At 61.2% G+C, this 57,158-nt stretch carries 60 protein-coding genes (1 of these 60 running past the window's edge); 26 read left to right on the top strand and 34 right to left on the bottom strand.

What is annotated here, in order from left to right:
* The 6 genes from P8X48_00300 to P8X48_00275 all read left to right on the top strand — a co-directional run.
* Positions 1-507, top strand: partial view of an MBL fold metallo-hydrolase gene (locus P8X48_00300; GenBank protein MEJ2105751.1) — the 3' end only. Its footprint begins 882 nt before the window's first position; 507 of the gene's 1,389 nt are visible here — the last part of the coding sequence; the start codon falls outside the window, past its left edge; its stop codon occupies positions 505-507.
* Positions 508-585: 78 nt separating this feature from the next.
* Positions 586-1,035, top strand: coding sequence for a MarR family transcriptional regulator (locus P8X48_00295; GenBank protein ID MEJ2105750.1), 450 nt, complete (start codon positions 586-588; stop codon positions 1,033-1,035).
* A gap of 1 nt (position 1,036) precedes the next feature.
* Positions 1,037-2,059: an HlyD family secretion protein gene (locus P8X48_00290; protein ID MEJ2105749.1), complete on the top strand. Its 1,023-nt coding sequence runs from the start codon at positions 1,037-1,039 to the stop codon at positions 2,057-2,059.
* On the top strand, positions 2,056-3,582 hold the full coding sequence (locus P8X48_00285; protein MEJ2105748.1) for a DHA2 family efflux MFS transporter permease subunit: 1,527 nt from the start codon (positions 2,056-2,058) through the stop codon (positions 3,580-3,582). The genes P8X48_00290 and P8X48_00285 overlap by 4 nt, the downstream gene beginning before the upstream one ends.
* A gap of 74 nt (positions 3,583-3,656) precedes the next feature.
* Entirely contained in the window at positions 3,657-4,778 is a 1,122-nt protein-coding gene (locus tag P8X48_00280) for a YjgN family protein (GenBank protein MEJ2105747.1), read from the top strand.
* Positions 4,775-5,806: a M48 family metallopeptidase gene (locus tag P8X48_00275; protein ID MEJ2105746.1), complete on the top strand. Its 1,032-nt coding sequence runs from the start codon at positions 4,775-4,777 to the stop codon at positions 5,804-5,806. The genes P8X48_00280 and P8X48_00275 overlap by 4 nt, the downstream gene beginning before the upstream one ends.
* 22 nt (positions 5,807-5,828) lie before the next feature.
* Here P8X48_00275 and P8X48_00270 read toward each other — a convergent pair whose 3' ends face one another.
* Positions 5,829-6,260 carry a DUF6524 family protein gene (locus P8X48_00270; GenBank protein MEJ2105745.1) on the bottom strand — a complete coding sequence of 144 codons (432 nt, stop codon included), beginning with the start codon at positions 6,258-6,260 and terminating at the stop codon, positions 5,829-5,831.
* A 185-nt stretch (positions 6,261-6,445) separates the two neighbouring features.
* Here P8X48_00270 and P8X48_00265 point away from each other — a divergent pair, with 185 nt between their 5' ends.
* Positions 6,446-7,120 carry a DUF599 domain-containing protein gene (locus P8X48_00265; GenBank protein ID MEJ2105744.1) on the top strand — a complete coding sequence of 225 codons (675 nt, stop codon included), beginning with the start codon at positions 6,446-6,448 and terminating at the stop codon, positions 7,118-7,120.
* Positions 7,121-7,134: 14 nt separating this feature from the next.
* Here P8X48_00265 and P8X48_00260 read toward each other — a convergent pair whose 3' ends face one another.
* Positions 7,135-7,842, bottom strand: a complete 708-nt coding sequence (locus P8X48_00260) for an L-2-amino-thiazoline-4-carboxylic acid hydrolase (protein MEJ2105743.1) — start codon at positions 7,840-7,842, stop codon at positions 7,135-7,137.
* Positions 7,843-7,954: 112 nt separating this feature from the next.
* Between P8X48_00260 and P8X48_00255 the strand changes: the two genes are divergently transcribed.
* Both P8X48_00255 and P8X48_00250 read left to right on the top strand, forming a co-directional pair.
* On the top strand, positions 7,955-8,227 hold the full coding sequence (locus P8X48_00255) for a glutathione S-transferase family protein (protein ID MEJ2105742.1): 273 nt from the start codon (positions 7,955-7,957) through the stop codon (positions 8,225-8,227).
* Positions 8,228-8,399: 172 nt separating this feature from the next.
* Positions 8,400-9,527 (top strand): HD domain-containing protein, encoded by a 1,128-nt coding sequence (locus P8X48_00250; GenBank protein ID MEJ2105741.1) that lies wholly within the window; start codon positions 8,400-8,402, stop codon positions 9,525-9,527.
* Between the two features lie 12 nt (positions 9,528-9,539).
* Here P8X48_00250 and P8X48_00245 read toward each other — a convergent pair whose 3' ends face one another.
* The 6 genes from P8X48_00245 to P8X48_00220 all read right to left on the bottom strand — a co-directional run bounded on the left by P8X48_00245 (position 9,540) and on the right by P8X48_00220 (position 14,944).
* Complete coding sequence (locus P8X48_00245; protein ID MEJ2105740.1) at positions 9,540-9,854, bottom strand: hypothetical protein; 315 nt, start codon at positions 9,852-9,854, stop codon at positions 9,540-9,542.
* 98 nt (positions 9,855-9,952) lie between these two features.
* Entirely contained in the window at positions 9,953-11,038 is a 1,086-nt protein-coding gene (locus P8X48_00240) for an ABC transporter permease (protein MEJ2105739.1), read from the bottom strand.
* Positions 11,035-12,138, bottom strand: coding sequence for an ABC transporter permease (locus P8X48_00235; GenBank protein ID MEJ2105738.1), 1,104 nt, complete (start codon positions 12,136-12,138; stop codon positions 11,035-11,037). Before P8X48_00235 ends, P8X48_00240 begins: the two co-directional genes overlap by 4 nt.
* Complete coding sequence (locus tag P8X48_00230) at positions 12,135-13,127, bottom strand: ABC transporter ATP-binding protein (protein MEJ2105737.1); 993 nt, start codon at positions 13,125-13,127, stop codon at positions 12,135-12,137. Before P8X48_00230 ends, P8X48_00235 begins: the two co-directional genes overlap by 4 nt.
* Before the next feature lie 6 nt (positions 13,128-13,133).
* Positions 13,134-14,051: an ABC transporter ATP-binding protein gene (locus tag P8X48_00225; protein ID MEJ2105736.1), complete on the bottom strand. Its 918-nt coding sequence runs from the start codon at positions 14,049-14,051 to the stop codon at positions 13,134-13,136.
* A 5-nt stretch (positions 14,052-14,056) separates the two neighbouring features.
* Positions 14,057-14,944 carry an efflux RND transporter periplasmic adaptor subunit gene (locus P8X48_00220; protein MEJ2105735.1) on the bottom strand — a complete coding sequence of 296 codons (888 nt, stop codon included), beginning with the start codon at positions 14,942-14,944 and terminating at the stop codon, positions 14,057-14,059.
* A 200-nt stretch (positions 14,945-15,144) separates the two neighbouring features.
* Here P8X48_00220 and P8X48_00215 point away from each other — a divergent pair, with 200 nt between their 5' ends.
* Positions 15,145-15,609, top strand: a complete 465-nt coding sequence (locus P8X48_00215) for a YbaK/EbsC family protein (GenBank protein MEJ2105734.1) — start codon at positions 15,145-15,147, stop codon at positions 15,607-15,609.
* 15 nt (positions 15,610-15,624) lie between these two features.
* Here the strand turns inward: P8X48_00215 and P8X48_00210 are convergent, their stop codons facing one another.
* Positions 15,625-16,476 (bottom strand): hypothetical protein, encoded by an 852-nt coding sequence (locus P8X48_00210; protein MEJ2105733.1) that lies wholly within the window; start codon positions 16,474-16,476, stop codon positions 15,625-15,627.
* A gap of 69 nt (positions 16,477-16,545) precedes the next feature.
* On the bottom strand, positions 16,546-16,746 hold the full coding sequence (locus P8X48_00205; protein MEJ2105732.1) for a hypothetical protein: 201 nt from the start codon (positions 16,744-16,746) through the stop codon (positions 16,546-16,548).
* A gap of 286 nt (positions 16,747-17,032) precedes the next feature.
* Between P8X48_00205 and P8X48_00200 the strand changes: the two genes are divergently transcribed.
* The 6 genes from P8X48_00200 (at position 17,033) to P8X48_00175 (ending at position 22,515) form a co-directional block, all read left to right on the top strand.
* Entirely contained in the window at positions 17,033-18,106 is a 1,074-nt protein-coding gene (locus P8X48_00200; protein ID MEJ2105731.1) for a 4Fe-4S dicluster domain-containing protein, read from the top strand.
* Positions 18,103-18,936: an FAD/NAD(P)-binding protein gene (locus P8X48_00195; GenBank protein ID MEJ2105730.1), complete on the top strand. Its 834-nt coding sequence runs from the start codon at positions 18,103-18,105 to the stop codon at positions 18,934-18,936. The genes P8X48_00200 and P8X48_00195 overlap by 4 nt, the downstream gene beginning before the upstream one ends.
* Entirely contained in the window at positions 18,936-19,709 is a 774-nt protein-coding gene (locus tag P8X48_00190; protein MEJ2105729.1) for a hypothetical protein, read from the top strand. Before P8X48_00195 ends, P8X48_00190 begins: the two co-directional genes overlap by 1 nt.
* Positions 19,706-21,004: a Ni/Fe hydrogenase subunit alpha gene (locus tag P8X48_00185; GenBank protein ID MEJ2105728.1), complete on the top strand. Its 1,299-nt coding sequence runs from the start codon at positions 19,706-19,708 to the stop codon at positions 21,002-21,004. Before P8X48_00190 ends, P8X48_00185 begins: the two co-directional genes overlap by 4 nt.
* 3 nt (positions 21,005-21,007) lie before the next feature.
* Positions 21,008-21,505 carry a hydrogenase maturation protease gene (locus tag P8X48_00180; GenBank protein ID MEJ2105727.1) on the top strand — a complete coding sequence of 166 codons (498 nt, stop codon included), beginning with the start codon at positions 21,008-21,010 and terminating at the stop codon, positions 21,503-21,505.
* 116 nt (positions 21,506-21,621) lie between these two features.
* A complete protein-coding gene (locus P8X48_00175) occupies positions 21,622-22,515 on the top strand; it encodes an MBL fold metallo-hydrolase (protein ID MEJ2105726.1) in 894 nt (297 codons plus the stop codon).
* Positions 22,516-22,558: 43 nt separating this feature from the next.
* On the opposite strand, the gene P8X48_00170 is transcribed toward P8X48_00175, so the two are convergent.
* From P8X48_00170 to P8X48_00100, 15 genes are all read right to left on the bottom strand, one after another.
* Positions 22,559-24,058: a BatD family protein gene (locus P8X48_00170; GenBank protein ID MEJ2105725.1), complete on the bottom strand. Its 1,500-nt coding sequence runs from the start codon at positions 24,056-24,058 to the stop codon at positions 22,559-22,561.
* Entirely contained in the window at positions 24,052-25,902 is a 1,851-nt protein-coding gene (locus tag P8X48_00165) for a VWA domain-containing protein (GenBank protein MEJ2105724.1), read from the bottom strand. Before P8X48_00165 ends, P8X48_00170 begins: the two co-directional genes overlap by 7 nt.
* Positions 25,899-26,966 carry a VWA domain-containing protein gene (locus tag P8X48_00160; GenBank protein MEJ2105723.1) on the bottom strand — a complete coding sequence of 356 codons (1,068 nt, stop codon included), beginning with the start codon at positions 26,964-26,966 and terminating at the stop codon, positions 25,899-25,901. Before P8X48_00160 ends, P8X48_00165 begins: the two co-directional genes overlap by 4 nt.
* Positions 26,966-27,376, bottom strand: coding sequence for a hypothetical protein (locus tag P8X48_00155; protein ID MEJ2105722.1), 411 nt, complete (start codon positions 27,374-27,376; stop codon positions 26,966-26,968). Before P8X48_00155 ends, P8X48_00160 begins: the two co-directional genes overlap by 1 nt.
* The gene (locus P8X48_00150; protein ID MEJ2105721.1) at positions 27,354-28,346 is read right to left on the bottom strand and encodes a DUF58 domain-containing protein; all 993 of its coding nucleotides are present in this window, start codon (positions 28,344-28,346) and stop codon (positions 27,354-27,356) included. Before P8X48_00150 ends, P8X48_00155 begins: the two co-directional genes overlap by 23 nt.
* 5 nt (positions 28,347-28,351) lie before the next feature.
* Entirely contained in the window at positions 28,352-29,314 is a 963-nt protein-coding gene (locus tag P8X48_00145; protein MEJ2105720.1) for a MoxR family ATPase, read from the bottom strand.
* A 197-nt stretch (positions 29,315-29,511) separates the two neighbouring features.
* The gene (locus P8X48_00140) at positions 29,512-30,225 is read right to left on the bottom strand and encodes a ferritin family protein (protein MEJ2105719.1); all 714 of its coding nucleotides are present in this window, start codon (positions 30,223-30,225) and stop codon (positions 29,512-29,514) included.
* Positions 30,226-30,273: 48 nt separating this feature from the next.
* On the bottom strand, positions 30,274-30,693 hold the full coding sequence (locus P8X48_00135; protein MEJ2105718.1) for a hypothetical protein: 420 nt from the start codon (positions 30,691-30,693) through the stop codon (positions 30,274-30,276).
* Entirely contained in the window at positions 30,668-31,690 is a 1,023-nt protein-coding gene (gene hypE / locus P8X48_00130) for a hydrogenase expression/formation protein HypE (protein MEJ2105717.1), read from the bottom strand. Before hypE ends, P8X48_00135 begins: the two co-directional genes overlap by 26 nt.
* Positions 31,687-33,921 carry a carbamoyltransferase HypF gene (gene hypF, locus P8X48_00125; protein ID MEJ2105716.1) on the bottom strand — a complete coding sequence of 745 codons (2,235 nt, stop codon included), beginning with the start codon at positions 33,919-33,921 and terminating at the stop codon, positions 31,687-31,689. The genes hypE and hypF overlap by 4 nt, the downstream gene beginning before the upstream one ends.
* A 53-nt stretch (positions 33,922-33,974) precedes the next feature.
* Positions 33,975-35,195, bottom strand: coding sequence for a cation:proton antiporter (locus tag P8X48_00120; GenBank protein MEJ2105715.1), 1,221 nt, complete (start codon positions 35,193-35,195; stop codon positions 33,975-33,977).
* 33 nt (positions 35,196-35,228) lie between these two features.
* Positions 35,229-36,344, bottom strand: coding sequence for a hydrogenase formation protein HypD (gene hypD / locus P8X48_00115; GenBank protein MEJ2105714.1), 1,116 nt, complete (start codon positions 36,342-36,344; stop codon positions 35,229-35,231).
* Between the two features lie 44 nt (positions 36,345-36,388).
* Positions 36,389-37,207 carry a hydrogenase nickel incorporation protein HypB gene (gene hypB / locus P8X48_00110; protein MEJ2105713.1) on the bottom strand — a complete coding sequence of 273 codons (819 nt, stop codon included), beginning with the start codon at positions 37,205-37,207 and terminating at the stop codon, positions 36,389-36,391.
* A 35-nt stretch (positions 37,208-37,242) separates the two neighbouring features.
* Positions 37,243-37,608 (bottom strand): hydrogenase maturation nickel metallochaperone HypA, encoded by a 366-nt coding sequence (gene hypA / locus P8X48_00105; GenBank protein MEJ2105712.1) that lies wholly within the window; start codon positions 37,606-37,608, stop codon positions 37,243-37,245.
* Entirely contained in the window at positions 37,601-37,849 is a 249-nt protein-coding gene (locus P8X48_00100; GenBank protein ID MEJ2105711.1) for a HypC/HybG/HupF family hydrogenase formation chaperone, read from the bottom strand. The genes hypA and P8X48_00100 overlap by 8 nt, the downstream gene beginning before the upstream one ends.
* A gap of 256 nt (positions 37,850-38,105) precedes the next feature.
* Here P8X48_00100 and P8X48_00095 point away from each other — a divergent pair, with 256 nt between their 5' ends.
* From P8X48_00095 to P8X48_00060, 8 genes are all read left to right on the top strand, one after another.
* The gene (locus P8X48_00095; protein MEJ2105710.1) at positions 38,106-38,639 is read left to right on the top strand and encodes a HyaD/HybD family hydrogenase maturation endopeptidase; all 534 of its coding nucleotides are present in this window, start codon (positions 38,106-38,108) and stop codon (positions 38,637-38,639) included.
* Positions 38,636-39,067: a hydrogenase expression/formation C-terminal domain-containing protein gene (locus P8X48_00090; protein MEJ2105709.1), complete on the top strand. Its 432-nt coding sequence runs from the start codon at positions 38,636-38,638 to the stop codon at positions 39,065-39,067. Before P8X48_00095 ends, P8X48_00090 begins: the two co-directional genes overlap by 4 nt.
* Before the next feature lie 35 nt (positions 39,068-39,102).
* A complete protein-coding gene (locus tag P8X48_00085) occupies positions 39,103-40,212 on the top strand; it encodes a hydrogenase small subunit (protein ID MEJ2105708.1) in 1,110 nt (369 codons plus the stop codon).
* The gene (locus tag P8X48_00080; protein ID MEJ2105707.1) at positions 40,209-40,868 is read left to right on the top strand and encodes a hypothetical protein; all 660 of its coding nucleotides are present in this window, start codon (positions 40,209-40,211) and stop codon (positions 40,866-40,868) included. The genes P8X48_00085 and P8X48_00080 overlap by 4 nt, the downstream gene beginning before the upstream one ends.
* Positions 40,865-42,163, top strand: a complete 1,299-nt coding sequence (locus P8X48_00075; protein ID MEJ2105706.1) for a (Fe-S)-binding protein — start codon at positions 40,865-40,867, stop codon at positions 42,161-42,163. Before P8X48_00080 ends, P8X48_00075 begins: the two co-directional genes overlap by 4 nt.
* Positions 42,160-43,926 (top strand): nickel-dependent hydrogenase large subunit, encoded by a 1,767-nt coding sequence (locus P8X48_00070; protein ID MEJ2105705.1) that lies wholly within the window; start codon positions 42,160-42,162, stop codon positions 43,924-43,926. Before P8X48_00075 ends, P8X48_00070 begins: the two co-directional genes overlap by 4 nt.
* Before the next feature lie 49 nt (positions 43,927-43,975).
* Entirely contained in the window at positions 43,976-44,557 is a 582-nt protein-coding gene (locus tag P8X48_00065; protein ID MEJ2105704.1) for a HupE/UreJ family protein, read from the top strand.
* Positions 44,558-44,685: 128 nt separating this feature from the next.
* The gene (locus P8X48_00060) at positions 44,686-45,474 is read left to right on the top strand and encodes a DMT family transporter (GenBank protein ID MEJ2105703.1); all 789 of its coding nucleotides are present in this window, start codon (positions 44,686-44,688) and stop codon (positions 45,472-45,474) included.
* A gap of 79 nt (positions 45,475-45,553) precedes the next feature.
* On the opposite strand, the gene P8X48_00055 is transcribed toward P8X48_00060, so the two are convergent.
* The 5 genes from P8X48_00055 to P8X48_00035 all read right to left on the bottom strand — a co-directional run bounded on the left by P8X48_00055 (position 45,554) and on the right by P8X48_00035 (position 49,761).
* The gene (locus tag P8X48_00055; GenBank protein ID MEJ2105702.1) at positions 45,554-46,555 is read right to left on the bottom strand and encodes a hypothetical protein; all 1,002 of its coding nucleotides are present in this window, start codon (positions 46,553-46,555) and stop codon (positions 45,554-45,556) included.
* A 41-nt stretch (positions 46,556-46,596) separates the two neighbouring features.
* A complete protein-coding gene (locus P8X48_00050; GenBank protein ID MEJ2105701.1) occupies positions 46,597-46,971 on the bottom strand; it encodes a hypothetical protein in 375 nt (124 codons plus the stop codon).
* A 30-nt stretch (positions 46,972-47,001) separates the two neighbouring features.
* Entirely contained in the window at positions 47,002-47,544 is a 543-nt protein-coding gene (locus P8X48_00045) for a flavodoxin domain-containing protein (GenBank protein ID MEJ2105700.1), read from the bottom strand.
* 91 nt (positions 47,545-47,635) lie between these two features.
* Positions 47,636-49,210, bottom strand: coding sequence for a GMC family oxidoreductase (locus tag P8X48_00040; protein ID MEJ2105699.1), 1,575 nt, complete (start codon positions 49,208-49,210; stop codon positions 47,636-47,638).
* Complete coding sequence (locus tag P8X48_00035; protein ID MEJ2105698.1) at positions 49,210-49,761, bottom strand: hypothetical protein; 552 nt, start codon at positions 49,759-49,761, stop codon at positions 49,210-49,212. The genes P8X48_00040 and P8X48_00035 overlap by 1 nt, the downstream gene beginning before the upstream one ends.
* A gap of 307 nt (positions 49,762-50,068) precedes the next feature.
* On the opposite strand from P8X48_00035, the gene P8X48_00030 reads away from it, so the two are divergent.
* Positions 50,069-51,421 carry an ATP-binding protein gene (locus P8X48_00030; GenBank protein ID MEJ2105697.1) on the top strand — a complete coding sequence of 451 codons (1,353 nt, stop codon included), beginning with the start codon at positions 50,069-50,071 and terminating at the stop codon, positions 51,419-51,421.
* A gap of 6 nt (positions 51,422-51,427) precedes the next feature.
* Here P8X48_00030 and P8X48_00025 read toward each other — a convergent pair whose 3' ends face one another.
* From P8X48_00025 to P8X48_00010, 4 genes are all read right to left on the bottom strand, one after another.
* On the bottom strand, positions 51,428-52,228 hold the full coding sequence (locus P8X48_00025; GenBank protein ID MEJ2105696.1) for a M48 family metalloprotease: 801 nt from the start codon (positions 52,226-52,228) through the stop codon (positions 51,428-51,430).
* Between the two features lie 97 nt (positions 52,229-52,325).
* Positions 52,326-54,104, bottom strand: coding sequence for a cytochrome c peroxidase (locus P8X48_00020; protein ID MEJ2105695.1), 1,779 nt, complete (start codon positions 54,102-54,104; stop codon positions 52,326-52,328).
* 539 nt (positions 54,105-54,643) lie between these two features.
* Entirely contained in the window at positions 54,644-54,922 is a 279-nt protein-coding gene (locus P8X48_00015; protein MEJ2105694.1) for a hypothetical protein, read from the bottom strand.
* Between the two features lie 72 nt (positions 54,923-54,994).
* Entirely contained in the window at positions 54,995-56,188 is a 1,194-nt protein-coding gene (locus P8X48_00010) for an MFS transporter (protein ID MEJ2105693.1), read from the bottom strand.
* 283 nt (positions 56,189-56,471) lie between these two features.
* On the opposite strand from P8X48_00010, the gene P8X48_00005 reads away from it, so the two are divergent.
* Positions 56,472-57,158, top strand: a 687-nt coding sequence (locus tag P8X48_00005) for a hypothetical protein (protein ID MEJ2105692.1), incomplete at its 3' end; no start/stop codon positions are given.

The following is a 57,158-nucleotide window of genomic DNA, read 5'->3' as shown; positions in this document are numbered from 1 at the left end:
TATCCAGACTGCTACGAGAAGGAAACGGAAGAGATGTTCCGAAACGGGGGTGATCCGTTCGATCTGCCCGGCCTGCATTTCACACGCGAGACCGCCGAGTCCATTGCCATCAACCGCATCAACGGTGGCGCCGTGATCATGGCCGGCTCCGGCATGTGTACCGGGGGACGCGTTCGACACCACCTGAAACACAACCTCTGGCGCCAAGACTCCAGCATTGTGTTTGTCGGCTTCGCTGCCCGCGGCACTTTGGCACGCCGCATTATCGACGGCGCCAAACACGTCAGCATTTTCGGCGAAGAAATTCCCGTTCGCGCGAGTGTGTATACGGTCAACGGTTTTTCCGCCCATGCGGACCAGCCGGAACTCCTTGCCTGGCACAGCCACACCCGGGCGCCCCGGACCTTCCTGGTCCACGGCGAGGAGGAAACCATGGAACACTTCGCCGGCCTGCTGAAAGATACCCACGTCGAACTGCCCACCCTGGGACAGGAATACGAGCTCTAAGCACGGCTCCACTTGCCCCGCCCGCCATTTTGGCGGACAATAGATAGCTTCCTATCTAATAGGGTACGATATATTCCCATGCAAGCGGTGCGGGAACAACTGGGGCCAGTCCTGGCAGAGGCCGCGCGAGCTTGGCGCGCCCGGCTCGATGAGCGCCTGCGGCCCCTGGGTCTGAGCCAGGCCCGCTGGATCATCCTGTTGCAGCTTTCCCGCCATGGCGACGCCGTGACGCAGAAGACTCTCGCCGGACGCGTGGGCATAGAAGGGCCAACCCTGGTACGGCTGCTGGACCGCATGACGGAGGATGGCTGGCTGGAGCGTCGGGAGTCGGAGCAGGACCGGCGATCCAAGACGGTGCACCTGACGGACAAGGCGCGGAACGTGATTGAGGAAATCCGCAAGGTGGCGACCACACTGCGCACCGAGTTGCTTGCGGGCACCACACCGGAAGAACTGGAAACCACGCTACGCGTCCTGCAACACGTCAAGGACAAGGCAGACCGCCTGCACGGCGGCGGAGACGACTGAAATGCGAAAGAAGATCTTAATGGTTGCGGGGGCCGTGGTTGTCGGTGGTCTGGCAATCTGGGGCTATCACAGCTGGTCGCAACGATACCCAAGCACGGAGGATGCCTACATCGGCGCCAACGTCGTTCGCGTGGCGCCCCGTGTAAGTGGTCGGGTGACGGTGATCGATGTCGTGGACCAGCAAGAGGTCAAGAAGGGCGACACGCTGTACGCGATCGATCCTGAACCTTTCCGGCTGGAACTGCAGCAGGCCCAGGCGCGGCTGGACCAGGCGCATCGCCAGGTCGCGCAGATGGAGGCGGCGGTCGCTTCGGCCCGCGCCCAGGTCAATCATCGCGAAGTGCTGCTGGAAAACGCGGCAGCCAAGGAAAAGCGTGCGCAGCAGCTGGCGAAAAAGAACTATCTGTCGAAACAGAGCGTCGAGGACACCGAGGCTGCCTACAAGGGTGCGCAGGCGGATCTGCGGATTGCCAGGGCCAAGCTTGACGAGGCACGGCGACAACTCGGAACACCGGGCAAGAACAACGATCGGATTGTTGAGGCGCGTGCTGCAATGGAACACGCGCAGTGGGCACTGGACAATACAAAGGTCACCGCGGCGTGCAATGGGCAGATCGGCGAGCTGGGTCTGCGCCCCGGTACCGTCGTCCGGGCGGATACGGATTCCTTCGTGCTGGTATGCGACTCCGGCTACTGGGTGGACGCCAACTTCAAGGAGACGGATCTGGAACGCATCCGCCCCGGTCAGGTCGCGGACGTGAAGGTGGACATGTATCCCGGGGTTCACATGAAGGGCGTCGTGGAAAGCGTGAGTGCCGCCGCCGGTTCCGCCTTCTCTCTGCTTCCGCCACAGAACGCGAGCGGCAACTGGGTCAAGGTGACCCAGCGCGTGCCGGTGCGCGTACGCATCGACAACCCGAATCCTTCCTACCCCCTGCGCGTCGGGACCAGCGCCGTGGTGACCATCGATACGCAGAAGACTGATTCGGATAGCAAGGTCGCGTCCAACTCGGCCCCGCAATGACCGAGAAGGAAAACCGGTTGTGGATCAGCGTCGCCGTCATGGCCGCGACGGTGATGCAGGTGCTGGACACGACCATCGTCAACGTCGCCCTGCCACATATGCAGGGCGAGATGAGTGCCACGCCGGATCAGATCAGCTGGGTATTGACCAGCTATCTCGTCGCCTCCGGTGTGTTCATGCCACTCACCGGCTACTTCAGCCATCGCTGGGGACAAAAGCGCTTCTTCGCCATCAGCATCGTGGGCTTTGTCACTGCCTCCATGATGTGTGGCCTGTCCGGCACCCTGGAAGAGATCGTATTCTTTCGCCTGGTACAGGGAATCACCGGCGCGGCTCTGGTGCCACTGGCGCAGTCGGTCATGGTCTCCACCTTTCCGCCAAAGGAACGGGGCAAGGCCATGGCCATCTGGGGCATGGGCGTCATGGTCGGCCCCATACTCGGTCCCACCCTGGGCGGCTGGCTCACGGAGGTCCTGTCCTGGCGTTGGACCTTCTTCATCAATGTTCCCGTGGGCATTCTCTCCACTTTCCTAGTTCTACGCTTCGTGCCGGACACGGAAAAACAGAAGCGCGACATGGACTGGTTGGGGCTGGCGCTGATGACCATGGGGGTCGGCGCCCTGCAGTTCCTGCTGGATCGTGGCACCGGAGACGACTGGTTTGCCTCACCCGTGATCCAGTTCTCCGCCTGGATCAGTTTCGTTGGATTCGCCGGATTCATCCTGCACATTCGCAGCTACCGCGGCCACGCCTTGTTCGCGCCCGAAATCTTTGCCGACCGCAACTTCGCCACCGCCTGCGGGCTCATGGCGTTTCTCGGTCTGGGCCTGTTCGGTTCCATGCTTCTGCAACCATTGATGCTGGAAGGCCTGCTCGGCTACCCGACCATCATGACCGGCCTGATTCTGGCACCGCGTGGCTTTGCCAGCATGCTGAGCATGATGATCGTCGGTCGCCTGATTACGCGCGTGGACGCGCGCATGCTGATCCTGGCCGGCATCGTGATCTTCTCGATCGGTTCCTACCAGACCACGCAGTACAGCCTGGTCATGGGAATCTGGTGGGTGATCTTTCCCATGTTGCTACAGGGCATGGGTCTGGGCATGGTGTTCGTCCCCCTTTCCACCCTGGCCTACTCCACTCTGCCCGAACGCTACGCCCCGGACGCCGCCGGCATGTACAGCCTGCTGCGCACCATCGGCTCGGGCATCGGCATTTCCCTGGTGGCAACGGTACTGACGCGCCATACGCAAATCGCCTGGCACAATGTCGGCAGTCACATCGACGCCTTCAATCCGGAACTGGGCCGATATCTGGGCCATATCGGCATGTCGACGCAATCCGCTCAATCCGCGGCACCGCTTCTGGCGCATGAACTCGCGCGCCAGTCGCAGATGATCGGTTTCCTCGATGCCTACACCTTCGTCACCGTCGCCTTCGCCATCATGGCACCAGCGGTATTCATCATGCGCAATTCCCGTCATGAAATGACCGCCCAGGAGACTGCTTCGGCCGTCGAGTAGGGTCCCGACCGGGGGACGGCACCCGAACCATCGTCTATGCTTGGAAGAGGGTCAGAACACAACAAGAGCCAGGGATGCAGACCGACTCCACGACTCCGACGACCGTGCCCCTTGAGCCTGCGGCCCCAACCGTGCGCGAACTGCCGCTGGAGTTTCGTGGCCGGGCTGCGGACTACTTCCGCGTTTGGGCTGTCAATCTCTGCCTGACGCTGCTCAGCCTCGGCATCTTCTCCGCCTGGGCCAAGGTTCGCCGGAAACGATACTTCTACGCCCATACCGTACTCGACGGCACGCCCTTCCAGTACTTGGGACAACCCTTACCCATCCTGCGTGGGCGCATCATTGCCACGATACTGTTCCTTTTCTACTACGCCGGGACCCACTACTTTTCATCCCTGCTTCCCTATGTTCTGGTGACGGCGACGATTCTCGCGCCGTGGGTCGTGGCGCGCTCGCTCGCATTCAACGCGCGCTACTCGGCCTTCCGCAATATGACATTCGCGTTTCAGGGTGGCGGAACCGATGCCCTGAAGGTCTTATACGCCTTCGCCATCGTGCCGCTGATCGTATTGTGTGTGATCTTTGGCTGGTGGGGAAAATCGTGGCTGATCGGCTTCACGTATATCGCAGGTATGCTCTATTTCCCGTGGTGGCTTGCCAACCTTCGCCGTTTCATTGTGGACAACAGTGAATATGGCGGCAAGCACGGTTCGCTATCCCTGAAAGGATCACAATATTTCAAGATGTACCTGCTGGCAGGCCTGATTCTTTTCGGTGGTTTTATCGTAGCGAGTTTCGGGCTTGGCATCATGATTGCCACCAAAAGCACGTCGCCTCACGCGGTCATGCTTTTCGTGATTCCTTTTTATGTCGTCTACGTGCTCGCCTACGCCTTCACCCGTAGCCGGGGAATTAATCTCGTATGGAACCAGACCCGCCTTGGCCCTCTCCGCTTTGAATCCAGTCTGCGCGCCTGGGGGCTCATGGGCCTGTACGTGAGCAATGCCATTGGCATCCTCGCTACCGCCGGCCTGCTGATTCCGTGGGCCGTGACGCGGACCATGAAGTATCGCGCCGACCACATGCGCGTGTTCCTGCACGGAAATCTGGAGGACTTCACCGGTACCCATACCGATACGGTGCAGGCCACCGGTGCCGAGGTGGGAGACTTCTTCGATCTGGACCTGTCCCTATGAGCAGTCCGGACATCAGTCTGAGTGGAATCTGGTTCGACGGAACACGTCCGGTGGGTGTGCCCGCGACCCTGTTGGCCAGTCGAACCGGCGCCACACTGCGATCCACGAGCCATAGCCGGGATTACAACACCGATCGGCTGCAGGTCTCCCCGCGTACCGGCGGTGCCGACCGGTTCATTCTGTTCCCCGACGGCGGACAGCTCCAGTGCGCCGATGGTCCTGAACTCGATGCGCTCCCCCAGGAGAGCATGAGCGAAGGCATTGTCGCCTGGCTGGAATCGCGCGTCGCGGTCGCCCTGACGGGTATCGCCCTGGTGTTCGGCATGGTCGGGACCGGCTATTTCTACGGTTTGCCCTGGGCATCGGAGAAGATCGCCGACCATATTCCCATGGAAACGGAAGCCCGCCTGGGCGCAAGCTCCCTCAACTGGCTCGACGATCAGCGATGGTTTGAACCGAGCAAATTGTCAGGGAAAAAGCGGGCGGTCATTCTCAAGGGCTTCGACCAGCTCAGCGCCGGCCTGCCCATACGCAGGTATCTCCATCTGAAGTTTCGCAATTCCGCGGTCATCGGTCCCAATGCCTTCGCCCTGCCCGGCGGCACCATCGTCATCACGGACCAGATGGTCAACAACGCCAGGAATCTCGCGGAAGTCGAGGCCGTCCTGTCCCACGAAATCGGTCACGTGGTGCACCGCCATGCGGTGCGCAGTCTGATGCAGAACTCCGCGGTGGCGGTACTGGCAACCGCCATCACGGGCGATGCGGCAACCCTGAGCACGATCGTTGCCGGTGTTCCGACCGTACTCGCACAAACCCGCTATTCACGCCAGTTTGAGACCGAGGCCGATGACTATGCCTTTGCGCTTCTGAAGAAACACGGACAATCTCCGCTGGCGTTTGCACACCTCATGGAAAGGCTGGCAAAAAACAAGGGCGGGAAAAAGGAGCGATTCTCTTTTATTTCGTCCCACCCGGTGACGGCGGAACGAATCCGGCGGGCCCGGGAAGCCGCGAAACGGAGATAGGCGGAGCAAAGGGGCAGGCAGTCTAGACGTCGTCCGTATCCATCTGGCCGGACAAGCGCCTGCGCACGTGGGACCAGGACAAACCGGTACTCAGAACCAGCGCCAGCAGTATCAGCACGAGATAAACCACGGCCTTCAGGCTATGAACCGGGATCAGGCCCAGATCAACGATCAGCCAAATCAGGGTGCCGAACAGCGCCGTTGCCAGCAGCAGGCCAATGGCGCCAAGGGAGCGAAGCGCGGCGCGGACATAGATTGCCCAGCCGACCACAAGAGCGACACCGACGAATGCCTGCGCGGCGCCAATGGAAGGAAAATCATTCTTGATCCAGTGAAAGTAGGAATACCCATCGGGATTGTAGCTGGCCAGCACCAACACCAACCCGGCAAGGAAGCGGAGCAGGAATCCCACCCAATTGATGTCGCTTGTGCGCAAAATCGGTTTCTCACTCACAGAGTCTTAACAATGCGCAAAGCCTACCACAGCTGAAACGAGCCAGCGCCAGTGGAAAAGGCCGCACTAACGTGTCGCCAACGGAATGTTCACGCCCTTTTCGCCGTCCCGGACTGGACCTATAATTCCTTCATTGACAGCGAGATTGGGCGAGACCACGCCCCCAGACTCAGGCTTTACGACCTATGCATTCGTTCCTCAACCTGGTCCATAACTATGGCGGGGATATTGGCGGCTTTTTCATGAGCGCCGGGCTGCTGCTTGCCTATCATTTGTACCTTCGCTACCGGACGCAGAAAGATCCGGCCTATACGATTCAGGCGGTCAACCACGCCGCGCGCCAGGCCTGGGTCAAGGGCATCATGTCCGATCCGGCGCGAAGCCTGCTGGGCGAACAAACCCTGCGCAACTCCACCATGGCCGCCACGTGTCTCGCCTCCACTGCCGTGCTGCTCATCATGGGTACGCTGACCCTGAGCGGACAGGCGGACAAGCTTCAGTCCACCTGGCATAGCCTGAATATCGTGGGCTCACGACATGCCGGTCTTTGGGTAACGAAGCTGCTGGTCCTCGTGACCAACTTCTTCGTCGCCTTCTTCAGCTTTGCCCTGTCGGTTCGGGTCTACAACCATGTGGGCTACCAGCTCAATGTACCGGCAGACCTGCGCGGCCGGGGAATCAATCCCACCGCCGTCGCACGACACCTGAATCGCGCCGGCGACTACTACAGCATCGGCATGCGGGCCTACTATTTCTCCGTACCACTGGTGTTCTGGCTGTTCGGTCCGCTGCTGATGGTAATTTCCACCATGGTTCTGATCGCCATGCTCTATCACGTCGACCGGCTTCCGAAGAAATAGCTACTGCTGGCGGACTATTCCCGGTCTAGCATCTCGTCCTTACTGACTACGCGGATGCCGTACCAGCGCATATCACACACGGAATCTCCATCGGAAAGGGTGTGCGGGCGTTCGTAGTCGCCACGGGGATCAACCAGTCCCGGCAGGGCGTAATCGTACCAGCACCATGTGGCCCGGAAAAACGCCAGCTCTTCGGGGGTTCCGGCCTTGCGAATGAAATCGAGGGGCGCGCACCGGGTCCAGTCCGTGCGCATATGATCCGCTTCCTTCCACGCCTTGCGCTGATATCCGTTCGGATCTTCATTGAATGGAAAAATCATCAATGCCCGCAGCATGAAGTTGATCCTCTTTTGCGGATCCCGGGTAAACGGGCGCGATGGAGCAATCACCAGTTTCGCCATTCGCTCGTAGATGTGCCAGCCGGTGTCGGAAAAGAGTTCCGTCGCCCATGGGGCCGACAATCCATATTCACGTAGCGCGCGATAGCAGGCGAGGCTCAGCAGGCACAGGTATACATTCAGACGGTTGCCCCGTGACCGGTACTGCGGGAAATCCGCTTGCAGCATCAGGGAATCTGCATGGTTCCAGGCCAATTTCAGAATCGCACGCACGTCCTCTTTGCCCAGGCGCCCTGCGGCCGGTCGATCGCGATTGCGATAACGGCCGTTCAAGGCATGCATGGCCGCCCGACGAAAAAACATTCTGATGATTGTTGCCAGCATGCAAGCACCTCCATGTCGCTGGTCGATCATACGCGGCGAAACAGCTGAAAACAAAGACGCTTCCCTCTTCACTACCGGCAAATACCATCATCGCCGATAGGGATTTGCCAGGATGACAAATAATTCACAGGAAGCAGGAACCAGCAATGCCCATGGAAAGTGGATGGGAAGCGGGAATACCTTTGTCGACTATATCGGCCATGTTTCCCTGGACATGGTACGCGCACTGACAAGTGATGTTCTGCAGTCGTTCGACCGATTGTGGGCGTTGTACCAGGTATTCCAGGAGCGCCCACGTATCCGCGCCTACCGGGAATCGGACCGCCGTCATCCGACGCTGACGGTACCCATGGCCTCATTTGAAAACACACCGGAAACCAGCTGAGGACTTGCGCCTCCCCTCCCGAAATCCCGGTATTCCGCCAGTTTTTCCGCGGCAAATGAGACCGGGCACATGTGCGAATACCACAAATTCATTGCACACGATAAAAGATCAACCATACTAAATAGTAATAACGGAGTCGGACACAAAAAAACTATACGGAGAGTTTCCGGTGATGGAGACCTACCAGGACACATTGGAATCCCTGAACCGCAACATCCCCTTGCGGGACAAGCTGGTGCAGATTCACCGCGTGGCACATAAACAGCTGCCGTTCATCGCCCGCATCGCCGTGGTTCTGTACGACCCGAAAACGGCGAAGCTCAAGACTTATCTGCACAGCAGCGAAGAGGATGACCCGCTCTCGCATTATCAGGCGAAGCTGGACGAGGCCCCGTCGCTGGCGAAAATCCTGAAGGAAGGACGCCCGCGCGTGATCAACAACATGGTCACGGTCGAGGACGAACCGAAGGAACATGCACGCCGAATCGGGCGCCACGGCTATGCAGCCAGCTACACCCTGCCCATGTTCTCCAATGGCGTGTTTCTCGGCTTCATCTTCTTCAACTCGAAACAGCCCGACGTGTTCACTGACGCCGCCCTGAATCAGCTGGATGTGTTCGGGCACATGGTGGCACTCATGGTCATCAACGAACTTTCCGCCATGCGCACCCTGGTGGCCGCCATCGCGACCACGGCCCGGTTTACCCATTTGCGCGATCCGGAAACGGGGAGTCATATCGATCGCATGTCCCGCTATGCACGCCTGATCGCCGATGCACTGGCACCACTCTACAACCTGGATGACGACTTCGTCGAACATGTCTTCATGTACTCGCCCCTGCATGACATTGGCAAGGTGGCGATCCCGGACCGTATCCTGTTCAAACCGGGAGCGCTGGACGACGAGGAGCTTGAGATCATGCGAAGCCACGCTCGCAAGGGACGGGAAATCATCGATGATGTGCTGGAGAATTTCGGGCTGGACAGCGTCCAGCATGTGAACATCCTGAGGAATATTGCCGAGTTCCATCACGAGGCCATCAACGGCCAAGGGTACCCGGCCGGGCTGCGGGGGCAGGACATTCCGCTGGAGGCGCGCATCGTCGCCGTGGCCGATGTGTTCGATGCGCTCACCAGCAGGCGTCCGTACAAGGACGCGTGGTCCAACGAGGAGGCCTTTGCCGCACTACGAAGAATGGCTGGAGAAAAACTCGACTCCGAATGCGTCGAAGCGCTGATTCACAACCGCACCGAGATTGACGAGATCCAGCGCTTCTTCCACGAAAACTCTCTGGGCTAGACCGGCCGGAGCCTAGCCGGGCGATGCCGTGCGAACATTGCGAAGAAATTCACTCAGGTCAGGATTGGCATAGGTTCCGAAGGCATCCACAAGCACCCCGCGGATTCCGTCCCCGCTCTCGATTGCGTACACGATGGACTCGTCGTCCGGATCACTAACTCCCTCGAAGCGATGATGCTCGACAATGGTCAACTCATCCGCGGTGAATGTGCGCCCGGTCTCAACCTGGGTAAACCCTTGCTCCAGGTACTCGAAATTCGCCACGTACCCCCGATCGGCAAGCGCAGCCAGGACGTCTTCGACGCTGCGGTATTCGTTTGCGGACACGGTACCTCCTGTGGACATCTGGCCGTCGGAATTCAATATTGTACGCCGATGACCGTGGATTGCAGCGCCCCATGGCATCAGGACGGTTTTTTCGCGAATCAGCGCAGATGGAACAGGCTCAAACCCATCGACACGACGCCCAACAGGCTCATCATGCCGTATTCGAATAGATGGTCGAAGATTCCGCCGCCCTTCAGAAACAGGTCCCGAATGACCACGATGTAATAGCGCAGGGGATCGATCCAGGTGAACCACTGCACCCATTCAGGCATGTTGCGGATGGGAAATGCAAATCCGGAAAGGATGACGAATGGCATGACGAAAAAGAATGCCAGGATCATGGCCTGCTGCTGGGTCCCCGAATAGGCGGAGATCAGTAGCCCCATCCCCAGGGAACTCATCAGGAACAGCAGGCTGGCGGCGAACAGGGCCAGCGGGCTGCCACGAAAGGGCACGTGGAACCAGAGTATGGCGACCACCGAAATCAGCAGAACATCGATCAGGCCGATGGTCGCCACCGGGATCATTTTGCCGATGATGAATTCCAGGTTGGACAAGGGAGAGACCATCACCTGCTCCAGAGTCCCCAGCTCCCGCTCGCGCACGACGGTCATAGCGGTAAGGATCATGGTAGTGATCAGCATCAGGTTCGCGATGATGCCAGGAATAAAATACTCGCGATCCTCCAGGTTCGGGTTGTACCAGGCGCGCTCCTCGAGCTGCACCGGTGGTGACAGTCCACTGCTGCGAAACACTGAATCGCGTATGGTCTGTGCCAGCTGGCCAAAGATGAGCTGTGCGCTATTGGAGTCGGATCCGTCCGTAACAATCTGGATCGCGGGCGAGCGTGCATAGTCCGGATCGAAGCGCACGATCGCGCGTACGTCGGATCGGTTGAGCGCAATCGCGGCACTGGCCATGTCGGGGAAGGCCTGGATGCGGAAATGGCCACTGGCGGAGATGTCGGACACGATCCCGCGGGTCGCGGAACTCAATTCGCTGTCAACCACCGCGACATCGGCCAGGCGCACATCGTACGTGGCGGCATAGCCAAAGATCACGAGCTGTACCAACGGGGGAATGAATACAAAAAAGCGCATGCGCGGGTCGCGCAACAGCTGGCGAAACTCCTTGCCCAGAAGGGCACGTAGCCGAATCAGCCAGACGGGATAAGCGGCGCTCACGACAACAGCCCCAGCTTCTTCGACCGGCGCAGGGTTACGGCGGCAAAGAACAGAAGAATAGCGAGCAGGGCCGCGCCCTGGGTCCACAGCAGGAACGGCGACACGCCCTTGAGGAAAATAGCCTTGTTCAGGGTCACGTAGTAGCGAGCCGGCACGATATGGGAAATCACCTGCAAGACCCAGGGCATATTCTCGATGGCGAACACGAAGCCGGACAGCAGGAACGCCGGCAAGAACGTGGAAATCAGCGACATTTGACTTGCAAGCATCTGGTTGCCGGCACTGACCGAAATCAGCGCCCCCTGCAACATCACCACGATGACAAACAGCGCCGACATGACCGCCAACGCGATCAACGAACCCCGGACGGGCACATCGAAGATAAACTGGGATGCCAGGACCGCCACCACCAGGTCCGCCATGCCGATCACGAAATAGGGCGTGAGCTTGCCGACGAGAAACTCCAGTCGCGTGAGATGGGTAGTGCGCAACATCACCAGGTTTCCCTGCTCCATCTCGCGGGCAACAGTAAGCGATGTCATTAGTGCGCCAATGACCGCCATGACCAGGGCGATAACACCCGGGATGATCGCAAACTTGCTTTCCTTGGTTTCATTGAACCAGGTTCGGTCCTCGATACGGACCGGTGGATCCACGCCATAGAGATCCAGCGCGTAGCTATCCACCAGTGCAATCGCATAATTGCGCACCAGCCGGGCACTGTTGGCGTCAACCCCGTCCAGCAGAAGCTGGATGCGTGCGTCGCCGCGGGCAAGCTTGCGCGCGTAATCCGACGGGATGATGACGCCGCCCCAGATGTCGCCGTGCTGCAAGGCCGCGAACATGGCCTCCCGGTCCGCGTACCGGGTCACCTGAAATGCATGGGTCCCTTCGAAGCGCCCGGCGATTTCGCTGCTTGCGGCATCGTTTGCCTCCTGCAACACGCCGATAGGTGCGTTCTCGATATCCAGACGGATGGCGTAACCAAACAGGAACAACAGCATCATGGGCATGAGCAGAATCAGGGCCAGGCTGCGCGGGTCGCGCAGCAGATGCCACCATTCCTTGCGCGCCATGGCCCGCACGTGCTGCAGGTTCATGCCGGCACCTCCCGGGTGTCTCCGGCCTCTTCCAGTACACCAACGAACACATCCTCCAGCTGCGGCGCCACCACTTCCAGCTTGTCGATGGTCACGCCCTCCTTGCTGGCAGTGGCATACATCTTCTTCATCGCTGCTTCGGCGGATTCGCCGGCCTTCAGCCGGATGCGCAAATGGCCCGCGTGGGGAATGATCTCGCGCACCTCGGGCCAGGTTTCCAGCAACCGGGCACAATGTCCGCAGTCGGGGGCCCGCAGATCGATGATGGGAGTGTCCAGCGGTCGCGCAAGCAGGTCCTCCGGAGATCCCTCGGCGACGATTCTTCCCGCGTGCATGAGACTCAGGCGATCGCAGAACAGCGCTTCGTCCATATAGTGCGTTGTCACCAGGATCCCGATGCCGGTGTCGGCAAGATCGTAAATCAGCTCCCAGAATCGTTGCCGCGCCAAAGGATCAATGCCGGACGTCGGTTCATCCAGAAACAGGACCTGGGGCTCGTGCAGGAGCGCAGCTGCCAGTGCCAGTCGCTGCTTGTAGCCCAAGGGCAGGGTCCCTGACATCGTGCCGGCGAGACTTTCAAGTTCCAGGCGCTCCAGCCCCCAGGCCACCCGCGTTTCCCTTCGCACGGGACCGAGACCATACAGCCCGGCGGCAAGGTTCAGGTTTTCCCGCACAGTCAGGTCGTGGTACAGGGCGAAGCGCTGGGATACGTAGCCGATTTGAGCCCGGGCGTGCCGCGCATGATGCACCATATCCACACCGCCCACGGATATGGTGCCATCATTCGGAGCAAGCATGCCACAGAGCATGCGAATGGAAGTCGTCTTGCCTGCGCCATTGGCGCCGAGCAAACCAAAGACCTCGCCCACCGACACTTTGATGTCGATATCGTCGACGGCGACGAAATCACCAAAGCGCCGTGTGATTCCGCGGGCATCGATCACCTGCTCCGCGGCGTTATGTTTCGCGCTGCTTGCGGAGTCGGCCATGGGAGATTACCGTCCGGAAGCCTCGCCCACGGCAAGTTCCCGCAGGGCAATATCATGCAGGCTCGGAACAACCGGCTCCGCCCGCAGATCCGGATTGAGTTTTTTCAGTTCCTTGTCGAAGGCACTGGCGCCCTTCCCGTCCTGCAGCCACACCATGAGGCGTCGGCCGATGGGAAAGACAAACTGCACTCCGGCCAGTTCCTGGACCTTGCGACGATAGGGACGCGTTGCCGGCCCGCTCACCGCCAACAAAGCGTTTGCACCGGTCTCGCTCAATTCCACCGGTGTGCCGAGATGGGCGATGCGTCCCTGTTCCAGCATGCCCACGCGATCACATCGCTCCGCCTCATCCATGTTCGCCGTGGCGTAGAGTATCGCAACTCCCTCGGCGCGGACCGTGTCCAACAGACTCCAGAAGGCCCGCCGCGAAAGAGGATCGACACCGGTGGTGGGTTCATCCAGCAACATCAGGCGCGGCCGGCTCACCAGGGCACAGGCCAGCGCCAACTTCTGCATCATGCCCCCCGAGAGCTTGCCGGCCCGCCGTTCTTCAAAACCGGCAAGCCCGGTTCGTTGCAGGAGATCACGAATCAGGGTATCGGCATCGGCGCGTGCAAGCCCATGAAGATCGGCAAAGAAATAAAGGTTTTCGATGCACGACAGATCGGGGTAGAGACCGAAACCCTGGGGCATATAGGCAAGCTGGCCACGGACTTCCGGGTTGACCGGCTCCTGCCCCAATACGCGGATGGTCCCGGACCCGGGGACCATCTGGCCGGCGGCGATACGCAACAAGGTGGTCTTGCCGGCACCATCGGCACCGACCAGGCCGAAGATCTCGCCGGGCCGCACCTCAAGATCGATATCCCGCAACGCGCTATGGCCATCGTATTGAAAACCGAGGTCACGCGCCTCGATGGCCATCGTAGTCACGATGTCGGCGCCGCCTGCAGCGTGATATCCGCCGGCATTCCGATTTTGAGGACGCCGTCCGGATTGTCCACTTCCACGCGAATGCGATAGACGAGATCAACGCGCAGGGCATGGGTCTCCACCGTTTTTGGCGTGAACTCCGCCTTTGGAGAAATAAAACTCAGGCGTCCCGTGAAGACCTTCCCCGGCAGGCCGTCCACCTTCACCTTCGCCTTTTGTCCCACTCGAACTCGCGCGAGATCGGCTTCGTTGATATAGGCGCGTATCCAGGGTCGGGCGGTTTCCGCCAGCCGCACCACGGTCTTGCCCGCCGGTACCACTTCTCCAACTTCGGCCATACGTACGCTGATCATTCCGGCATTGGGTGCGCTCATGCGCACGTAGTCCAGTTGCCGTTTCGCCGTCGCCAGGGCCGCGCGCGCCACCGCCACCTGCGCCACGGCACGATCCAGATCGGCAGCGGCATTTTCGTTCTGGAGTTTCGCCTGGTCGAGCTGATCCGGTGAAACCAGATTCTTTTGCGCGAGCTGGGTAATGCGCTCCAGATCGGCGCGGGTGTATTTCAGATGCGCCTTCGCCTGGGTGACGGCAGCGGCAGCCGCGGTATTCTCGGCCCCGGCGCGCTTGTAGGCCAACTTGTAGTCAGTGTCATCCAGTGTGGCAACGAGATCGCCCGCCTTTACGGCGGCCCCTTCGTCGGCATCGATAGTAGCGATGCGTCCACCAACCTGAAATGAAAGGTCCGCCTCCCGCGCCTCCACGGTTCCGGAAAGGGAGATGGAATCGCCGTTATCCCAGGACTTTCCGCAAGACGCCAGGCTCACAATCGCAAAGGCCAGGAAAATCCGGCTTATGGAATGGGCGGGTATTGTCACCGGCTTCATTGCCTTGCTCCAGTCTCTGCGCAATTTCCCTAGTCTACCTGATGGCACCGGGGATGTAGATTGACCTGCGTCGTGTATTGCGGCCCCGCGGAAAGCAGAAAGTTTATACGGATATCGTTGTGTTTCCGTTGCTTGCGGGCTTACCATTTCCTGCCCGTCACTACCCGCGAGCGGCGACCGATACCGCCAGGAGGTGTGCCATGACCATCGCACGTGCCATTGAGCAGTATCTTGTTTCGCACCATATACCCTTCGATCTGGTTGAGCATCCACGCGCGATGTCGTCGGCGCGGGCGGCGGAGCTTGCGCACGTCTCCGGCCGGCAGGTGGCAAAATCCGTGCTGCTCGAGGACAAGGAAGGCTATCTGCTCGCAATCGTTCCCTCAACTCGCCGGGTGGATCTCGGAAAACTCCACCGTGACCTCGGCCGGCAGGTGGGACTCGCGGTCGAGAACGATGTCTACGCGATTTTTGCCGACTGCCAACCCGGCGCCGTGCCGGCGCTGGCCGCGGCCTATGACCTGGAGAGCATTGTCGACGATTCCCTGCTCGACGAAGACGAAGTGTATTTCGAGGCCGGCGATCACGAAGCGCTGGTACACCTCAGTGGGCTCCAATTCAATGAGCTCATGACAGGAGGGACGCGAGGTCACTTTGCCCGGTGACCAGCGGGGAACCTGCTAGCGAGTTGCGATCCCGGGATCCTTGAGAACTTCCGCGAGCCAGGACCGGGTTCGCGCAAACACGGCCTGAATCAGTTCGTGCCGCTTTTTCTGCTTCCACCATAGTTCCGCGTCGACATAGCAAAGGTGGCCTCCGCCCTTGATCATAATTTCCTCACTGGATCCACCATAGTAGCGGCGGATCTGGTCCGCATACGGTCCTTTCTTGGCATCCGGTTCTTTCTCGCCGTAGGTGATCAGCAAAGGCATATGTAGGGCAGCCAGTTGTCCGGATGTGAAGTACTGGCGACCCGTCTTGTAGGTCTCCTCGCCCGTGGAATAGGCGATCAATGCTATCGGCTTCACCGGTGAGGATTTCACGGCATTGAATATGGTGTAACCGCCCATGGAGTGGCCGGCGAAAATCACCTTGTGTGTGTCCACCGGGAAGCGGGCGACGGCGTCCCTGACAAAATGGTCAAACTCGGGCGGTCGGTAGCCGTAGGTCTTTTCAGTGAACGGGTGGCGGCGCAGGAACTGAAAGTATTTCCAGTTGCTGTCACGCTTCTTCGGCGGAATCCGTTTCAGCGTGACCGGATCGTTGTGCTCCACCGCCAGCGCCAGGACCCCGAGCCTGGAAAGCTTTCGCAGTAATTCGTTCTGTGACAGGGCGCTGCCGCCGAACCCGTGGGAAAACAGAATGGTGGGCCACTTGTGGCCTGCGCCGTCCCTGCCGTATCCCGGTGGATAGAAGGCCGCGGCCTGCAGGCCATCATCGAAGGTGACGATTTCGTCCGGCCGCGCGGCTTGGACCGAGGGGGTGAGCAGCAGCGACAGAACCAGCGCGGCAGACCAGACGGAGAGTCTCATCCTTTTACTCCCGGGAATGCGTACCCTCTTTTAGCATCCCGGGCCGCCCGCGAACAACCTCCGAATCCTTCAGTTGCGCCACCTCTTGGCGATATAGGCCAGTCCGATCAGCAACACACCGATCGCGATACCCCACTCGGCTCCGCTCTTGTAGTAGTAGAAGTGGGAGTGCCGGGCATACCTGAAATCCAGGATGTTCAGCGCAATCAATGCCGGACCGAGGGAATACCCCACCGACTCCACGATCTTTATTATAAGTGTCTTGTTCATTCTGCCTGTTCCTCCACCGGGTGACGGGAAAGTGTCAATCACGGCGCGGACAAGCCATGTCGTCCCCACCAGGGCCTAATCTACCCGAGTCGCCGTGACGGCGGTGGCCCGTTTGTCCGGCAAAACCCAACGCTCCCGGAATGTCATCCGCGGAATTCGGCATTTGCGCTCCGTCGACTTTTTGGGGCTGACGTCCCTACGACAGCCGGGGGAGATATGTTCTAATGAATTTGTCCACGAACCAGGCGAGGCGAGTATGGGCACCGGGTTTCTCCCACGAGCCGGATTGCAGACACTCCTCGATGCGCTGCGTGAGGCCGGCTATCGTTGCGTCGGCCCGCAGCTGCGTGACAACGCCATCGTGTACGACGAGCTTGGCGACACATCGCAACTGCCGCAGGGCGTGCGTGACCGGCAGGCGCCCGGCTCCTATCGCATCGAAATAGATGCGGGCCCACGCCATTTCAGCTGGGCCACCGGGCCCCAGGCCCTCAAGCCCTTTCTGTTCGCGCCGCAGGAAATCCTGTGGCGCGCTGAGCGGGAACCGGACAACACGATCCGCTTCGTCGATACGCCGGTATCGTCCACACCCCTGGCCGTAATCGGTGTCCGCGCCTGCGATCTTGCTGCCCTGCGACTACAGGACCGGCATTTTCTTGAGGGACCGTTCGCCGACCCTCACTACGGCGCCCGGCGTGAAAACCTGTTCCTTGTGGCCGTGCATTGTTCCCATCCGGCGGATACCTGTTTCTGCGCCTCCACCGGCGACGGGCCCCGCGCCGAACAGGGATTCGATCTCGCCCTGAACGAGCTGGACGACGGCTATCTTTTGCAGGAAGGAAGTGAACGTGGCGCCGCCATTGCGGCGAAACTTGCCTTGTCGCCGGCGAGCGATGCGCAACGGGATGCCGCCGAGCGGGAGATCGAACAGGCGGCTCAACAGCAAACCCGGGCCCTGCCGTCACGCACGCTTCGCGATGCGCTGTTCGCCAATCTTTCCCACCCCCGTTGGGACGATGTCGCCGAAAGATGCCTTTCCTGCGGCAACTGCACCTCGGTTTGCCCCACCTGTTTCTGTCACAGTGAGCTGGACGATGCCTCCCTTGACGGATCCCAAAGCGAACACGTGCGCGAGTGGGATTCCTGCTTCACGGCCGGCCACAGCCACATCCACGGTATCACCCTGCGCGACGACACACCCAAGCGCTATCGCCAGTGGCTGACGCACAAGCTCGGCAGTTGGCATGACCAGTACGGCCGCAGTGGTTGTGTAGGATGCGGCCGCTGCATCAGCTGGTGTCCCGTCGGCATCGACATCACCGAAGAGGTAGCGGCCATCTGCGGAGAGAACGGATCATGACCAACCCGCACCGTCCGCTGGAGGCAGAGGTCGTGGAACGCATTCAGGAATCGCCCACCATCTTCACCCTGCGCCTGCGCTTCACCGACCCGGAGCAACATGCGGCCTACAGTTTCGCCCCGGGCCAGTTCAACATGCTCTACCTGTATGGCGTGGGCGAGGTTCCCATCTCCATCGTCTCCGATCCGGAGGACGTACACCTTTTTGATCACACCATCCGCGCCGTCGGCCGCGTGACCAAGGGACTGGCACAACTGGAGGCCGGAGATCGGCTCGGCATACGTGGACCCTATGGCCGCGGCTGGCCCCTGGAGCTCGCCGAGGACCGCGACGTGATGATCGTTACCGGTGGACTCGGCTGCGCGCCCGTGGTGTCGGTAATCAACTATGTCATGCGGCGGCGCGAGCAGTTTCGCCGCCTGGTCATCATGCAGGGGGTAAAACACTCGGACGATCTCATCTGGCGCAGCCAGTACACCCACTGGAGTGGACTACCCGAGACCCAGGTGCTGGTGGCGGCGGACGAGGGCGCCGCCCTGTGGCCCTGGCATGTGGGCCACGTCACCGACCTCTTCGATCGGGTAGAGATGGATTTTTCGACTGCCGTGGCCATGATGTGCGGACCCGAGGGGATGATGAGGGCTGCCATCGAACAGCTTCACGCGCGCGGCATGGGAGAGGACAATCTGTTTCTCAGCATGGAACGCAGCATGAAGTGCGCGATGGGCCTGTGCGGCCACTGTCAGCGCGGTGGCCAATTCGTGTGCAAGGACGGGCCAGTGTTCAGTTACACGCAGGTCAAACCCTTGTTCGGAGTCCGGGGGTTCTGATGGCAGACAAACCGAAAATCGCGGTACACAAGTTCGCTTCCTGCGACGGCTGCCAGCTCGCCTTCCTGGGCATGGGCGAGGACCTGCTCACCTTGAGCGAGCTGGTCGATATCGTGCATTTCGTCGAAGCGGGACCGGTCGCCACCGACGCCGAGGTGGACATCGCCTTCGTTGAGGGCAGCATCTCGGCACCCGACGACCTCGAGCGCATACGCGCGATTCGCGAACACAGCCATTACCTGATCACCATCGGCGCCTGCGCCACCAGTGGAGGTCTGCAGGCCCTACGCAACTTCGCCGATGCCGACGAATGGGTGACATCCATCTACGCAAAACCCGACTACATCCGTAGCCTGTCCACCTCCACACCCATTGCCGCCCATGTGAAGGTGGACCTCGAGTTATGGGGATGTCCCGTGGACCGGCGCCAGGTGCTGGCCGCCATTCGCGATCTGCTATCCGGTGTCGCACCCGCTTTTGAACAGGACAAGGTATGCCTGGAGTGCAAGCGCGAACAGGCGGTGTGCGTCATGGTTACCCGCGGCCTTCCATGCCTGGGACCGGTTACCCGCACCGGGTGCGGCGCCCTGTGTCCGCGTTTCGGGCGCGACTGCTATGCCTGCTTCGGTCCGGGGGAGAACGCGAATACCGAATCCCTGTCACGGCGTTTCGAGGGTCTCGGTCTCATGCCTGATGCCATTGCGCGGCGCTTTCACTTCATCAACAGCGGAGCGCCGCCTTTCACCGAGGCAGGCCAGGGCAAGGACAAATGAGCGAAGAGCGCAACATCCCCATCAAGCTTCCGGTACTCGCGCGGGTCGAGGGTGAAGGCTCCCTGGAGCTGGACATTCGCGACGGCCGGATCGAGCACCTCAAGTTGCACATCTTTGAGCCGCCGCGCATGTTCGAAAAATTCCTCGAGGGGCGCGAGTACACCGAAGTGCCGGACATGGTGGCGCGCATCTGCGGCATTTGCCCGGTGGCATACCAGATGAGCGCGGTGCATGCGATCGAGGGCGTATTCGGTATCGATCCGGGCCCGTGGGTACGGACCATGCGGCGCTTGCTGTATTGCGGCGAATGGTTGCAGAGCCATGCGCTGCACATCCATATGCTGGCGGCGCCGGATTTTCTCGGCTTTGCCAGCGTGACCGAAATGGCGCGCAAATACCCGGACGAGGTCCGGCGCGGCCTTGGGCTCCAGGGTTTGGGCAATGACATCATTCACCTGCTGGGGGCGCGCTCGGTCCATCCCGTGGGCGTGTGCGTCGGCGGATTCCATCACGCGCCAGGCCGCGTACAAGCCGAGGAACTGTTGAACAAGCTGCGCGCTGCGCTTTCCGATGCCGGGGAGCTTGTGCGCTGGACCGCGGGATTCGATCTGCCGCAGGTAGAACAGGTTTTCACGACCGTGGCCCTGCGCCACGAAAATGAATACCCCATGAACGAGGGACGCATCGTTTCCAGTGCCGGCCTCGATATCGCCGTTGACGAATACGAAACCCATTTTGCCGAGCACCAGGAACCCCATTCCACTGCCCTGCACAGTCTGCTCGAAGGCGAACCCTATCTCGTCGGGCCACTGGCGCGCCTGAACCTCAATCTCGACCGCCTGCCACATGCGGTGCGAACGGTGCTGGAGGAGACCGGCATCCGGTTCCCGAGCCACAACATGTACCACAGCGTTGTCGCCCGGGCCGTGGAGATCCTGCTGGCCGTGCACGAGGCGATCGCGATACTGGAATCGTATGAGGAGACGACCACGCCGGCGGTGGAGGTACACACGAAGGCCGGCACCGGCTACGGCTGCACCGAGGCACCGCGGGGCATCCTTTGGCATCGTTACGACCTCGACTCCAAGGGTCTTGTCACCGCAGCGCGCATCGTCCCTCCGACGAGCCAGAACCAGGCCCGCATCGAGGAAGATCTGCGCCTGAGCCTGCAGGCCTTCGGCCTGGACCGGGACAACGATACCCTGCGCCAACGGGGCGAGATGGCCATACGCAACTACGATCCGTGTATTTCCTGCGCCACCCATTTTCTCGACCTGCGCGTACGGAGAACGTGAACCGTGGGCGCGCGAATCAGGATCATCGGCATTGGTTCTCCCTTCGGCGATGACCGTCTCGGCTGGCTTGCAGCGGAAATGCTACGGGCAGCGCCGGCGCTCCAATCTGCCGCCGGGCAAATTGAAATCCTTGTCCTCGACCGTCCGGGATCGGCACTCCTGTCGCACTGGCAGAATGCGGACACCGTGATCCTCATCGACGCAATGCGGACGGGACAAACACCGGGTTCGCTGCATTGCATCGCCGCGCACCGGATCGACGGCGATTCATCTACGACATCGTCCCATGGCTTCGGTGTCGCGGCGGCGCTCGATCTCGCCCGCGCCCTGGGCGAACTGCCTGACCGCTGCTATGTCTGCGGAATCGAGATCGACGCCAGTCATGCCGGCGAAGACCTGAGCCCGACGATCCGCGCCGCCTTGCCGGGACTCGTGCACCGGATCGAGGGGCTGCTGTCAGGAATGCTCGAGCGGCAGCCAGTCTTGTCTACTCCGGTCTGAGGCACACAGTGCTCGCTTCCCTGCTCGCCGGCTTCGGGCTCCGCCGTACATCCTACAAAGACGAAAGGATGCGGTCCGCGCACTTTCGAGATGGCCGGTTTCACAACGACAGAAAGATGACCACCAATCTGTGGTCGTTCCTGAAAATGCGCAGGAACACGCCCTGGGCTTTGTGGCCGGACTGGGTCGAGACCGACCATGGCCCGGCACCGCCAGCTCGGGTTGAGGGAAGGGAAATACGGGCAACCCTCATCAACCATTCCACCGTTCTCGTCCAGACCGCAGGCTACAACATCATCACGGACCCCATCTATTCGGACCGGGCCGGACCATTCTCACGCATCGGCCCCCGGCGTGTGCGCAAGCCCGGCATCGGCTTCGACGATCTGCCGAAGATCGACGCCATAATCGTCAGCCACGATCACTACGACCACCTGGACCTGCCGACCATCCGCAGGCTTGTACAACGCGACGACCCCCGCATCTGCCTGGGTCTGGGCGCGGGCCGGCGACTGGATTCCATGGACAAGGTTACGGAGTTCGACTGGTGGGAACGCACCGAGGTGGGCAACCACTTCTTCGTATCATTCACACCGGTGCAGCACTTCTCCGGCAGGACGCTTACGGACCGGTTCTCTACGCTTTGGGGAGGCTTCGTGCTCGAAATCGGTGGCCGCAAGATCTATTTCGCCGGTGACAGCGGCTATGCGGATCACTACAAACAAACCTTCGATCGCTTCGGCCCCATGGATCTTTCGCTACTTCCCATAGGCGCCTACAGTCCGCGCGGCTTTATGGGTTTCGTGCACATCGATCCGAAGCAGGCGGTCCAGGCCCATATCGATCTGCAATCGCGTCAGTCGCTGGCCATGCACTTCGGAACCTTCCAGCAATCCGCGGAAGATATCGACGAACCTATTGAGTTGCTGGCGAAGGAACGGGAACTCGCCGGTCTGGCAGAACAAGAATTCGCCGTCAGGGACTTCGGACAGCCGCTAATGATCCGATAGTGAACATCCCCGCAGTCCGGGGGGAGTTCGGCTCCCGATCGGATCAACGCTGCGAGAACGCATGCATCCTCAATAGCGGAACCCGCCGCTGGCAAACGTCGATCAGGGCAGACCTAATGTCCTGAAGATTCGTTTCGGCCCGGCCATACAGCCATGCCTGCAGCCGCTCAATGGTGGCGGAAACAGACGAAAGTTGCGGATAGCACCTCGACCATTGAACTTGCCAGGCGGCCAGAGTGAGGTTCCCGGGCCAGCATTCTCCACGAGCGATTTCCATCAGTCCTGAACGCATTTCCTGGGGCGTGCTTGCGTGCTCGAAGGCCCACTTGGCCTTGCGGTATGCGGTGTACAAACGAAGCTGCCGTTTGCCATAGCGGTAGGCGAAACCGCCGAACCAGGCTGCAAGCAGCACAAGGATAATCACGCCCGCGTACACCATCCACTGATCGAGCACGATGAACCGCCCCAGGGGCTGGATCTGCGTCTCGATCTTTCCCGTGTCCGGGTCGAAATACTGCAGGCGCACCCTGGGCAGGGAGACCCGTCCCATGGACTGCGGCGCAAACGGCACCTGATATGCCACTTCCTGTTCCCTGCCTTCGTGCACGGCGCCTGTCCCCGCCAGGTCGCGTGCGGGATAGATCGTGATGTCGGAACTGCTCTTCAACTGGCGCAACACGCCCGACGGCCTCTGCCCGGGCGGACCCTGGCCGTGGATCCGCAGGGTGAAAAAATCCAGTTTGTTTTTCACCAGAAGCAAGGCATGCGGAACGGATACATCGAGCTGCATGCGGCCGATGGGCATGGTCGGCGGAACAAAGGGCGGCAAGGCGCGAACATGCAGGACCAGTCTGGGCGGATAAAACCGGCGGGTTACCACGCCTTCCCGGTAGTATTCGATACGCGGCAACTGAATGGAGATGGTACCCGTCGTTTGCGGGTACAGTACCCAACCGATGCGGTGTTGCGTACGCGCCTGGCCATCGTGCGTTTCCGTATGGCGTACAGGAGGTTCGGCCACGATCTCGACATCATCCTGGTGAGCGGCCGGGCTTTGGAGCCAGGCATAGCGGCTGTCGCTATCGACCTGAACGGTGACATGCACGGCTTGATTGAGCCAGACATTCGTATCGCCAAGCTGGGTACTTACCTTCATCGGCGACTTGTCCGCCTGGTCGACGGCCGGTTTCACCTCCACGGTCAGTGGTCGGGTTTTCCTGCCATGAAAGGTCAGTGACGGGATCTGCAATTTGCCAGGTTTGCGCGGATACAGTCGGACGCGCCAGGTCTGCAGTCTGCTTTGGCCGTTTCGCACTACGTCGTTCGGCGTCTCGACAACGAATTCCGAATCCAGCGGCGTAAGATCCAGCGAAGCCAGATCGGCAGGCAGATCGCGCGCAGTCACTTCGACGCGAATCGGCTTTCCATATTCCAGGTCCGTGGACTGGACCGCGAGCCGGAACGACGGCGGTGCGCACGTGCCCACGACCGGCACCAACAAGGCAGCCGACAGCGCCAGGATGAGGGAAGCGCGACCTACCATGGCGGCGTGTCCGGCAACGGCTCGGGTGTTTCAAGCGGCGCGGGAAATCCCTCTTCCGCTTCGAAGATCCGTTTCCACAACGTCTGCTCTTGGACCTTGAGCGACTTGGCCTGCAACGCGATGCGCTCCGGCGTCGTGGGGGCGTAGCGCCACAAGGGGTCCTTGTACTCGGTCACCTTCCGGACCGCGAGCCGGGAATGATAAATCCCCTGTTCCACCAGGTCCGACCCGGGTAGCGGAGTGGAAGGGGGCGAAGAGATCGCTGGCGACTTGGGCTTTTCGCCCTTTTCGAATGCCACGTAGCCGTTGCCCAGGTCCGCACCCGGTGCCGGCCTTACCGAACGCGGACCCCGGCCCTGCCTTCCGCCACCTTCCTTCCTGCCGATGTGGCGGTGCCTTTTGGCCATGGCCTGGGCAAATCCAAGGTTCGTCCGCGCCGCGCGATTGTCCGGCTGGTAGCGCAGTGACTCGCGATAGAGCGCAAGCGCCGCGGCGAAATCCGCCAGGCGATAGCGGCAGTTGGCAAGGTTGAAGATCGCTCGTGCGCGCTGGCGATCGCTGTCCGCATCCAGGATGGCCTGGGTGAAAAGCCCCGCCGCTTCCGCGTACCGGCCAAGGTGATAGGCACTGCTGCCCTCCCCCATGCGGCCCGCGTAGCCAGCCACCCGCGCATAGTCCTGTTTCGCCTCATCCCAGGATTGATTCCGGTAGGCCTTATAGGCGCGCTGCTGCCAGTTCGATGGCGCCGCCTGGGCGGCAAGCGGATGCAACATCATGACCGCAGTGGCCAGTGCCAGCCATGGGAGTAGAGCCAGTACCGGGGAAACGCGGCGCGGCTCCATCCCGGCTACCAACAAGAGCAGGATGCCGGGCACGAGACACCAGCCAAAGTATTCGCGCCATTCGATCGACTGCTCACCGTGGCGACCGGGTTTGCCGACGTGCAGGTAGCGGATACCGCCATCGTAAAGCGTCCGCCAATCGGCATCGGTGTCCGACACGGGTGCGTAGTGCCCGTTACCCAGCTGCGCGATCCTGCGCAACCGGTCTTGGTGCAGCGTCGACACGACCGCTCGTCCCCGATACTGCAGCCACCCTCCGTCCGGCCCCTGGAGTGGCGCGCCTTCGGACGTCCCCACACCGAGCGCGTACAGCCTGATTCCCTGCTGTGCCAGACCCGTGACCGAATCGTATAGCCGCGCATCGGCGGAGGCGCCGTTGTCCGGTGTCTCCCCATCAGTCAGCAGCAGTACGGCGCGCGCGGATTGGCCCGGGACAAACTGCCGCGACGCAAACTCGATTGCGTCCTGCAGGTTCGATCCTTCGGTCGGCAACAAGCCATAGCGCAGCAGCTGCAGATCGCGACGCAACACCTGTCTGTCTTCCGTCGGCGGCGTCATCAGATGCGGCCGCGCGGCATACACCACCAGGCCGATCCGGAGCCGCTCCTCCCGTGCCAGCAGGTCGTCCAGTTCCACCCGGGCGCGCTCCAGCCGGCTGGGCGCGATGTCGCGCGCCGTCATCGACTTCGAAAGATCAACCACCACCATCAGCTGCGTGTCGTTTTCCCGGTTCTTGCCGTAGTCCGTGAGGGCGACCCTCGGTCCTGCGGCAGCCAGGGCGAGCAGTAGCCACGCCATTGCGAATGCCGTGTGGCGCCAGATGCGCCGCGGCGCCAGCCGGCCGCGAGCTTGGGCCCGCGCCCACGGTACCAGTTGCGCATCGGCATAGGCTCCACCAGGCCGATCGAGCAAGGCGCGTACCGCCCAGTGGGCCCACGGGTAGAGCGCCAGCCACAGGAAGTACGGTTCGCGCCATGCGAGATGTGACAGGATGTCCGTCATGGACGCCTCCGCACCGTGGCGCCCAGTTGCAGGCCCATGATCCAGACTAGGCCGGCCAGCAGTGGCCACGCGTACAAGGGGATCGTGACGAAGCGGGGTTCGGCCTTTTCCGGCCGGCGTTCCGCCGACTGGATGGCACGGATCGCCGAGGCAAGGCTGCTGGCATTGTCCGCCCGATAGAACCGGCCGCCACCACGTTTGGCTATGGCCTGCAGCAACGCGAAATTGGCCGGCTGGTAGATCAGACCATGGACATTCTTTTCCCGGGCGGCGTAGCTGGAAGCGCCGATGCCGATGGTATGCAGGCGGTATCCCTGCTGGTGCAGATAGGCGGCGACGGCGCGCGGATCCGTGTCGCGGTAGGTCCGGTCGACATCGGTGATCAGCACCACTACCGGTTTTGGTCCCGGCCGGTCGGTACCTGTTCGCTGCAGTTGCTGCAAGGTGTACAACAAGGCCCTGCTTACGTCCGTGGTTCGACCGGTCAGCACCGCGGGCCGCAGGCGCCGCACCTGGGTCTTGAGCAAGGCATAATCGGCGGTAAAGGGCACCAGCGTGTAGGGGTGTTCGGAATAAACAATCAAGCTAATGCGATTTCCCTTGAGCTGCTCAATGAAGTGCGTAAGCGCACTCTTCAGGATCGTCATCCGGTCAACGCGCTCGTTCCGGACCAGGTAGTCACGCAACTCCATGCTGATGGAGGTATCGATGACAAAGACCGTATCGCGGTATTCCGGCGGTGTCGGCAATTGCCGGCCGAGCCGATAGGGCTGGGCCAGGGCCAGGTGGACACACGTCAGCAGCACGCCATAGCCAACCCAACGAAAGAACGCACCGCGCGCCATTTGCCGTTGCGCCGCGCGTGCGTGCAATTGGCGCAGGATTCCCAGCCGTGGATGGCGCCAGGGATTACTGGCGGTGAACTGCGGTACACGTGCGAGTGGGCGCAGCTGGTTTCGATACATCAGGTAGGCGAAGACGACGAACGACAACGGCAGGGCCCACAGCCAGCCCGGATGGAGGAAATGGATGGTACGCAGGAATTCGTTTGCTGACTGCCACATCAGCTTGCCGCCACCTTCTGGTCCAGCCAGGCGAGAGCCTGGGCGATGACGGCATCGGCCTCCGCGGGGTCAGGCGCTTCGGCCGAAAAACAGTACTGGCTCAAGCGATCCAGATAGGCCTGCCATCCGGCATCGTTGCCATGCGTCCAGGCAGGGGAGCGCAGACACTCCCGAACCTGAAAACATGCGGCCTTTGCTTCTACCCGTGACTGTCGCAGGTCCCGGTACAGGCGACGAAGTGCGCGCCTCGCCCGCTGCCTTGGTCGCAGGTACAGATAAATCCCTACGGTGATCAAGGCGACGAATAAGACGGCAAGCGGGGCAAACAGATAAGGGTCTGCCGGGCTTGCGGGTGCAAGCGGTGGAACGATGTCCACCCATTTGGTTTCAATGGACGGGGGAATTGCCATCTTCGTTTCCCAGGCAGGTTTCCACGTCGTCCCGCGTCATACAGGTGCGGAACGGTATACCGGATTCCCGAAAACAGGCAGCCAGAGCCACCTGGCGATCCGCAAAGATCTTCGTGTACAGGTCTTGTTGCACGACATCATGCCCGTCGATACGAAGTGGCTGGGTCGAGGCCCTGTCTTCGATCAGGAAGACTCCACTCTCCGGAAACTGTGTCTCCACCGGGTCCAGGACCTGGATTGCCCGCACCGTGTGCAGCTCGGCCAGATGATGCAACAGCGAGGTGGCAGAGTCCGGATCGAGGTCAGCGAAGTCGCTGAGCAGAAGCACGAAACTACCGGCCGGCAGGCGATGCAGTACCTGCTGCAGCTGCTCGGCCAGATCCGGCTGTGCCTGTTCAAAGGCCAATGGCGGACACGGCGCTGCCATGGCCTGGATCAGGCCTTGCAGCGACACCTCGCCGATGGCAGGTGTGAACCATTGCGGTTCCTGATTCATTACCAGACCGCCCACGGCAAGGGCCTGCTGTTGCGCCTGGTGTGCGTGGCAAATGCCAAGCCGGGCCGCAAGTTCCACTTTCAGTTGCCCGCGCGTGGCGAAACGCATGGGGGGGCGCCGGTCCAGCACAACAAAGACCTGCGGCCGGCGCTCCTCGGCAAAGACTTTGGTGTAGAGCTCTCCAGTGCGTGCGTACAGTCGCCAGTTCACCAGACGCGACTCGTCGCCGGCCTGATAGGCACGGTTCTCCTCGAATTCCAGGCCGCGCCCGCGGTACAGCGACGGTGTCTCGCCAATCAGGGGATGTGAGGCATGGCGCCGGAATTCCAGCAAGGACGATGGAAGCGACCGGGCGTACAGCTCCAGCTCATGCAGGGCCGCCTCGTCGAGCAACGGTGCCCGGGTCGCACCTGATTCTGCCCGAAGCAGACGCTGGTAGTGGCGCGAAACTCTTTGAATGAGAGACCGGAACATGGTGCTCAGGGGACGGGGATGGCTTTGAGAATACCCTTGATCAAATCATCGCTGCTGAGCTGTTTCGCGCGTGCGGCGAAACTGGGAATGATGCGATGGCGCAATACGTCGCCCGCCACTTCGATTACGTCGTCGGGAATGACGTACTCCCTGCCCCGCAGATACGCATGGGCGCTGGCGGCGCGCACCATGGCCAGGGTCGCGCGCGGCGAGGCACCGAAGCGAATCGCGTCGTGCCAGTCCGGCAACCACTTGCCCGGGTCGCGGGTTGCGGCCACGATACTGACGGCATAGCGCTCCAGCGTCTCTTCGATATGGATCTCCGCCACTTCGCGCCGGGCACTCAGCACCGTCGCCGGACTCAGGCGGGTGTTGTTATCGGTCTTGTCTTCACCGAAGTGCATTCCACGATCCAGGTCGAGAATGCGCAACTCCTCCTCCTCGTCCGGATAATCGATCACGACGTGAAGAAGGAAACGATCCAGCTGTGCCTCGGGCAAGGGGTAGGTTCCGGACTGCTCCAGGGGGTTCTGTGTTGCCATGACGATGAACAGATCGGGCAAGGCATGGGACTGACCACCGATGGTCACCTGGTGCTCTTCCATGGCCTCGAGCAGGGCCGACTGGACCTTGGGCGGGGCACGGTTGATCTCATCGGCCAGAACAATCTCGTTGAACAGGGGTCCGGGGGCGAATCGAAAGTCCCCCGTCTTGGGATTGAACACATCGCTGCCGGTAATGTCCGCGGGCATGAGGTCAGGCGTGAACTGGATGCGCTGGAAGCGCGCGTGCACCCCGCCGGCCAGCGCCTTCACCGCCGTCGTCTTGGCCAGGCCCGGCGGACCCTCGAGCAGGATATGACCCCCGCTGAGCAGCGCGACCATGAGCCGGTCCAGCAGACGCGACTGGCCGACGATGCGCTGTTCCAGATGCCGACGCAGGGTCAGAAATTCAGGTTGTGTTTGCATAAATACCCGTTGTTTTGTTCAAAAAGAACCGGTCTTCGCCGAAATCGCGAAAAGCCCTGCAGCACACCACCGCAATGGCTCCTGCCAGATATTGCCCGGTAATCGAGGTTTTTCAAAATGCGGATGGATTGCCCGCCTCCGGGCGCCCCAGACAACCGGACCGGATGCCGGGCTGCCGGCACAGGGCCGGCGACGCCCTATTTCTTCTCCGTGGTATAGCCCGGGGGTGGCGGGATTTCCTTGTATGACGACGCCGGGCTGTCGCAGATCGGGCACTTGTCCTTCGGAACCTTGATCAGCGTGGATCCACATACCTGGCATACGTAATAGTTCACCGGTTTCTCCTCGATACGCGAGGAGACAATGCCCCACCACTTCACCACGTTCTCCTGCATCTGCACGATGAGTTTGCGATGCTGTTCCTCCGCCTTCCATGCCCAGGTCGTAACCTCTATGGCCTTTTGATTGTTTTCCGCGCTGATCTCCTTCACGATCGCGGGATACTTGTGATTGATTTCATCCGCCTCGACGGTGGTCGCCTCTTTCAGGTTGTTCTTTGTCTTGGACACCCTCATGCCCATATCGGTAACAGGTCCTGGCTGAACGCCAAAGCCATGGAGGAGGTCCTTGAAGTTTCGGGCATGAACCGATTCGGAAACCGCCAAGGAAGTAAACAGGTAGGCGATGTTGGGGTAGCCCTCCTCGATGGCCTGGTGCGAGTATGCGGAATATTTGTGGAATGCCCGCACTTCATCCACGTAGCGTTCCTGCATGGCAGCCGTAGTCACGGGATATTTCGCCGGGCTCCCGGACGGCGCCGCCTTTGCAAAACGGTTCAGGACAACAGCCATCCCGCCACCTACTGACGCAATGGCCAGCGCCAAGCCACCCAACACGGTACGTCTTTTCATGATGTGCGCCTCCCGATGTATCCAATTCTGTTCGACGTCAGCGAATTCTCACACCTCTCGCATCGGTGCGGCGAATGCCTTCGTCGAAAGCCATTCGATGAACAATCCGTAAGCGATTCCAGCACCGACATACGCCACGAAGTCCGGGGCTCGATCGGGCAGGAAACCAACGGCAACCGAAAGCGAAACGATCAGACCAAGTATCGCGCCTTGGAGAAGATAGTGAATGCGCCAGCCGCTTGACGCAATCACGAATCCCAGAAGCAGGCGATTGCCGAATGTCCCCGCGATTTCCGTCGGCCTGACTCCCTGAAAACCGAACAGCACATGTCCGCCGATAAGACAGGCCGCGCTCCCGCAATCAAGCCTCCGACCAAACAAACCACGAGCCTTTTCTGGTGCATGCCATGTCCTCCCGGCTACAGGTCTTGCCCACCCCGAATCAACAGATTCGCGGCAATGGATCATCTTCCAGTTCCTCGAGAATACGCTCGCCGCCAAGCTCGGTTTCGAGAACGACATGTTGCGTTCCCGCATCGACACTGCCGATGATGGCGGCTTCCTTTCCGTGCGGCAGCCGGTGCCACCGGTCCAGCGCGGCGTCGGCATCGTCCGGCGACACCACGGCGACCACGCGCCCCTCGCACGCGAGATAGAACGGATCGTATCCCAGCATCTCACACACGGATCGCACGGCTTCCTGCACCGGAACCGACGCCTGCTGCAGGCGCAGGCCCATGCCCGTTGCCTGGCGGATTTCATGAGCCACCGATGCGATGCCACCGCGGGTGGGATCACGCATGAAATGCAGTCCCGGCAGTTCAAGCAGCGCTTTCGTCAACGGATAGACGCTGGCCGCATCGGATTGCAGATCGCCCTTCAGGCCGAATTGCTCACGCGCGAGCATGACGGCTATGCCATGATCACCCACGGGGCCGCTGACCAGGACGCGATCGCCGGCTTCGATTCGGTCCATGCCAATGCGTACCCAGCCGTCGCGTATACCCACACCGGTGGTCGCAAGATACAGGCCACTGCCCTCGCCGCGCCGGACTACCTTGGTATCGCCGGCGACGACGCTCACCTCGCATGCCCTCGCGGCGCGGGCAATACTGGCGACGATACGCTCGAGCAGGGCCACCTCCAGCCCTTCCTCGATAAAGGCGTTGAGGGTCAGGTATTTCGGTGCCGCCCCGGCCACGGCGAGATCGTTGACCGTGCCATGTACGGCCAGGGAACCGATGTCGCCGCCGGGAAACTCCAGTGGCTGCACGGTGAAGCCGTCGGTGGTAACCATGACATCGCCATCGATCAACGGCAGGGCAACCGCGTCGGCACCGGTATCGAGCACGGGATTGGCAAGATGGCGCGCGAATACCTTGGCGATGAGTTCGCGCATGTAGCGCCCGCCATTACCATGGGCAAGGGAGATATATTTGTCTTCCATGGGCGTGGTCCCGCTCACGATTTTCTTCCCGCCTCGATGATCTGACCATAACACAGGCCGCCGTCGTTGCACGGCACGCGCTGCGGCAGATAGGCGCGGAAACCTGCCTGCTGGAGCATGGCCATGGCGGCCTCGGCAAGGATACGATTCTGGAACACGCCGCCGGACAGCCCGACGGCGAAGTCGCCATGCTCGTTTCGTATCGCCCTGGCCTGGTCGCACAGGGCACGGGCAAGACTGGCATGGAAACGACCGGCACGCTCGGCGACGCTGGAAGTGTCATCCCGCAACATGGTCACCAGCGGCGCCCAGTCGGATTGCCAGACACCGTCGTCGTTCCTTTCCAGCGGCAACTCGATTGCACCACCGATATCTTCACATGCTGCTTCCAGTTGCATAGGCCCCTGGCCTTCGTAACTTGCGTTGCTGCACAGGCCGGTCAGGGCGGCGGCGGCATCGAACAGTCGTCCGGCGGCGCTCGTGATCGCGGTGTTCGCGCCTTGCTCCCACGCGCTGCGCAGCAACTCCGTCTGCGCCGGCGCGCCGGACCACTCACCACCAGCCTCCCAACAAAGCGCCAGGGCGCTGCGCCAGGGTTCACGCGCGGCCTTGTCGCCGCCGGGCAAACGAAACGGGCGCAGCCGGGCCGCGTGTTGCCACTCCCCGGGCCTGCCCCGGAGGGCATCACCACCCCAAAGGGTACCGTCGGGACCCAGTCCGACCCCGTCCCACGCGAACACCAGCCAGCCCTCTTCTTCACCAAACTCGCCAGCAATGGCGGAGGCATGGGCCTGGTGATGCCAGACGGACTGGACCGGCAGGCCCTGGCGCTGCGCCCAGCGCGTACTCGCGTAGCCGGGATGGGCATCGCACACCAGGGCACTTGCGCGCACGCCATAAAGGGATTGCAGGTCTTCGACCACCTGCTCGAAAACGGCCAGGCTGCGCGGTGCATCGAGATCGCCGATGTGGGGCGACAGCACGATGCGATCGCCCCACGCGAGGGCAACGCTGTTCTTCATATGGCCGCCGACTGCAAGCAGGGGCTTCTCCAGGCGGAACGGCAAGCTCAGCTCCACTGGCGCACTGCCGCGTCCGTGGCGCATGGGCCGGCCGTGGCCGGCGACAACGCGGAACACCGGATCGTCCGCCGGGCGCTCAATCGGCCGGTCGTGATGCAAAAAGGCGTCGACCACATTGTCGAGGCGTTGCTCCGCCTCGATCCTGTCGGTGATGACAGGCTCACCGCTGACATTGCCGGAAGTGGCGACCAAAGGCCGACCCAGATCGGCAAGCAGGAGATGATGCAGCGGACTGTAGGGAAGAAAGACACCGATTTCGTCCAGGCCCGGCGCCAGGGCGGCAGACAGGGAACTGTCTTCGCGCAGCGGCACCAGTACGATGGATCGAGTGGGATCGCGCAGCAGTTGCCCATGGATCGATGTGAGCTTCACTTCCGCCCGCAGCGCCTCAAGACCATCCTCACCGGTCATGGGAAACATGACTGCCAGGGGCTTGTGTGGCCTGTGCTTGTTGACGCGCAGCCGCCGAACCGCCTCGTTGTTGGAGGCATCGCACAGGAGGTGATATCCACCTACACCCTTGACCGCAACGACGAGCCCGCGGCGCAAGGCCTCTTCCGCCGCGCCCAGGGCCGCCGGCGCATCGTCAATCACACCACCTCCTCCTGCGTGAAACTGCAGCTTCGGACCGCAGACGGGACAGGCGACCGGTTCGGCATGAAAGCGCCGGTTGAGCGGGTCTTCATATTCCCGCCGGCAGTCCGCGCACATTTCGAAACCGGCCATTGTGGTATGAACGCGGTCGTACGGGAGCTTTGTGATCAAGGTATAGCGCGGCCCACACTGGGTGCAGTTGATGAAGGGATAGCGGTAACGCCGGTCCGACGGGTCTTCCAGCTCCTGCCGGCAGTCCTCGCACAGGAAACAATCCGGCGGCAGGTGGATCTGCGCATCGGCGCGACTACCGCTTTCGACGATGGAGAAAGTGCGACAGGCTTCCGGTGTGACCGCTTGCCGGGTCAGCATCTCCGGTCGCGCCAATGGCGGTGCCGAATGGATCAGTGTTTCGGCGAAGCGCGCGAGATCCGCCTCCGTGCCTTCGGCCTGCACCTCCACCTCACCGCCTTCGTTTCGCACCCAACCTGTCACATCGCACGCCCGGGCAGTGCGATAGACGAAGGGGCGGAAACCAACACCCTGTACCCGCCCTCCAATACGAAGGCGCATGGCGCAGATCCCATCGCGCGGCGACGATTCCTTTTTCGGATCGGGAGTCGACATTACCCGGGGTCGTTGTTGGGCAGGCGATGGCCGAACACCCGGTAGAAACTCTTGATCCAGAATGGCGAGGCCAGGGTCGTGTACAGGATTACCAGGATCATGCCCGCATAGACCTCGGGGCTGAATACATTTCCCGCCCGACCCAGTTCGGCGAAGACCAACCCGACCTCGCCGCGAGGCACCATGGCCATGCCGATGGCGACACGCGCGGGAACCGATTCGCGAATCACCCACGGACCGCCAAGCTTGCCCAGGATGGCAACCCCGGTCAGGGCCAGCGAGAACGCCCAGATAAACCAGGAGTTCCAGTCCACCGCACGCAGGTCCAGGGACAGGCCGACCATGACGAAAAAGATCGGTGTGAACAGGCGGATGATGGGTTTCATCTCATTGTGCACATGTTGGGTGAACTCGGGATCCATGTGCAGGGCCGCGCCGAAGGGCAGGAAGAAACGGCGCGACAGCGCCACCCCGGCGACGAAACCGCCGAGCAGCTCGGGGGCGCCGACGAATCTGGCAGTGGAGGCGAACACCAGTACCAGCGACACCAGCAGGATCGGGATCATGCCCGGGATATCGCTGCGATTGTGGAAATGCTTGATGAGCGGCGCCACCACCTTGGCGACAACGGGCGCGGCGAGAAAGAACAGGCCCACGAACAGAACGATTCGCGCTACGGACATGCCGTCTACCGACCCGGCAGTGGACAACTGGTACAGCACCGCCAGCAGAAAGATGCCGAGCAGGTCATCGAGCACCGCGGCGCCGACCACGATCTGGCCCTCGTTGCTGCGGTGGCGGTTGATGTCCGACAGGATACGCACGGTGATGCCGATGCTGGTGGCGGTCAGCGTGCCGCCGACAAACAGCGCTGGCAACACGGGCAGCGCAAAGACATGGCGGCTGAGGACATACCCGAACACGAAGGGAAGGATGAAACCGGTGGTCGCGACCGCCGCCGCCTTGCCTCCGGAGCGGACCAGGCGAGCGATATCGGTTTCCAGGCCGACCTCGAACAACAGCAGGATGATTCCGATTTCCGCCAGAAGGCTGATCACGTTATTGGGCACGATCCAGCCCAACAGCGACGGACCAAGCACGATACCGGCGCACAGCTCGCCCACAATTGGCGGCGCTCCGAGCCACGCCGCCAGTTCAGCGAATACGCGCGCGGTCAGAAGGATCGCCGCGATCTGCAGGAGAAAGTTGTGGATTTCCATGTTCTGATTCTACCCGCGCCTGCGGGTGCGCGCTCAGGCGCCGGCCGAGGCCGCCTCGCGCGGCTCGCGTACACCGCCCGCCCACCAGATCCGGCATGCCCCCTCATCGGATACCATGCAGGGACCGATGGGATTGCGCGGGGTGCAGGCGCGGCCATAGAGCCGGCATTCATTTGGATAGATGCGTCCCAGAACCACGCGTGCGCAGTCGCAGCCCGGTGGCATCTCGCCGGCGCGCTTGCGCGCCTCGGCCGCATGCGACGGGAACCGCACCCGCGCATCAAGGGCCGCGAAGGCCGGTTTGAGCGCGAAGCCGGAGGCGCGAATGGTTCCGATCCCACGCCAGTTCGCGTCGCCTACATCGAGCACTTCCTTCATCTGCCGTCGCGCTGCAGAATTGCCACCTGCGCGCACGACCTCCGGATAGCAGTTGTCGAGGAAGGGCTTACCCTCCCGCAACTGGCGCAACACCGAATACATGGCGGCGAGCAGACTCACCGGTGTAAATCCGGCGATGGCCGCCGGCATACGATGCGTGTCGACCACGAACTGCCATTCCTCCGGACCCATAACCGTGGATACATGGCCCGGAGCGATGAGGGCATCGAAACCGGCCTCGCCCGTCTCCAGCAGCATGGCCACCGCAGGCCAGGTCAATCTTCCGGACAACAACAGGAACAGGTTTTCCGGCACGCCCTCGGCAAGCATGGCCGCCACCGGCGCGGTCGTGGTCTCGAAACCGGCAGCGAAAAACACGACCGCCCGATCCGGTTGTTCGTGCGCGATGCGCACGGCCTCCGTGGGGGAAGCGATGGGACGGATGTCGGCCCCGCGCGCCCTGGCCTGCTCCAGGGAACGGGCGTCCTTCTTCGGCGCGTTGACCGGCACCCGCAACATGTCGCCGAATGCCACGAGGATGATGTCTTCATGGAGCGCCAGCTGGATGGCCTCGAATACATCCTCTTCCGGGCAGATGCAGACCGGGCAACCGGGACCGGGTATAAGCTCGATATTCTCCGGCAAGGCCGCGCGCAGGCCGGCCATGGTGATGGAGCGCTCGTGGCCGCCACACACGTTCATGATCTTCACCCGCTGCGGAAGATCGAGATCGCGTATCCGTTTGAGCCAGTCCTGGGCGATCAGGGCCATGGGCCACGCTCCCCGTGAGTGATCAATATATATTAAGGTATGCCCTAGCCACCGCTGTGCAGGCGCATGCCGTCGGGCTGGATCGCCGGGCGTATGGTTTGGCCCGCCTCCAGACGCTTTCGATGGCTGGCAATCTCGTTCTCCAGCCACGTCAGCCACGAACCGAGGTCGGCCTGCTTGCGCGCCGCCACCCGTAGCACCGGTGCCCGGCTGGCAAGGTCCCGCAGGCAACGTTCGGCACGGCTCGGTTCGAAATCGTCCATCACCGGCAGCAGATCGATCTTGCTCAGAACCACCGCATCGGCGGCGCGAAACATCACCGGATACTTCGCCGGTTTGTCATCCCCCTCGGTCACGGATAGCAGGGTTACGTTACGGTGCTGGCCCAGGTCAAAGCTCGCCGGACACACGAGGTTGCCGACATTCTCGATGAACACCAGGTCGATCCCGTCCAGGTCGAGATCGTGCACGGCATCGTGGACCATGTGCGCGTCCAGGTGGCAGGCGGTGCCGGTCGCGATCTGCACCGCCCGTACACCACGGGCACGGATACGTTCGGCATCATTCTCCGTCTCGAGGTCGCCCTCGATCACCGCGATACCGTAGCGATCCCCCAGGGCATCGATGCTTGCTTCCAGCAAGGCGGTCTTGCCTGAACCGGGCGAGGACATGAGATTGATCGCAAGGATACCGCGGCGATCGAAGTGCTCACGGTTGTGGGCCGCCTGGTGATCGTTCTCGGACAGCAGACCACGCAGTACGCTCACTGCCGTAGTGCCTTCGTGCACGCGGGACAACTTGCCATCGCCGGTCAGCAGATGTTGATTGCCTTTCGTGATGTTGCAACCGCAGGTATCGCACATATCACTTCCTCCTTCTCCCCGGCACGATAGCGGGCTCAGGCTCGTGCCGGTTCTCTCTCGGTATCCATCTCTACACTTGCCAGCAGGAGTTCGTCGCCGCTGATCAAACGGGTGTGGTAGTCGCCGCAGGATCCGCACAACAGGCGGTTGATAGCAGCGTCGCTGTCCTCGCCACAGGTTTCGCAATGCACGCGCACCGGCAAGGTCTCGATAATCAAGTCGGCCCCATCCGCGACCGTGCCCGCGCTGGCGATGGGAAAGGCCTGCGCCAGCAACTCCGGTTCCACACCGGACAAGGGGCCGATGCGTACGGTGATGCCGGTCACGGCACGGGCTTCATGGTCCGCGGCGATGGCGCCGACCTGGCGCAGCATGCCCTGGCATACCGAAAGCTCATGCATCGCCCGGCTCCGTCGCGCCTTCGGCCGCCAACATTTGATCGTACAGCTCCCAGGCGGAATGGGCCTCCTGTTCGCTCATTTTCTGGATCGCATAGCCGACGTGGACCATAACGAAGTCCCCTGGATTCAGGGGTTCGTCCTGCATCATGAACAGGCTGACATCGCGTGCCACGCCCTTGGCCTCGCAGCGGGCGTTGTACCCGTCGATAGAGACGATTTGCATGGGTATGCCCAGACACATATGCGCAATCCCGGGAAATGGACAATCAGTATATCGCCAACGCCTTGCACACGTCAGACGTAGAATCGGCCGTCCATGGATACAGGGTTTTGATATATATCAATAGTATGATCGTTCAGGCGCGTAAGCTGTCCGCCTGACCGGAAGCAGCGCTGACAAATAATCCAGCCGATAACAGAATATTTACAGTCCGTGCGCCAGCAGTTCACAGGAAAGGCGCTACACTGGTCGGGACTGTGAAAGGAGGAGCTGAGAAGTGCGCAGCAAGACTCTCGTGCTTGGCCTGGGCAATACCCTCCTCGCTGACGAAGGCGTCGGTGTCCACGCACTCGCGCACCTTCGCAACACGCTCGCAAAAGACGCCCCCGATCTGCTGGACCGTATCGAGTTGCTCGACGGCGGTACCCTCAGTTTCACCCTCGCGGGCGCTATCGAAGATCACTCCCATCTCATCGTCATCGACGCCAGCCGCTTCAACGCAAGCCCGGGCACCGTTCGTGTTTTCGAAGGGGCGGCCATGGATAACTTTCTTGGCAACGGAAAGCGTTCGAGCGTGCACGAGGTCAGCCTGCTGGATCTCCTGGCGGTCGCCACCCTGGCGGGTCACTTGCCGCGACGGCGGGCGCTGATTGGCGTGGAACCCGAGAGCATAGACTGGGCGGATTCGCCGACACCGTCGGTAGGGGCCGCGATTCCCGAGGTCTGCCGACAGGTCATCGCGCTGGCACGCCGCTGGCACCATGGCCAGGCCGACGTTCCCGAGCCCGTTGCCGCAGGAGCGAACCCGTGAGCTCTCTTGACGACATTTCGGTCACCACGGTCGATCCCGACGATGACGCCAGTGTTCTGCGCGAAAACGTGCGCGCCATCCTGCACGAGATCGAGGGCATGCTGGATACCTTGCTGGTGACTGGCGAAACAGGCGCGATCGACATCCGCAGCCTGCCCATGCTTCCCGGCGACTACGATGCCCTGGAACTCGCCCTCGGCAATGGCGAGGTATCGGCAGAGTTCGATGGCGGCAACGGGCCATCGGTGGTTTCGGAAACGGCCGTTCCCGGGGTGTGGTGGGTCACCCACTACAACGACGACGATGAGATTGCGGCCGAATTTATCGAGGTGACGCGCATCCCCGAACTCCTGTTGTCACAGGATGAGGATATGCGGGATGGCCTGGATGTCCTGCGCACGCGCCTGCGCAATGCCCTCAGGCACTAGCACGACCGACCCGGCGCTTGCCACGAGGAGTGATGATGAAGAAGCAGACGACCCTAGGAGACCAGCTGCGGCAGCGCGGTATCAGTCGCCGTACATTCCTCAAGCTGTGTGCGATCACGACCTCGGCCATGGCGTTGCCACCGACCATGATCCCACGGGTGGCAAGGGCACTGGAGAAGGCACCACGCCCCTCAGTGATCTACCTGTCGTTCCAGGAATGCACGGGTTGTCTCGAGTCCCTCACACGCTCCCACGCGCCGACACTGGAAAACCTGATCTTCAATTCCATTTCGCTGGACTACCAGGACACCCTTCAGGCGGCATCGGGCACGGCCGCGGAGGCGGCGCGGGAAACGGCGATGAAGCAATTCTATGGCAAGTATCTGCTCATCGTCGACGGCTCCATCCCGACCAAGGACAATGGCGTCTATTCCACCAGTGCCGGTCGCACCAACGTGGACACGCTGAAAGAGGTCGCCGCCGGCGCGGCTGCGGTTGTGGCCGTCGGTACCTGTGCCTCCTTCGGCGGCATCCCTTACGCCAACCCGAATCCCACCGGCGCCGTTCCGGTGAGCGATCTCATCAAGGACAAACCGATCATCAATGTCTCGGGCTGCCCTCCTATCCCGGTGGTCATCACCGGAGTTCTGGCGCACTACCTGACCTTTGGCGAGATCCCGGCCCTGGACAGACTTGGGCGACCGGCGGCCTTCTATGGCGAGTCCATCCACGACCGTTGCTACCGGCGTCCGTTCTACGACCAGGGAAAGTTCGCCAAGAGCTTCGATGACGATGGGGCACGCAACGGCTGGTGCCTGTTCGAGCTCGGGTGCAAGGGCCCGACCACGCACAATGCCTGCGCGACCACCAAGTGGAATGGCGGCGTCAGCTTTCCGATCGAGTCGGGCCATCCCTGTCTCGGTTGCTCCGAACCCAACTTCTGGGATGGGGGTGGTTTCTATCGCGCGCTGAGCCAGACCACGGCGCCGGTCGGTATGTGGGCCGGTGCCGCGGCGGTGGCCGGTGCCGCCGGTGGTGCCGCCATGGGTGCGGCCGGACGCCGCAAACGTGCCGCGGCGAAACGGGAACACCACGTGGTCACGGCAGAGGAATTGAAAAAGAAGGGGAAGGAGGGACAATCATGACCGCCCATGATGTGTTGGTCTGGGTACGAGGTCCGGCGATGCAGTTCTCGCTCGCGATCTTCTTTCTCGGGGTCATACTTCGTATCCTGGAGATGTGGCTGCTGGGGCACTCCCGCGACCTGGCGGAACCGCGGCGCGGTGGTTTCTGGTCCGGTTGGCGTACGGTATTCCATCGTTCGCTACCGGCCCCGGGGATGATTCAACGGGAACCGCTGGTGTTTTTTGGTGGCTACACCTTTCATCTTGGATTCTTCATCAGCCTGGTGTTCTTTGCCCCGCACATCGAGCTTTTCCATGGCGTGTGGGGAATTCGCTGGCCGGGGTTGCCGGCATCCGTGATCGATCTTGTCGCGGTTGTAAGCATCGCCGCGCTGGTCGCCCTCCTGGCCCACCGCCTCGTTCACCCGGTGCGCCGCTTCCTTTCCAATGGCGGAGACTACCTCGCCTGGGCCGTCACCTTCCTGCCACTGCTCACTGGCTACATGGTGGCGCACGAGGCCGTACTGCCGTACACGCAGATGCTAACGGTTCATATATTGACGGTCGAACTGCTGCTGATCGTGCTGCCGTTCACCAAATTGACCCACAGCTTCACCATCTTCCTCTCCCGCTGGTACAACGGCGCCATGGCGGGACGCAAAGGAGTGGCGTCATGAGCGATACAACCCTCAAGAACGGCGTCAATGCCCTCGTCGAACAGATCGACTCGCGCGTGGCGTCGTTCTTCAACAGCTGCGTGCACTGCGGCATGTGCGCCGATGCCTGCCTGTTCTACACCGAGACCGGCGATCCCAAGTACACGCCCATTCACAAGCTCGAGCCAATGCGCCGGGTATGGAAACGCAACTTCACGTTCTGGGGCAAGCTGGCTGCGATGGTGGGGCTGAGCAAGCCGATTACTGACGAAGAACTCAAGGAGTGGGAACCGCTGGTCTACGACAGCTGCACCCTGTGTGCCCGCTGCCCCATGGTAGGCCCGGTGGGAAATGACATCGCCTACATGATCAGCAAGGAACGTGCAGGCATGGTCGCCGCCGGTCACGCACCGCCCGGTCTCAAGGGTGCGACCGTGCGCGCAGTGGAGATCGGCAGCCCCATGGGCGCCACCTGGAAGACCGTACAGGCGCAGATCCGGCACACCGAGGAAGACACCGGCCTGAAGATCCCGGTAGACCAGCAGGGCGCCGACTACATGGCGATCATGTCGGGCATGGAGACGGTGAACTTCCCGGAGTATCTCGGCTCCCTTGCCCGCATCTTCAAACAGGCGGGTGTTAGCTGGACCCTGTGTTCGGACGCGGTCGAGGCCACCAATAGCGGCATCCAGATCGGGTCGCCGGATATCGCCGCGGAACTGGTGCAGCGCATCGTCGACGGGGCCGAGAAACTGGGAGTCAAGTACGTCATCAGCCCGGAATGCGGGCATGCCTACATGGCCATCCGCTGGTCAGGGCCGAACCTCATCGGCCGCCCGTACAAATTCAAGGTCATACACATCCTCGAGCTCCTCGATCAGCTGCGCGAAGAGGGCCGGCTGCGCACCGAGGGCATGGAAGACGAACGCGTTACTTTCCACGACCCCTGCCAGCTGGTGCGACGGGGAGGCGTGCTCGAACAACCGCGGCGCCTGTTGAAGATGGTGGCGAGCAACTACGTGGACATGCCCGACCCCGGCGTGTGGAACTGGTGCTGCGGCGGCGGTGGCGGGGTCAGCGCCAACGAACGGGCGGACGCGTTGCGCATCAAGGTGTTCAGCCGCAAGAAGGCACAGCTGGACGCAGTTGGCGGCGTCGACAAACTGGTGACCTCCTGTTCCAATTGCCGCATCGTCATGGAGGACGCCGTTGACGCCTATAACCTGAACTTCAAGATCTTCGGCATGGCCGAAACCATCGCCGCGCACCTGCCCTCCGATACCAAGACCGCAGAATCGGGAGAATCCTCATCATGAGCCAACGCGTCGTCGTCGACCCCATCACCCGTATCGAAGGCCATTTGCGCATCGAGGCGCAGATGAACGGCGACCATATTGCCGAGGCCTTCTCCTCCGGCACCATGGTGCGTGGTATCGAGATTATCCTGCGCGGCCGCGATCCACGCGATGCCTGGGCCTTCGCCCAGCGCATCTGCGGCGTGTGCACCCTGGTGCATGGCATCGCCTCGGTGCGCGCGGTGGAAAATGCGCTGACGTACGCCATCCCGGACAATGCCCAACTCATCCGCAACCTCATGATCGGCGCCCAGTTCGTGCACGATCATGTCATGCACTTCTATCATCTTCATGCCCTCGACTGGGTGGACGTGGTGTCGGCCCTGAAGGCGGACCCGAAGGCGACATCGACGCTGGCGCAAACCATCAGCAGCTATCCCAAGTCCTCGCCCGCCTACTTCGCCGACATGCAGACGAAGCTGAAAAATTTCGTCGAGTCGGGCCAACTCGGGATCTTCGCCAATGGCTACTGGGGCCACCCGGCCTACAAGCTACCGCCGGAAGCCAACCTGATGGCGGTAGCGCACTATCTCGAGGCCCTGGCCTGGCAACGTGACGTGGTGCAGATCCACACCATCTTCGGTGGCAAGAACCCGCATCCGAATTTCCTCGTCGGCGGCGCACCCTCGGCTATCAGCGTGCAAACCAAGAAGGGGCGGGGCAAGGGACCGCGTCATCGCGGTGGTGGTGGTGGTGCGACGGCGGTGGACCTGACCGGGCTGGAGATGGTCAAGAACGTCATCGACAAGATGCGCGCCTTCGTCGACCAGGTGTATGTGCCCGATACCCTGGCCATCGCCGGTTTCTACAAGGACTGGAGCAAACAGGGCGAGGGCGTGGGCAATTTCATGTGCTACGGAGATTTCCCCGAAACCGCCACCATGGATCCGGCGCACTTCCTGGTACCGCGCGGCGTAATCCTCAATCGCGACCTGACCACCATCCACGATGTCGACCTCAACGCGTCGGACCAGATCGAGGAATACGTGGCCCACTCCTGGTACAAGTATCGCGGTGGCAAGGACAAGGGCCTGCACCCGTACAAGGGCGAGACCGAGTTCGATTTCACCGGCCCCACGCCGCCGTACGATCAACTGGATGTGGACAAGGGCTACTCCTGGCTCAAGTCGCCCCGCTGGAAGGGAAAGCCCATGGAGGTCGGGCCCCTGGCGCGGGTGCTCATGCTTTATGCCAAGGGCCATGAGCAGACGCGCGAGCTGGTGAACATGGCGTTGCGCACCCTGGATCTGCCGACCAGCGCCCTGTTTTCGACCCTGGGACGTACCGCCGCGCGCACGCTGGAAACCAAGATCTTCGTCGATGCCATGGACGGCTGGTACCAGCAATTGATCGCCAACATCAAGGCGGGCGATGTCGATACCTTCAATGAAGCGAAGTGGGAACCCTCCACCTGGCCGGGGACGGCCAAGGGGGTGGGATTCACCGAGGCACCGCGCGGGGCGCTCGCGCACTGGGTGGTCATCAAGGACGGCAAGATCGACAACTACCAGGCAGTGGTGCCGAGTACCTGGAACGCAGGACCCCGCGATGCCAAGGGACAGGGTGGACCCTATGAAGCGGCGCTCAAGGGACACAAACTGTACGATCCGAAGCAGCCGGTGGAGATCCTGCGCACCATACACAGCTTCGATCCATGCATCGCCTGCGCCGTGCATGTCACCGATCCCGAGGGTGAGGAACTGGTAAAGGTCAAGGCCGTATAGCCGTCGCTTCACCCCGGCAATACAGAAATTACAGAGTAAGGAGAACGACATGAGACGATCCGGATTTCTGCTGGCAGCACTGGTACTGGTCGGCATCTCGCCGGCGGCATGGGCACATCCCGGGCATCTCGTCGGGACCGGCTTTAGCGCCGGCCTGCTGCATCCCTTCACCGGGATGGATCATCTGCTTGCCATGACGTCCGTGGGTCTGTGGGCGGCCCAACGCGGCGGTCGGTCCCTGTTCCTGATCCCGGCGAGCTTCGTGTTGATGATGGCCGCAGGCGCCATCGCCGGTGCCGCCGGAGTGCCGCTACCTCTGGTACAGCCCGGCATCTTGGGGTCGGTTATGGTATTCGGCCTGTTGATCGCCCTCGATTCCCGCCTCCCCACCGCGGCGGGCATGGCCATCGTTGGCGCGTTCGCCGTCTTCCACGGCTACGCCCATGCGGTGGAGATGCCGGCCCAGGCAAGTCTGGCCGACTTCGGCAGCGGCATGGTGGTGGGCACCCTGGCCCTGCATGCGATCGGCATCGGCCTCGGATCGCTATCCGCCCGGTTCCCGCGGATCGCGCTACAAACAGCCGGGGCGGGCATCGCCCTGGCTGGAGTTGGCCTGCTGTCGACCCTGTAGAACCTCCTCATTTCGCAACCCGAAGACGGAAGAGCCCGATGCCGCCTGTCGGTATCGGGCTTTCTTGTGCCCGACCGCAATTTACAGCGGTTTGTGCCGCGTGTACCGTTTCGAAGAAAAATACGAACATGCGCACAATAATATTCACCAGCCTGGCGCTTATTGCCTTTGCCGCGAACGCGGTACTTTGCCGTCTTGCCCTAGGCGAACAGAGCATCGATGCCGCGGGCTTCACCATCATTCGCCTCACCTCGGCTGTCGTCGTGCTCGGGCTGATTCTGGCTTTTCGCGGGTCCGCGTCTGCAATAGAACACCACGGCAGCTGGCGCGCCGCATTCATGCTGTTTCTGTACGCCGCCTCGTTTTCCTTTGCTTATCTCACGCTCACGACAGGTAGCGGCGCCCTGGTTCTCTTTGGATCGGTACAACTGACCATGATTCTGGTCTCGCTCCATCGGGGTGACCGTCTTGGCTGGCTGGAGTGGACGGGGGTCGTGCTCGCCTTCGGCGGATTTGTCTGGCTCGTGTTGCCTGGAATTGCGGCTCCGTCTGCAGCGGGCTTTGCCCTTATGACGGTCGCGGGCATCGCCTGGGGCGCTTATACCCTGCTTGGGCGTGGCTCGACGAAACCACTTTCGGATACATCGGCCAATTTCCTGCGAACTCTTCCCTTCCTGGCCCTGCTTCTTCCCGTCCTTCTCTGGCGCAGACAACTGACGACCGAGGGAGTAAGTCTGGCCATGTCATCCGGCGCGATCGCATCGGGTGTGGGCTATGCGATCTGGTACCGCGCGCTTGCCGGCCTCAACAGTACCTCCACGGCGGTGGTCCAACTCTCGGTACCCGTAATTGCCGCAGCCGGGGCGTGGTATTCGTGGCAGAGACAATTTCCTTCCGCCTTGCCCTGTCCACCTTGATGATTCTCGGCGGGATTGCCCTGGTAATCGGCAGACGTTCACGCGTCTCACAGCAGAGTCCGTAATGCGATGAAGCGGGCTAGCCGCTGTGTCTGAGATAATACTGGCGCATAGCGATCCTAACCGGCCCCATGTTCAGCTGGTAGAAACCGAGGCCGCCTTTGCGCAGCTGGAATCTGTAGATCGAACCCTCCGCAAACCGGCCCCAATACTCCGGATAACCTGACAATGTAAGTCGTGGCAAGTCCGGTTGCGGCGGACGGTAGCTGCCATCGGCCGTGCGCACGTACTCATATGTTTGGAAGCCTGCAGTATCGGTCAGGGCGTTGACGCGCAGCGCACCGGGATAGGCCGCGGCGCCTGCCGCCAGGCCCAGCATCACGGCCAGCACGGTGCTCTCGAGCATCGGCACCGAATTGTTTCGCAACCAGCGACCGGCGATTACGCCGACCACGATCGCCAACAGAAAATAAACAAGATAGAACGGCGCGCTGGCATAGACCTCGCTGCGCAGGAACAAGCCATCGATCATGGCATAGGCGGCGAACACGAAGAACGCGACAACGACCGCAAGGGCCCGCGGGCTGCGCTCCAGCGCAAAGGACATGCCTGCGACATTCTCGCCTCGTTCGATCCTGAGATCCGGCGCGGCCTTGGCGATGTATTGCATCACCGGGGTTTCATCGATGGCTGCATCGATGGTGTACGGGCGGGCTCCGATCAGGCGGCGCCACTCGCGCAACGGCGAGGTTTCTGCGAATTGCACCGGATTTACCCACAACAAAGGAGCGATCTTGCGCTGCTTGCCATGCCCTTTGAGCGCGAGCACCGGGCCTTGCGGGCCGACCCGCATGGGCATGACCGTCAGCGATGCCGAGCGAATCTGATCCCAACGCAGGGACCAGCCTGGCTGGATCGCCTGCAGGAAACCCGCCGACAATTTCCAATACACGATCACCGCGACCAGAACGGTCAACGCACCAATGGCGATTCCCAGGAACCAGCCCAGGCGCCGCTGGGACCGCGACCGCGCATACATGCGCTTCTGCAATTCAAGCCTGTCCGGAATGGCGCTGTTCATTCTTGTCCCTGTTGTTGGTGCTGCGGGGTCCCGATTCCCGCCTATTGCGACCGCTTTGCGGCCTTGAAGAACACGGTCGTGATCAGTTCGACTAATACACCATAGACCATCCCGAGTGTGACGGTCCACAGGAACATGCTGCCTTTGCTGAACTCGGGGTTGTCCGGCGCCATCAAGCCGCTGAACGCCAATGGCAGACTGAAGACGAATCCCATGAACAGGCCATGCAGGGACCAGTGGCGCACTTTCAGTCCGCTGATCCCGATTGCAAAGCCGATCAGCGTCCGACTGACAAAGATCTGGGCAACCACTGGCCAGGCCAATCCGCCGGCGCCACTTGATGCAATTCCGACACAGACGACGCCAAACAGCATTCCCGATGCAGTGGCAACAACAACGCGTTTGATTCGATCCATATGCATCTCCCGGTTCGATTCGCAGCCAAGTCAGTGCCTCAGAGCCGCAAGGTATTCATCGGCAAAACGGTCCACCTGGTCCCAGTCGGTATACTCGTGATCCCGCGAAGTATCGGTACTTCGCCCCTCAGTGGTGGCAATCTTTCTCATGATGAAGCGGGTGACGAAACCGTATTTTGTATAGAGCAGGGCCCCGGCGAACACGGCCTGCTTCGCCGGTTGCCAGCCGGTTTCCTTCAAAAACGAACGCACCCACTGATCCACGAGTTGCTGTTGTTCGGGCCGCTTGTCCGCTACCGCGAGACCGACAGCGAAGAACGCCGTAGGCCGTGAACCCAGAGCCTGTTGCCAACGCTTGACGAATCGTATGACGGGGCGGGGGAATCGCATCATCCGGATCGGGGCCCCGATCAAAATGCCGTCGTAGGCTTCCGGTCTGAAGCTGGAGGGAATGTGATGAACATCAAGGCACTCCACCATGTTGCCCTTGTCCCGCATGCGCCGTGCCAGGCGGTCGGCAATCTTGGCGGTATGTCCCGTCGAAGTGCCATACAGTACCAGTATTCCGGCCATTGCCCACCTCCACGACTACGGTTCCGGGGCAGACTATTCTAGGAGCACTGGAAGGCCGGAACAATGATCACGCCGGACTTCCAGGAAGAGCTCAACTCCTGATTCGCTTCGCCAGCCGGCTTGCCTGGCGCGCGGCGAGCGCGTAGATGGGCATCGAGGGGTTGGCGCCGATACTGGTTGGAAAAAGCGAACCATCGATCACAGACAGGTTTTCGATCTGATGGTGATTGCCGTCGGTGTCGACCACGGATCTTTCCGGGTCCGGTCCCATCATGCATCCACCCATTACGTGAGCGGAAAACAGTTGTGCGTGCAGTGGTTGCATCGGCAGATCGGCGATGGCCTTGCGCGCCTGTTTCCAGTTTCCGTACAGCCTGGCGTCGCTATGCAGAGGCAATACCTTGTTGGCCCCGGCAGCGAACTGAAGCTCCGCCATGCTGGCAAAGGCCGCGCGGGCACCGCGCCACAAATAATCCGTAATCGGATAGTCCAGTACTGCGGTCCCGTCATCGCGCAGATGCACACGGCCGCCCGGGCTGTCCTCGTGGAACCCGTCGCGCAGCAGCGCGATGAGGGGCTGGATATGGGGAATCTGGTGCATGAAGCCGGCGTGAGCCTGTCCCCAGGCCTTGAAGGCCGTCGCCGCCAGCACCGGGTGCAAGGGTGCTGTTTCCATCTTGTAGCCGACCTCGCCGTCGACACCATCACGCCACAGGAATTCGTTGGAATAGACCGACTGCGGTGCACCATAGTAGGGATCGATACGTTCCGACATCATGGCAGCGCTTCCGGCCGTCAGGTGTAGAAAGGTCCGCCGACCCAGGAGTGCCGAAGGGTCCGGCACCTGCGAGCGCATAAGCAGGGCCGGACTTTCGATTCCACCGCCGGCAACGACAAAATGACGAGCCCGAACGCGAATCCGCACACCGGTCGTGTCTGATCCCTTGCTGTCCAGGGCCGAGCATTCCAGCATTTCGACCCGTCCGTCCTTCCACTTCAATCGGTCGGCGCGGCACCGCGTCAGCAGCATCGCCCCTTTTTGCAGGGCTCCGGGAATGGTGGTGATGAGCATGGACTGCTTTGCGTCCACCGGACAGCCGGTACCGCAGTAACCCAGGGAACGGCAGTTGTGGACATTGCGGTGCGCAATCTCGTGTTTCCAGTTGAGCTTCTTCGCGCCACGTTGCAGGGCGAGGTTGCTCGGGTTGTGCCGGGTCCAGAGTTGTACGCGCAGACGTTTCTCCATCTCCTCATACCACGGAGACAGTTCCTGTTCGTCGAACATGCCCAGTCCGTAGCGTCCGGCCCAATGCTTGAGGGTCGGCTCCGGAATATAAAAACAGATGGTCCAGTTGACTGTCGTGGAGCCGCCGAGGGCGCGACCCTGGAGTATGGTGATGGCCTTGTCCATGGTCTTGCGGCTTGCGACTTCCTGGTACAACTCCGGATACGCTTCCGCCTCCTGCATATGGAAGTCCGCGCGGGTCTTGAAATCCCCGGCCTCCACCAGTATCACCTTCAGTCCGGCACGGGCCAGAATCTCGGCCGCCACGCCACCACCGGCGCCGGTGCCAACGATTACCACATCGCCCTGTACCTCGCGGTCCTCCCGCAGTCGCTCACAGCGCACGACACGACCGGCGAAGCTTTCAATAGACGCGCTCATCACTTGAGAACCGGTGGTCCAGGGTATCCGATGCGGGGCCAGGAGCGTGGATTGCCATACCATGCGCCGGCAACAAGATCATGGAGCGCTGCGTATGCGCTACGCAGCAGGCGAAAACGGCTGTGCTCCCACCGTTTCAGCAGGTGTTCGATCTGGGCCGGCGTGGCCTTCTCCCAGGACGAAAACATCCCCGCGAGCAGGGCACGGGTGATGCTGTTGCGCAGCAAGTCGAACAGCTGCCGGATCTCGCCGCGAACCGATGGCGGGAAATAGCTAACTGCCAGATCGAAACCGTAAACGATCTCGTCCAGGACCTCCCCACGCGCCTTGCCATCCGGCAGGGCACCGGACAACAACACCGGTGCCACCCGACGCACGATCAGAGCATCCTGGTCTTCCAGCCAGGCATAGGGATTGGCGGCCGCCGCTGTATCTGCGAGCGATCTTCTGACGACAAGGCTCGAGCCGGCGAGCACAAGCACCCCGGCGAACGAGGTTTGGAGGAAACGGCGCCGGGCCGGACTGTGCTCTCGTGGTGGGTGGGTAGGCACGCTGGAGTCCAATGGTGGCTCGTTGTACCTAATAATAGTACCGCGCTTCCGGAGGCAGCGCCCGTGGGCCTGCCGCAACTGAATCTTCACGCGGGACAAGCCGCCTCAGCATTCCGCGGCGTTCTCGGCGACCCCTATTGTCCCGCCAGATTGTGCCAGTTCCGGGTCGATAGACGGGCTGGGGTCCGGGAATCGTTGACGGGCCCCTCCCGGTGAACTATTTACAGGGTATCCCCGGACGATACCGGAGTGGGCAAAACCGCCATGCTTTCCGGGAGTTTTCCTCTTACAGACAAGTACTGTTTCCGTGGATAAAGACAATTCCCTGCTTTCGGCGCCACGCCATCGCTTCACCCTGCGATTCGAATCCGCGGATCTCGAGCGGCAGTTCGCCGCAAGCATGTTCCGTTCGGACACGGTATTCGCCCGGGTTGGCCTTTTGCTCGCGATCAGCATGTATATCGCATTCGGCGTGCTGGACCTTTGGATTGTTCCTGCCGACCTTGTTACGACGGTCTGGGGCATTCGCGCCGCAATCGTCTTCCTGCTGACGTTCGGATTTCTCATCACGTTCTCCGCCGATTTCGAAAAACGCAGCCAGGCAATACAGATGGTCCTGGCCCTGATTGGCAGTCTGGGCGTGGTCGCATTGATTTTCGCGGTGCCGGAAGCGCCGGGGTATCTGTACTACGCCGCGGTGATCATGGCATTCATCTTCCTCTACGTAGTGATCGGTCTCCGATTTATCAATGCCTTTATCGCCAACCTCACGGTGCTGCTGGCGTACAACATCGTCATTCTCGTCTTCAAGGATGTTCCTCTCTATCTCGTGATCAACAACAATTTTCTCCTGATCGGGAATACCGTTGTCGTGGCTACCGCCGGATACATTATTGAATATCAGCGGCGACAGGGTTTTCTGAATGCTATGGTTCTCGGCCGACTGCGGGAGAAGGCGGACTCGGCCAATGCGGCGAAGTCGCGCTTTTTTGCCAATATGTCGCACGAACTGCGGACCCCGCTGAACGCGATCATCGGCTACAGCGAAATGTTGCATGAAGAGGCGGACGACGCCGGGAACACCGAGGCGGTTACGGACCTTGGAAAGATCGAAACCGCCGGTCGCCACCTGTTACGATTGATCAACAATGCGTTGGATCTGGCGAAGATTGAGGCTGGCAAGATCGAGCTTGATGAAGAGGACATTGAGGTTGCGGACCTGATCGGCCGGATTGAGGCAACGATAGCTCCTCTCGCCACCCGCAATCAGAACCGTTTCACGGTCGAAGCCACAAATGCGCCGAAGAGGTTGCGCGGGGACAGTATGCGACTGGAACAGGTGTTGATAAACCTGCTGAGCAATGCGACCAAATTCACCCGCAGGGGTTCGATCTCGCTCGCCATCGCCGGTGACGGGAACTTCATCGCCATGGCGGTTCGCGATACCGGCATCGGCATGGACAGCGACCAGGTTGCAGGCCTGTTCACCGAGTATATGCAGGCGAGCAGCAGCATTACCCGGGAATTTGGCGGCACCGGGCTCGGGCTGGCGATCACCCGTCAACTGGTGCAACTGATGGGTGGCACCATAACCGTTGAAAGCATTCCGGGGGAGGGTTCGACCTTCACGGTGCAGTTGCCCGGGGCCGGGGCGGTCTAGCTCGGGCTACTGGCGAAAGGCGTAAGTGGGGAGCGACTGTTCCTGACTCTTCTCATAGGCCGATTCCGCAAAATCCGCCATGCTCATGGCGAATTCCCTGCGCTGGCCCACGGGACCGTGGGTATCGAACAGTGTCTGGCCCACACCCTTGCGCGTAATCTTTCCGTAGAAACTCTTGATCGCTGCCGGTGATACGCCGCTGCGTGCCGCAAGCTGCACCCCGATATCGTCTGCTTCAAGTTCCTGCAGTCGGGACAAGGGCTGCAGACGGAGATAGACGGCAATATCCGAGTCCATCGAGTTCACAACATCCCGAACGCCAAGAGTTCGTCCCGGTGGTGCCGGATCGAACTCGGCAGCCATGGACAGCTGTTCCCGAACGTGCTCGGCGATGACGTGGCCGATTTCATGGGCAATGGCCATGGACAGCTCCTGGTCCGTGAGGTGATTGGAGCGGATGAACTGACTTCCGATGAGCAGTTTGCCGCCGGCCATGCTGAAAGCGGCGACGTCCGGCGAGGAAGCGACATGGACATCCCAGCGCCAGCCGGCGGAGTTCGGCTTGAGTTCGATGGCCTGGGCGATCAGGTGGGCGGCAATGCGCCGGACCCGAATCAGTGTCTTGCGATCGGCATCCAGCTCTCCGCGTTCCCGCAGGCGGGCCAATTTGACCCGATAGGCCTGGGCGGCCACGTCCTGGACCTGTTCGCGGGAAAAGGTGAAGTGCTGCGTGCGTCCGGTAACCGGAACGTCCGCGTAGGCGGTGCCTGCGCCAAGGAGAAATACCACCAGCAGAGAGCGAACCATACTTCCGCCTCCGGGTGATCCTCAGGACCGGATCACATTAATGTTACATACATCTTACAATGTACGCACAATCCGGTCGCGGCGCCAATTTTCGGACTCACTGCCGGCTCGAAAGTCCCCGGGATACCAGGAAATCACGCGGCCCACAGCAAATATGCGGCCAGGCGCTCGAGAGCCTGCTTTCTCCCTTCCAGTGGACATACGCCTGCCGCCTATGGGGCAGGCGTTTTTTCATAGCTGGTTTGACACGGGCATTCTCTTCCCGCAAAGAAAAACCCCGCCGAAGCGGGGTCAAGACTACCGGGTAATAGAACGGTTTCTTGCCAGCCTTGTTCGGCTTGGGAGCCTGCGCCGTCTCGGTGGCCGGCCGGGTCTTCAGATAGGCAACGAGTGCGGCTTCGTCACTCGAGGTCAGGTGCAGATCCCCCACGAGGAACGGTATATCGCCGCCCCCGAACTCCGGCTCCGGCCAGCAGTTGTTTGCCAGCGCCTCCTTCTCTGTATAGGGACCTGCATGGCCGACCACGTCTTCAGTGCACCGCACGATACCGAAAGATGCCGCGGTGGCCCCGCCAACGAATGCGGTGTTGTAGAAATGAACGATGCTCTCCATGCTCTTGAACCAGCCATTGTGCGCGTAGGCCTTGATGAATCCCTTACCCTTGCGCTTGTCCACGTTGCGCAGCGTCGGCGTCTTGAAGAACCCGGCCGGATGTGCGCCGGTATGGTCCGCGATACCGGTAGCCGCAGGCGGTGCCGTTGGCGACGAGGCGCCTCGCACGGAAATCTCCGGGTTCTCCGGCGTGCCGATGTTGTGGTAATCCTGCGCCGTATACAACTGGTGCAGTTCCGACCCGTCGTCCTTGGGGCCCGGGCCCGGAAGAACGGGATTGTCGGCATGACAGAACGCGCAGTTGGAGAACTTTTGTACCGGGCCATCCGCCGTCTGTACCGTGATCGGGGAGAAGCGGGTGGCGTAGAACAGATCATGACCGTAGTTCTCCTGATCCGTCAGGCCCACCAGCGGGAACTTCCCGGGCGTACTGTCCACATCGATTCCATCAAGCTCCCGCTTTAACGCAATATCGCGCCTGGAACTGAAGGAATTGAGATCCTTGGAACTCTGCCAGGCACCGACCGCCAGCATGAGCCGCTTGAAGCTGATGTCGTACTGTTTCTCGGGCGGAGAGACAACATCCGGAGCGCTCACTGCAACGGGATCGTCGCTGCAACTAATATCGACACCCCATGCGTCCTTGTACAAGGCGGCATACTTGGCCGCGGCGACATGCTCACAAACGGCCTTTCTCTCGATGTTCTGCTCAACCGGGTTGGGCATCGGATTCAAGGCCTGGTCGGAGGTCGGCCCAAAGTAACTGGCATAGCTTGCCGTCAGAAGCGCGGGCGTCCCCTGGAATACCTCATTGCCGATATGCCGTGTGGATCCCGGGAACAGTCCGATCGTGTTGCCTTCGGCGCGGCCGTCCCAGAAGTTGCCGCCGCAATAGTTGCCGGCACCGCCAAAAATACCGCCGTGGCTACAGGGCTGGAACGGCACGAGAAAACTTGCATAGGCATTGGTCGGCGGCTTGAGGTTGCCGATCGTGTGCGGATTGGCGCCGGTGATGGCGACCTGGTGCAGGTTCACGCCGGAAACGCTTCCGGTACCGCCCGTCTCGGGATCATGGCAACTAACGCACGCCATATTCTCCGGACTGGAGATCTTGTCGAAGAACACGTACTTGCCCAACAGCTTGAGCGTGTAGTCCGGTTCAGTTGTATTCAGCACCGCCTGTGCGCTACCCAGTAATAGCAGATAGAGCGGCAACGCGGCGAGAGAGAGAAAGAAAAACTTGAGCCTTTTTTGTTTGAGCACAATACACCCCCATGAATTTTCCATAATTCAAACGAAAATCCGACACGGCCCCCGTATGCCGCGGGTCAGCTACGGACTACTGAATTTCTGGACTCTTTTTCGCGGACAGGCGCGATGCTGTCCGTCTCCCCACCCCGGGAAGACAAGGTCATTCTGATACGAGAAAAGTTAAGAATCAATAAAGAACTACGTTGAATTTCACGAAACGAAACTGCCGATCATGATCAAGCTGAGTTATTGAGAGAAAAGTTTTCTTCAAACAAAAGATTAAACAAACAAGCTAAACCTGTCTGTTAAGTCTGCATTGGGGAGGGGTGGGGAATGCAGGGAGTGATATTTAGAAAATAGACCAGTTCGGATGATTTGCAAGGGGAATATCCGTTTGTTCGGGGGTATGGATGCAGAAGCAAACCGGAACGACCGGCATCGATCGAACACGTAACAAAAGCAACATCTTCCGTGCGGTGCCGATGCAACTCTGGGCGGTCAAGAAACGATGCACGTTCAGGTGGCGATCGCCTTGCCATCTCTTGATGTGCTCAATACCAGATCGCGATCGCCAGGGCCGTGATACCCAGGCCTGCCCCAATGGTGGCGACGATGCGGTTGTTGCGCACCGCCAGGGCGAGGTTGCGGTTGTTCTGTGCCAGGTCTTCGATAATCACCGCCTGCCGTTCGAGCAGGTTTTCCAGTTCGGTGAGTTTGTCTTCCTCCGACTTCGTACCGCCCTTGCGCTCGCGGATGGCGCGAATGACATCTGCCGCGGCGGAGATCACTCCCGGCGCCGCCGACAAAACCGTACCCAAAGGAAATGGCATGAGTCCTCCTGACTGCGAAAACGAACAAGTGGCTTCAGGACCGTATTCTAGCGTGCCCGGGCGCCGATGCGGTCAGGCTGCAGTACCAGCACGGCGCCACAGCGGCCGCATGGAAAAAAGGCCCAGCAATGGACCGGGCAACAGGATCCAGGCAACGCGCTCGGCCAGGGTCCCCCACAACATGGTCACCACCTCGATCGAAACAACACTGATTCCGAAACCGATAGCGTTCATGAATGCCAGCGCGCTGCCGACCCGTTCCGGCGGGCAGGCGCCGGAGGCGAGGGCGGAAAATTGCGGCGAATCGGCGACCACAAGGAATCCCCACGCGATCAGCACCAGGACCAGGACAAGTTCCGATGCACCGGCAAACCAGGGATACAGGAGACAACATGCCGCCGAACCGGCCAGGGCCGCGATGGCGACCCTGGCGCTGCCCCAGCGGTGACTGATCGAGCCACCGGCGATGCAACCAATGCCGCCGGCAAGAAATACGGCGGCGGCGACCAGGTAGATGAGATGGGTGTCGCGACCGAACTCCAGCCGTGCGACCAACAGCGGTACCACGGCGTAGAACGCATAGAGCTCCCACATGTGGCCAAAGTATCCAAATGACGCGGCGCGAAACGCCCGATTCCGGTACGACTGCAAGACCGCGCCCCATTGCAGACGGCGGGTGGAACCGTGGTGTGGACCGTCCCCCAGCCACCACACCAGGGTTCCGGCAACCAGGGCCAACACCGACGACGTGTAGATCACACCCTGCCAGCTTGTCGAGACATCCATACCGCGGACGAAATGGGGCACACCGCTGCCGACCACCAGCATACCCACCAGCCAACCGAGTACGGCGCCGGCCTTGTGCGGCGCCCAGCTCACCACCAGTTTCATGCCTATCGGATAGATACCGGCCAGGGCGAGACCGGTACCGAAGCGAAATAACAGGGCGCCACTGAGGCCGCCGGCTACGGCGAACAGGGCATTGGCCGTGGCGCCGAGTGCCGCGCTGGCGGCGAAGATGCGGCTGGCGGAAAAGCGGTCAGCGACGCCGGTAAGACTGACAATCAATGTCCCGCTGATGAAGCCGAGGTTCACCGCGCTGGTCAGATAGCCCAGTTCGACCGGCGTCAGACCCCAAAGGGCATACAGCTTGTCAGCGACGGCATTGGCACTGAACCAGAGCGAGGTGCCGAGCAATTCGGCAACGACGATCACTCCCAGGGTGGCGCGTACGGACAGACGACTGGAAGCAGAAGTTTCCGGCATCGGGACAAATCCAATCGGGTGAAAGAGCACATACTACGCCCCGTTTCCGGACCCTGCCTACCGCCCCCGGAGCGGGCCGGCCTGTTGCATGCTGGCGATCAGCTCGGGACTGAGGTCGGCCACAGAAAGCTGCGGACGGGCGCGGAGAGCCCCCCTCTGCTGGCAGAAAAAATCACAAAATGTCCGCCAAATGGCGTAGACAATCGTCTGACCGGCTTTTATCCTTTTGATAAATGTATTGTTTCTCCCGAACAGGCGACTCACTACAACCGGTCGTAATGCCATGAACAAGCTATCCCTGGGCTTCGCCCGCAACGGCGACAAAAAGAACTCCACCTTCTTCGAGGAGTACCTGCAGAAACTCCTGGAAGAACGGGACCGCATTGGGCTCACGGGCCTGATCGGCGAGATCGACGCCCTCATGCTGACGGTGGATCCGGGCCATTCCATCGACTACATCGCCGAACTGGCGCTGATGACGCCGTATCACTACCTCGTGACCCTGGAGAGCAATTCCCACTGGACCCATATCCTGCGCATCGACATGGATTCGCCAGACCTGCTGGTACGTGAGGTCAAGGATCCCAACACCCGTGGCATCTTTCGCAGCCTGAACGAGGTCTATCCCATAGGTGCCGCGAAACCCAACTGCCGCTACATGGGCGAGATTCTGCGGGTGACCGACCTGCACGACGTGGTGCAGCTGCAAAGCGAGCGGGAATTCCGGTTCTTTTCCCCGGACGAGGTGCGCCGGCTGTATCTTCCCGGATTCTTCGCGATCTCCAAGCGATCGCCTTACACCCCCATTATTTTTGGTTACATGGAACGGTCTCTGGAAGATCTGCTTGTGTACTCCCTGGGGGTTAGCAGCATTCGCGACGATGTGCGTGCCGTGTATGATTCCGCCAAGGAGCTGCAGGCGAAGCTGGGCATCGATCAGCTGGTGCTCCCCATCGACCACCTGGCCACG

This window comes from Acidiferrobacteraceae bacterium (genome assembly GCA_037388825.1).
Taxonomy (GTDB): domain Bacteria; phylum Pseudomonadota; class Gammaproteobacteria; order Acidiferrobacterales; family JAJDNE01; genus JARRJV01.
This window is presented reverse-complemented; position numbering and strand designations above follow the sequence as displayed.

Bases quoted from the DNA above. Each gene is read 5' to 3' on its own strand.
- P8X48_00280 (MEJ2105747.1), top strand. From the start codon at position 3,657: ATGCAGACCGACTCCACGACTCCGACGACCGTGCCCCTTGAGCCTGCG.
- P8X48_00050 (MEJ2105701.1), bottom strand. From the start codon at position 46,971: ATGGATCGAATCAAACGCGTTGTTGTTGCCACTGCATCGGGAATGCTG.
- P8X48_00060 (MEJ2105703.1), top strand. From the start codon at position 44,686: ATGCGCACAATAATATTCACCAGCCTGGCGCTTATTGCCTTTGCCGCG.
- P8X48_00260 (MEJ2105743.1), bottom strand. From the start codon at position 7,842: ATGCTGGCAACAATCATCAGAATGTTTTTTCGTCGGGCGGCCATGCAT.
- P8X48_00070 (MEJ2105705.1), top strand. From the start codon at position 42,160: ATGAGCCAACGCGTCGTCGTCGACCCCATCACCCGTATCGAAGGCCAT.
- P8X48_00140 (MEJ2105719.1), bottom strand. From the start codon at position 30,225: ATGAAAAGACGTACCGTGTTGGGTGGCTTGGCGCTGGCCATTGCGTCA.
- hypA (MEJ2105712.1), bottom strand. From the start codon at position 37,608: ATGCATGAGCTTTCGGTATGCCAGGGCATGCTGCGCCAGGTCGGCGCC.
- P8X48_00055 (MEJ2105702.1), bottom strand. From the start codon at position 46,555: ATGAACAGCGCCATTCCGGACAGGCTTGAATTGCAGAAGCGCATGTAT.
- P8X48_00285 (MEJ2105748.1), top strand. From the start codon at position 2,056: ATGACCGAGAAGGAAAACCGGTTGTGGATCAGCGTCGCCGTCATGGCC.
- P8X48_00295 (MEJ2105750.1), top strand. From the start codon at position 586: ATGCAAGCGGTGCGGGAACAACTGGGGCCAGTCCTGGCAGAGGCCGCG.
- P8X48_00025 (MEJ2105696.1), bottom strand. From the start codon at position 52,228: ATGGTTCGCTCTCTGCTGGTGGTATTTCTCCTTGGCGCAGGCACCGCC.
- P8X48_00150 (MEJ2105721.1), bottom strand. From the start codon at position 28,346: ATGTTCCGGTCTCTCATTCAAAGAGTTTCGCGCCACTACCAGCGTCTG.
- P8X48_00175 (MEJ2105726.1), top strand. From the start codon at position 21,622: ATGACCACCAATCTGTGGTCGTTCCTGAAAATGCGCAGGAACACGCCC.
- P8X48_00085 (MEJ2105708.1), top strand. From the start codon at position 39,103: ATGAAGAAGCAGACGACCCTAGGAGACCAGCTGCGGCAGCGCGGTATC.
- P8X48_00250 (MEJ2105741.1), top strand. From the start codon at position 8,400: ATGGAGACCTACCAGGACACATTGGAATCCCTGAACCGCAACATCCCC.
- P8X48_00195 (MEJ2105730.1), top strand. From the start codon at position 18,103: ATGACCAACCCGCACCGTCCGCTGGAGGCAGAGGTCGTGGAACGCATT.
- P8X48_00145 (MEJ2105720.1), bottom strand. From the start codon at position 29,314: ATGCAAACACAACCTGAATTTCTGACCCTGCGTCGGCATCTGGAACAG.
- hypF (MEJ2105716.1), bottom strand. From the start codon at position 33,921: ATGCGCCTTCGTATTGGAGGGCGGGTACAGGGTGTTGGTTTCCGCCCC.
- P8X48_00230 (MEJ2105737.1), bottom strand. From the start codon at position 13,127: ATGGCCGACTCCGCAAGCAGCGCGAAACATAACGCCGCGGAGCAGGTG.
- hypB (MEJ2105713.1), bottom strand. From the start codon at position 37,207: ATGTGCGATACCTGCGGTTGCAACATCACGAAAGGCAATCAACATCTG.
- P8X48_00220 (MEJ2105735.1), bottom strand. From the start codon at position 14,944: ATGAAGCCGGTGACAATACCCGCCCATTCCATAAGCCGGATTTTCCTG.
- P8X48_00185 (MEJ2105728.1), top strand. From the start codon at position 19,706: ATGAGCGAAGAGCGCAACATCCCCATCAAGCTTCCGGTACTCGCGCGG.
- P8X48_00045 (MEJ2105700.1), bottom strand. From the start codon at position 47,544: ATGGCCGGAATACTGGTACTGTATGGCACTTCGACGGGACATACCGCC.
- P8X48_00265 (MEJ2105744.1), top strand. From the start codon at position 6,446: ATGCATTCGTTCCTCAACCTGGTCCATAACTATGGCGGGGATATTGGC.
- P8X48_00225 (MEJ2105736.1), bottom strand. From the start codon at position 14,051: ATGGCCATCGAGGCGCGTGACCTCGGTTTTCAATACGATGGCCATAGC.
- P8X48_00135 (MEJ2105718.1), bottom strand. From the start codon at position 30,693: ATGATCCATTGCCGCGAATCTGTTGATTCGGGGTGGGCAAGACCTGTA.
- P8X48_00080 (MEJ2105707.1), top strand. From the start codon at position 40,209: ATGACCGCCCATGATGTGTTGGTCTGGGTACGAGGTCCGGCGATGCAG.
- P8X48_00160 (MEJ2105723.1), bottom strand. From the start codon at position 26,966: ATGTGGCAGTCAGCAAACGAATTCCTGCGTACCATCCATTTCCTCCAT.
- P8X48_00155 (MEJ2105722.1), bottom strand. From the start codon at position 27,376: ATGGCAATTCCCCCGTCCATTGAAACCAAATGGGTGGACATCGTTCCA.
- P8X48_00235 (MEJ2105738.1), bottom strand. From the start codon at position 12,138: ATGAACCTGCAGCACGTGCGGGCCATGGCGCGCAAGGAATGGTGGCAT.
- P8X48_00290 (MEJ2105749.1), top strand. From the start codon at position 1,037: ATGCGAAAGAAGATCTTAATGGTTGCGGGGGCCGTGGTTGTCGGTGGT.
- P8X48_00120 (MEJ2105715.1), bottom strand. From the start codon at position 35,195: ATGGAAATCCACAACTTTCTCCTGCAGATCGCGGCGATCCTTCTGACC.
- P8X48_00275 (MEJ2105746.1), top strand. From the start codon at position 4,775: ATGAGCAGTCCGGACATCAGTCTGAGTGGAATCTGGTTCGACGGAACA.
- P8X48_00210 (MEJ2105733.1), bottom strand. From the start codon at position 16,476: ATGAGACTCTCCGTCTGGTCTGCCGCGCTGGTTCTGTCGCTGCTGCTC.
- P8X48_00075 (MEJ2105706.1), top strand. From the start codon at position 40,865: ATGAGCGATACAACCCTCAAGAACGGCGTCAATGCCCTCGTCGAACAG.
- P8X48_00015 (MEJ2105694.1), bottom strand. From the start codon at position 54,922: ATGCCATTTCCTTTGGGTACGGTTTTGTCGGCGGCGCCGGGAGTGATC.
- P8X48_00190 (MEJ2105729.1), top strand. From the start codon at position 18,936: ATGGCAGACAAACCGAAAATCGCGGTACACAAGTTCGCTTCCTGCGAC.
- P8X48_00215 (MEJ2105734.1), top strand. From the start codon at position 15,145: ATGACCATCGCACGTGCCATTGAGCAGTATCTTGTTTCGCACCATATA.
- P8X48_00165 (MEJ2105724.1), bottom strand. From the start codon at position 25,902: ATGACGGACATCCTGTCACATCTCGCATGGCGCGAACCGTACTTCCTG.
- P8X48_00065 (MEJ2105704.1), top strand. From the start codon at position 43,976: ATGAGACGATCCGGATTTCTGCTGGCAGCACTGGTACTGGTCGGCATC.
- P8X48_00205 (MEJ2105732.1), bottom strand. From the start codon at position 16,746: ATGAACAAGACACTTATAATAAAGATCGTGGAGTCGGTGGGGTATTCC.
- P8X48_00170 (MEJ2105725.1), bottom strand. From the start codon at position 24,058: ATGGTAGGTCGCGCTTCCCTCATCCTGGCGCTGTCGGCTGCCTTGTTG.
- hypD (MEJ2105714.1), bottom strand. From the start codon at position 36,344: ATGGCCCTGATCGCCCAGGACTGGCTCAAACGGATACGCGATCTCGAT.
- P8X48_00040 (MEJ2105699.1), bottom strand. From the start codon at position 49,210: ATGAGCGCGTCTATTGAAAGCTTCGCCGGTCGTGTCGTGCGCTGTGAG.
- P8X48_00255 (MEJ2105742.1), top strand. From the start codon at position 7,955: ATGACAAATAATTCACAGGAAGCAGGAACCAGCAATGCCCATGGAAAG.
- P8X48_00100 (MEJ2105711.1), bottom strand. From the start codon at position 37,849: ATGTGTCTGGGCATACCCATGCAAATCGTCTCTATCGACGGGTACAAC.
- P8X48_00010 (MEJ2105693.1), bottom strand. From the start codon at position 56,188: ATGCCGGAAACTTCTGCTTCCAGTCGTCTGTCCGTACGCGCCACCCTG.